Raw genomic sequence first — 57,671 nt, forward strand, 5'->3', positions numbered from 1 at the left:
AAGTGCATTTTTACCAGAAATGGCACTTCGCAAAGCATTAAGTCAAGTAAGTGCGCTTTATGAAGAAGTGAAAGAGTCTCCTGATAAATTAATGATCTGTTATAACGGAGCTGACATGGATCTTGCAAAGGAACAAGGAAAGATTGGTTTCTTACTCTCTCTTGAAGGAGCAGAACCGATCGGAACAGATCTTAGTTTATTACGAGTTTTTTATGAATTAGGGGTTCGTAATCTGGGACTGGTTTGGAGCAGGAGAAATGCGGTAGGGGATGGGAGTTTCTTTCAGCCGGTCCCTGAAGGAAGAAAGGGGGGGATTTCAAGCTTTGGAGTTAAGGTGATTAAAGAGGCAGAAAGACTAGGTATATCTATTGATGTATCGCACTTAAATGATGAAGGCTTCTGGGATGTCATTGAAATTTGTGAAACGCCAGTTATTGCTTCTCATTCCAATGCACGCTCGATTTGCTCAACAATGAGAAATTTGACGGATGAACAAATGATGGCAATTGCTTCCACAAATGGTGTAATTGGGCTTAATGCTGCTAGTATGCTAGTTTCTGAAGATGATTCTAAAAGTAATATTGTGCAGCTCGTTAATCATTTAGATCATCTTGTGGATGTAGCAGGAATTGAACATGTAGGAATAGGGTTAGACCTTTGTAATGACTTTATGAAATACCTATCACAAGATGATTTAGCTAGTTTGCCAAGAGTACCCTTCGATGTGATTGATGGCCATGACCAATTACCTCTTTTTATCGAAGAGCTAATGAATCGAGGGTATAAGGAAGTCGAAATAACAGCTATATTAGGAGGTAATTTTAGAAGAATTTATTAATAAAGTGAAAGGTTTTTACAAACCAGTTCACTTTCATAGGAGGTTTTAGAATGACCTATAGTCCAATCTCGATTCGGCAAATTACGTTGAACCGATTAAAAATGAAGTTAAATGATCCTTTCACCACAAGCTTTGGGACCTTTCAAGAAAAAGAGTTTTATGTCATTGAAGTAGAAGATGAGGATGGGAACATTGGGTTTGGAGAATCCGTTGCCTTCTCTAGTCCTTGGTATAGTGAGGAAACCGTTAAAACCAATAAACATATTATGGAAGATTTTCTCATTCCATTATTGTTTGATGCTCCTATTTATCACCCTGATGAAGTGTCTGAACGTTTCCAACCTATTAGAAAAAATAATATGGCAAAGGCTGGACTAGAAGGAGCAGTTTGGGATCTTTTTGCTAAACGACGAAAATTACCCATCTATCAAGCACTTGGGGGAAATAAAGATAAAATCGATGTTGGAATAAGTATCGGTCTTCAGCCAACAGTAAAAGAACTTCTTGAAATCGTGGATTCTCGTGTCAATGAAGGATATAAACGGATAAAGTTAAAAATTAAACCTGGGTCCGATTACGACATGTTAAAAGAAGTAAGAAGGGTATTTCCACATATTTCAATGATGGCTGATGCAAATTCTGCTTATACTTTATCTGATATAGAGTTATTAAAAAAACTCGATGAATTTAATTTAACGATGATTGAACAACCTTTAAGTCATGATGATATTATTGACCATGCCAAATTGCAACAACAGCTAGTAACGCCTATTTGTTTGGATGAAAGTATACACTCACTAGAAGATGCTAAAAAAGCAATAGAATTAGGTAGCTGTCGAATTATTAATATTAAAATTGGGCGTGTTGGCGGACTAACTGAAGCTAAAAGGATACACGATTATTGTTTAATGAAAGGAATTCCTGTATGGTGCGGAGGTATGCTTGAAGCTGGCATTGGACGTGCTCATAATATCGCCTTAACATCATTAGATCAGTTTATTTTACCAGGAGATACTGCTGCTTCGGCAAGTTACTGGGAGCGAGATATTATCGATCCTGAGGTAATAGTAGACCAAGGAGTTATTCATATTCCACAGAGATTCGGAATCGGCTATGACATAAATCGAGAGGCGTTAGAATACTATTGCGTCGAAAAAAATGTGTTCATAGAATCGAATTACAAAGTAAAAACTTAAAATTATGAAAAGTCAGAAAATATATTGACTAGAAATTCTAAGAGACTATATAATAAGTAAAAAGGAAATTCTTTATAATTCATAAAAATGAAGTATTTACTTTTTTTGAAGAAGTACTAATCACTTTAATTAAGTTAAAAAAACAACTTGAATCTTCTACTAATCAACTAATCAACTAATCAACTAATCTACCCCAAAAAAATCTTACTTTTGTACAAGTAATGTTCCTACCCATTTATTCGAAAATCTAACACTGTAAAGAGATTAACTTAAATTCTAGTAGTCACACCTAAAGTTAACTAATTTTAGGTTTAATAAAATATTAAGGGAGAGTGCTGTAATGGGACACAATGTTATGAAAAAAGTAAAAGAGTTTGAGGTTTATTGCAATGAAATAGTAGAGAAGTATCAAATTCCTGGCTATGTTCTTGGTCTAGCTAAAAATGGTGAATTATTTTATGAAAGCGGTTTCGGTTACCGTGATAAAGAAAATGAATTAGCATTATCCTCTGACACAGTACTTGGAATTGGCTCTGTAACTAAATCATTTACTTGTGTAGCAATTCTCCAATTACAAGAGGCAGGGAAATTATCGGTTCAGGATCCTATTATTAAATATTTACCTGAGTTTAAGACAAGCAATGATGAATATACAAAGCAGATGACGCTCCACCATTTTATGACGCATTCAGCAGGACTTCCACCAATTCCAAGTCTTTATGGTGCTATGAGTAAAACACTAGCATTAGATCCAAAATTTGATGACGACAATGAGGAACAAAAATCTCCTGATATTCCATACATTGCTACATACGAAGAATTAATGGAAACAATCGCTAAAGGTGAATATACACTGCTTGGTGCTCCAGGTACTGAATTTAGTTATTCTAATGACTGTTATGCTTTACTCGGTGCTGTTGTGGAGAGAGTCAGCGGTATAACTTATGAGCAGTACATGAAGGATTTTATATTAGATCCTGCTGGTATGAAGAATAGTGTCTTCCATCTTCATGAATTGGAAGGGCACGAAGATATTTCAAACTTATATGCTTCTAGAAAAAAAGATGATGAGACGATTGTGTTTGAGTCAAATAACCCATGGGATGCACCATCGATGCGTGCAGCAGGATTCTTAAAATCAACTGTAAACGATATGCTGAAATATGCAGAAATCTTCCGAAATGAAGGCAAAGTAGGAGATGCTCAAATTTTGACACCTGAGAGTGTTGAAGCCATGACTACTCCATATATTCAATGTGGATATACTGAATTCTATGGATACGGAGTAATGATTCATCCAGATTTCTATGGATATAAACTTGTTGAACATGGCGGTTCTATTAAAGGGGTATCAGCTCAATTGAATATTATCCCTGAGTTAGGTTTAACTGGTTTTTCGAATGCTAATTTAATAGGCGTTCCTTCTAAGAAACTTTTAAATAGCGCTTTTGCTGATTATTTGGAAAAACCATTAAAATCTTCACATTTAAACATATCGGAAATACATTTAGATGTAGATCAATTACAAGAATATGTTGGGAAATTTGTTTCAGGTGAGGGTGGAAAGGTTGAATTTTCTATCAATGATGATGGAAAACTTTGTGCTCAAATGGAAGGGATGGTAGACTCGCTCGTAAAACCGATTGAGGAAGACTGGTTTTTATTTGAAATGAGAGAAGATGAATATTCTATTCAATTTAAACGAGACGAAGAAGGAAAAATTATTCGTTGTGTATTTGGATTCAGACAATTAGTAAAAACGGAATAAGGAGGCTAATCAATTGCGTACAAAAACTGCACGTAAAATATTCCCAAGATTCGCACTGTTATCAGTGAGCGTTCTTACTATTTTTGCATTGACTGCATGTAATTCTACTGACCAAGCATCAACGAATAATAAGAAAAATACGACAAATACTTCAGTTGCACCACAAACAGGTGGAACGATTACAGTGGGGCTTTCGCAAGAACCAGATACTCTTGATATTCAAAAAACAGCAATGAGTACAGCCGATGAAATTTCAAATCGTTTAGGAAATACACTTTTAACTCTTGACCCGAAAACGAATGAAATTGCTCCAGGCCTTGCAGAAAGCTACCAAGTATCAAATGATGGTAAAACGATTACGTTTAAAATTCGTCAAGGTGTTACCTTTCACGATGGGTCGCCTTTAACATCAAAGTCATTTAAAGAAACATTTGACCGTATGTTAAATCCTGCCACTGGTGCACCTTTAGTTAGCTTTTTAGCTGGTGTAAAATCAGTTTTGACTCCAGACGATCAAACGCTAGTCGTTGATTTGGAACAACCATCGGCACCTTTTTTAAATAACTTAACAACTGGGTTTTTACAGCCATTATCTGTATCCGCTATCAATAAGGATGGAGCTAATTATGGAAGGAACCCTGTCGGAGTTGGTCCTTGGAAGTTTGAGAAATGGACAACGGGACAATCTGTTACATTAGATCGAAATAATGATTATAATTGGGCGCCATCCTTTTTTGCAAATAAAGGAAAGGCTTACCCAGATAAATTAGTGTATAAATTTATTACGGATCCACAAACGATGCTTGCTGCTCTTGATAGTGGTTCGATTGATGTCCTAGTAAATGCAGCTCCAAAAGATGCTGAAAGATATCGCAAGAATGATAAGTTTCAAGTCCTCGATGCTGATCAACAAGGGCTAGGATTATTCTTAGAGATGAATCTTGATAACGAATTGTTAAAGGATAAAAATGTGAGAACAGCATTGAATATGGCTATTAACAAAAATGCCATCATTAAAGCAGCTCTTAATGGTGAAGGAACAGCAGCATATGGACCACTTTCATCCTCTATTTTTGGATATGATCCGAATGTAAAAGAATATGGTATTAAATACAATAAGGATGAAGCTATCAAACTATTAGAAAGCTCAGGCTGGAGTAAAAATAGTCAAGGTATTATGGAGAAAAACGGAAAGAAACTAGAGTTTGATCTTTCAGTCTATAGTACACAAAGTCAAGCTGCACAAATCGTTCAAGCGATGTTAAAAGATATAGGCGTTATTATTAATATTAAACAAATGGAAACAGCAACCCTAATTCAAAAAGCATCTAAAGGAGAATTCGATCTTTCATTCTTAAGTTATTCTTATTCTGATCCTGACATTCTTTATATGCTATTCCATTCAAGTCAAATTGGTGGATTAAATCACATTCGAGTGAAAAATCCAGAGCTTGATGCTTTATTAGAAAAAGGCAGAACAACTACCAATGCTGAGGAAAGAAAGCAAATTTATGCTGACGCTCAAAAGTTGATTGTTGAAAATGCTTACTGGGTGCCAATCTATTCTCCTAAAGTGTTTTATATTGCCAATAAGAGAGTACATGATATCAAACTTCAGTCAACGAATATACTTTTAAATGATAGTTGGGTGAGTAAGTAATGACTCAATACATTCTAAACCGGATCATTTCAGCCATCATTGTTATCTTTGGTATCTCGATCCTCTCATTTTTTCTAATACACTTGATACCTGGAGATCCAGTCAAAATAATGCTCGGTTTAAATGCATCACCGGAACAAGTAGCAAAACTAACACACCATTTGGGGCTGGATAAGCCCCTTTTGGTTCAATATTTACAATACATTAATAATGTTTTTCACGGCGATTTTGGGACATCCTTGAAAACAGGTAGACCGGTATTGACTGAAATCTTAGATCGTTTTCCTGAAACAATAAAGTTAGCAGCATCTGGGATGATATTTGCCGTCATTATTGGAATCGCGTTGGGTGTTTTAGCAGCGAAATACAAGGATACGATAATCGATACATTTTGTACTGGCTTAGCAACCTTAGGCGTATCTATTCCGAGCTTTTGGTTAGGAATCTTATTAATTTTAGTATTTTCGGTGAAATTAAGCTGGTTTCCTATAGCTGATGGAACTGGATTCAGATCACTCATTCTACCTGCTATTACTTTAGGAGTAGTCATGTCTACTATGATTAGTAGATTAACTAGAAATGGAATGGTGGAGGTTTTATCAAATGACTTTATTCGTACTGCACGATCGAAAGGTCTAGAGGAGCGTCATATATTATTCCGTCATGCCTTTAGAAATGTGCTTATTCCAATCATTACTGTTATTGGATTGCAAATAGCAGCGCTACTTGGTGGTACGGTGATTATCGAGCAAGTCTTTAATTGGCCAGGTTTAGGTACACTATCCATTGGTGCGATAATGTCAAGGGATTTTCCGATGATTCAGGGCACTGTCTTATTTATGGGAGCTGTTTACGTTAGCGTTAATATATTAGTAGACATCGTTTACAGTTTAATCGATCCACGTGTTAAATTGAATGAAAAGGGTGAAGGGTAATGGCGAAATTGAGTGAGGCATATAAACCAATTGAGGCTCCCACTCTACGTAGGAAACCTAAACTTATTAAACTCACAACTTTCCATAAAATTCTTAGCTATAAGCGGGCTAAATACTGCTTAATTTTCTTACTATTAATTGTTTTAATTGGCATCTTTGCCCCATTTATTGCACCTTATAATCCTGAGAAGCCGTTCTATGATGCCATTTTACAAGCTCCAAATAAGGAGCACATTTTTGGAACAGATTCATTAGGAAGGGACGTATTTTCGCGGTTAGTTTATGGAGTTCGCGTTACTTTAACTGTATCCACACTGGCTTTAGGGATCACTTTAGTTGCTGGTACGTTTATAGGGTTAATTAGTGCATATATTGGCGGACTTGTTGATAACATTTTAATGCGTATCATGGATGTCTTGTTAGCTTTACCGAGCATTGTTTTAGCTCTTGCCATTGTCGCGATATTAGGGCCAAGCCTTACAAATGCCATGATTGCTGTTGGAATCGCTTCAATACCGGGCTTTGCTAGATTAACTAGAGGTGCTGTATTGACGGTGAAATTTTCTGATTTCGTCGAAGCAAGTCGCTCGATCGGTAGCTCAAATAGCTGGATTTTGAGAAGACAAATTTTACCCAATATTTTTGGGGTTCTACTTGTTTATACAACTTTATTTATCGGTGTTGCCATTTTAGATACAGCTGGACTTAGTTTCATTGGTCTCGGTGCCCAACCTCCGACTCCTGAATGGGGAACCATGCTCAGTGAGGGGAAGCAATATATTAATGACGCTTGGTGGTTAGCTACATTTCCTGGTCTAGCGATTACGGCAGTTGTGTTTTCAGTTAATTTTTTAGGTGATGTTTTGAGAGATGTATTTGATCCAAAAGCATCAGGGTAACGAGAAGGAGAGGGCGATTATGTCTAATGTACTAGAAGTAAGTGGCCTTACTACGGAATTTAAAAGTAAGCATGGTTCGCTTAAGATCATAGAGAACATTGACCTTACTGTAAAAAAAGGTGAGATACTTGGGATAGTTGGAGAATCGGGCTGTGGTAAGAGTGTGACTTCACTTTCTATCCTTCAGCTATTAGATAAAAAGGCTAAGATTGCTAGTGGTAGCGTTACATTTAATAATAGTAACTTAGTAGATAAAACTGAAAAAGATATGAGGAAAATAAGAGGTAATGAAATATCTATGATTTTTCAAGATCCTATGACATCTCTTAATCCTGTTTTAACGATTGGAATTCAAATAGGCGAAGTGATTCAAAAGCATCAAAAATTAACTGGATCAAATTTGAAGGAAAAGGTTGTACATTTATTACAATTAGTTGGAATACCACGTCCAGAAGCCATCTATCACGAATACCCACACCGTTTATCGGGAGGAATGAAGCAGCGTGTCATGATTGCCATGGCTATATCTTGTAATCCATCACTTTTAATTGCTGATGAACCAACCACTGCACTTGATGTAACAATTCAAGCCCAAATATTAGCTTTACTTAAATCCCTAAAAGATGACTTACATATGTCGATTTTGCTTATTACACATGATCTTGGAGTAGTAGCAGAGATGTGTGATCGAGTAGTGGTTATGTACGCTGGACAAGTTGTGGAAACAACGGATACAAGGACACTTTTGCGTAATCCTAGGCATCCTTATACAATCGGGTTGATTCAATCCACTCCTCATCAATCTAAAGGCGAAAAACGTCTAAAATCGATCCCGGGTCAAGTTCCAACTCCTGACAACTATCCAAAAGGTTGTCGTTTTGCTGACAGATGTCCAAAGGTATTAGGAATATGCAGAAATAGCCTTCCACCACTTATCGAAGTTGATAATCAAACATCTTGTAGATGTTGGTTGGTACAACAAAAGGAGACGTTCGTATGACAGCCCCCCTCTTACAAGTGAAACAGTTAGAAAAAAAGTTTAAGACCAATAAATCTTGGTTTAAACCTCCTCAATATGTACGTGCAGTAAATGGGGTTAGTTTGAATCTAAATCAGGAGGAGACCCTCGGGATCGTTGGAGAATCCGGTTGTGGAAAATCAACAACTGGTAGATGCTTATTACGCCTTATTGAACCCACAAGTGGAGAAGTATTTTTTCAAGGAACAGATATTACTAAACTTAGTAAAAAAGAAATGAATAAATTTCGTAAGGATATTCAGATGGTATTTCAAGATCCAATGGCTTCCTTAAATCCGAAACTGACAGTGAGAGAAATTCTATCTGAACCTTTAATAGCTAATCGTGTTCCAAGGAAAGAACATGATGGTTTAATTAAAGATACTCTTAGTTTAGTAGAACTATCTGAAAGCTATTTATCGAGATATCCACATGAACTTTCTGGTGGACAACGCCAACGTATTGGGATTGCGAGGGCAATTATTATAAGACCAAAGGTAGTCATACTTGATGAACCTGTTTCTGCACTTGATGTTTCAGTTCAGTCTCAAATTCTTAATTTATTACAAGACTTACAAGAAGATCTAGGTCTTTCATATATATTCATTTCACATGATTTGAGTGTAGTTGAACATATCGCACATCGAGTTGGTGTGATGTACCTAGGGGAAATTGTAGAAATTGCAGATAAGGAACAATTATTTAAAAAACCTCTGCACCCATATACGCAAGCATTAATCTCTGCTATTCCAAAGACGGATCCAGACGAACAGAAAGAGCGTGTCATTCTTACGGGGGAGTTACCTTCGCTAGACAACCCACCAAGTGGATGTTCTTTTCATCAACGATGCATATATGCTATGGATTCCTGTAAAACAGTTAAGCCTCAAATGAAAGAAGTAGACGGAAGAAGAGTTGCTTGTCATTTGTACAATGAAGAGAATAAACGATGATTAATGGATAGTGAAGCCAAATATTTGGATTCACTATCTTCATTTTGGAGGAGATATAAATGAGTTTAAGACTAACTATACCTGAAGATATTTATCGATTTGAATGGCCAAGTAATCCTGTAATTTCACCTGATGGGAAACATGTAATCTATGAAAAAACGAAAGCACGTCAGAATGAAAATGACTATGAATCCCATTTGTTCTTATCTAATATAGAAGGAAAAACGGATGAGCAACTAACGACGAACGGAACAAGTAATACTTATCCTATATGGTCGCCAAAAGAAAACTCCATTGCATATCTATCTAATTGTAGTTATGGTTCGCAAATTTGGGTTTTATCGTTAGACAGTAGGCAGGAGACCTGTCTAACTAAATTTAAACATGGCATTAGCTCAATTGTTTGGTCACCAAATAGTGATCTAATTTATGGTTTAGTGCCAGTAGCGCAAGACGGAGAAGTAGAAGTGTTTGATGAAAATATAAGTGAAGCGGAAGCCAGTGATGAAATCAATGGTCGAAAAAAGCTATGGCTAGAAGGTTCAAAACATTTCAATAAGCTTTATTACAAAAATGATGGGATTGGATTACAAACGCAATTCATTCGCCAACTTGTTTCGATAAATGTTAAAACTGGTGAGTTCAAACAATTAACGAATAGGCAAAATCATCTATCAAATCCTGCTATCTCACCGAATGGAAAATATATTTCTTTTACTTCCTTTAATGATGGAGAGAGTGGTCTTTATGGGGGAAGAATCTACTCTATACCTACTCATGGTGGAGAAGAAAAGTTAGTGTATCCTGAAGCAAATGCGCATTCGCCATCGTATTCACCTGATGGAAAATGGATTGCGTTTTTTTCATACCGTCATAATCAAATTCAATTATTTCTTATTCCAGCTGATGGAGGAGATGCAAGATGTTTAAGCAAACAATATCATGATACGCTAAATGATATGATTTTTACTGATATGCGCTTTTTGAAAAGTCCTTTAAAACCTGAGTGGTCCCAAAATGGAAAGTACGTTTTTTGCCTCGGAACTCGTGAAGGTAGAAATGAAATTGTCCGATTTGCTGTGGAAGATTCAGATGGAAGAGGGCTGATTGTAGTTGGCGGGGACAGAACTATTTTTCATTTCTCTTACAATGGGGATCAAACATTTGTTGTAGCCTATTCGTCTGTTAAACACCCTGGAAAAATTGCTGTGGTTAATGTTGAGAAAGATACAGGAAATCATTATAAAAAAAGAGAACCATCAGAAGAGTTTTCTATTCCAGAAGCACCTTCCCTTTCAACAAACGAAGTACGATTAGATCACTGTAATGATGCCTTATTATCTGAGGTAAAGGTTGTTAAACCAGCAGTCTTTTCGTATCTTTCAGAGGATGATTGGCAGATTCAAGGATTTGTTCTTAAGCCAGCTAATTTTGAAGAAGGGAAAAAATACCCCGTATTATTAGATATTCATGGTGGTCCCCATTCCTCGTTTGGCTATACTTATTTTCATCAAATGCAACTATTTTCTGCAAAGGGTTTTGCTGTTGTCTACCTTAATCCACGAGGGACATCTGGGTTTGGTACAGATTTTACGAATGCTGTGTGTGGTGATTATGGCGGGAAGGATATGAATGACCTTTTAAATGGGTTAAACGAGGCCTTACGTCGTTTTGATTTTCTTGATAAAAACAAGGTGGCAGTCAATGGGATTAGTTATGGTGGATTTATGGTCAATTGGCTAGTTACAAATACGGATCAATTTTTTGCTGCCGTATCAGAAGGCTGTATTTCTAACTGGGTGTCAATGTATGGTACTAGTGATATTGCCCCTGAATTTCTTGAAGTAGAGTTTTTTGGGAAAACGGATGTAGAATCACTTTGGAAACGCTCACCACTTGCTTATGTGGAAAATGTGAATACGCCACTTTTGCTTCTTCATAATGAGAGCGATTTAAGATGTCCTATAGAACAGGCTGAACAGTTTTACTCACAAATAAAGCGTAGGGGAGGAGAGGTTCAATTTACTCGGATACCGAACTCAAGCCACGCACTCCTTCAAACAGGAAAACCGACGCTACGAATTGAAAGGTTAGAAGCCATTCTAGATTTTGTAACCTCACATTTACCAGAATAAATTGCAAAAGGGAGATTGGCTAATTATGAATAAGATTAATACATGGGTTTCTAAGCATGAAGAATCCATAAAAACTACTTATCATTACCTTCATAATCATGCTGAAATTAGTTGGAAAGAGGTTGAGACAACTAAGTTCTTATGTAAACAATTAGAAAAATTGGATATTCCATACGAAACATTCGAGGACATAACGGGTGTCGTTGGATACTGGGGAAATAAAAATGAAGGACCAACAATCGGGATTAGATCAGATATGGATGCTTTGTGGCAGCTAGTGGATGGAGAATGGAAAGCGAATCATTCTTGTGGACATGATGCTCATATGACCATGGTCCTTTATGCCATTACTTGTTTGAAGGAAATTGGTTATGAACCTAAAGGATTGATAAAAATAATCTTTCAACCAGCAGAGGAAACAGGGAAAGGTGCCAAAGCAATAATTGAAAGAGGTGTTCTAAATGACGTGAAACTCTTACTCGGTCTTCATGTACGTCCTATTCAAGAATTGAAATTTGGAGAAGCGGCACCTGCTATCTATCATGGGGCTACTACTTTATTAAAAGGGAACATTAAAGGACTACAGGCTCACGGTGCTAGACCCAATCTTGGTATAAATGTAGTCGATTCACTTGGAGCAATCATTCAAGCAGTCAATGCGATAAAGGTAGACCCATCTGTTTCTGCATCTGCAAAGCTGACTATGGTTAAGGCCGGTGGAGATAATGTAAATATCATCCCAGACTATGCTGAGTTCGGAATTGATGTTCGAGCAGAACGAAATGATATAATGAAAGAGCTAATTAAAGATATTGAACATGCGGTTTTTGCAGCTGGAACGGCTAATCATGCAGAAGTTTCTATGGAAACCATTGCAGAAATGGTAGCTGCAGAAAAGAGTCCCCTTATGGAAGAGGTTATAAAAGCGGCAATCGTGGAAGCGATGGGAGTTGAAGGTTTGGCACCAGCGGTTATTACTCCTGGAGGAGAGGACTTTCATTTTTACAAAACAAACTTCCCTCATATACAAACAACAATGGTTGGCTTAGGAACAGATTTGGAGCCAGGCCTGCATCACCCGAATATGAGCTTTAATCTAGATTCTCTGTCAAACGGCGTTAAAATCTTAAGTACTGCTATAATCAAGATGTTGACATTATCACAATAAATGGATGAGGACTCGGTTGTTTACGAGTCTTTTTTATTTTGTAAGAGAATTAATTATACAAGGGACTGAATTTGGAACACTAATAGAAAAAGATAAAGGGAGGATTTTTATGCGAAAAATAACTTTATTTTTTCTATGTCTATTTTTGTGGATACAGTTGCCAGAAAAGACACATGCTGCAGACAAAATTCCAATTTTAATTTATCATAATATTGATGAGTTTACGGGTCATGGAGTAAGGGATTTATTTGTTTCACCAGAGAATTTCGAAAAACAAATAATTTATTTACGTGATCATGGCTTTACGCTTTTAACGTTTGAACAATGGGGAGACCGTAATAAAGTAAAGAAACCGATTTTTATTACGATTGATGACGGTTATAAAAATAACTTAAATGTATTAAAAATCTTTCAAAAATTGAAATCGGATACGTTTACACCAAAAGCAACTATATTTGCGATATCCGACTATATTGGATGGCCGGATCGTCTTTCAAGTGCGGAGTTAAAAAAGATGTCTGATTCAGGGATGTTTTCAATCCAATCGCACACTGCAACCCATCCAGATTTAAGGAAGATAGATGACTACAAGCATGAATTAAAAGATTCAAAAGATAAGATCCAATCAATTACTGGAAAAGCTGTGATCGCTCTCTCGTATCCTTATGGTTATCATAATGATAAAGTTATTGAGGAAACAAAAAAGTACTATACTTTTGCAGTAGCGACAGATCCGAAATATTTTGTAGAAAAAGGTACAAAGAATGAAGTCTATCTTTTACCTAGAATCTATATTAAATATGACACTACAATGGATGAATTTGCTAAGCTTGTAGAAGGACAAGCTAAAGTAATTGTAAATTTTAGAGAATCTGAGACTATTTATAACGAGTGAATGCGGTTTTCTCATAAGTCTTTAGACTTTATGAGAAAACCTTTTTTTATTGATCAGCTTTAAGATATTCTATCTATCATGAAATTGCTTAGTTAAATGATTAATTTTTTCTTTTACCATGGGGAAAATTACCTTTTTTTAACTTTGTCGATAAATAGGAGGTTTGTGAATAGTTTGTCTCATGGTATGATATAGTAAGTGATAGATTAATGAGATAGAAAAGGTGATTAAATGAGACCAAATCCATCACAAAGACCATCACCTAAAATGAGGTCAGTATGGAGAATAACATCACTATTAAGTAGTATCTCTTTAGTTGCATTACCAATTATCTGTTATTTTCTTATGAGATATTTTTCACTTCCCTTCTTTATTCTGATGATTATTATAGGTGTCGTTATAGCGTTAATTATTTTTTTAACTTTATTTTTACCAACACTTAAATTGAAATATACCGCATATGAGATTTATGAAAATGAGTTAGAAATCCAAAAAGGAATATTTGTTATTAAACGAATTGTAATTCCTATGGTCAGAGTTCAACACGTTACGACAGAAGTAGGACCAATACTGCGTCGATACGGTTTATCTACAGTGAATATTTCCACGGCAGCCACCACACATGAAATTGAAGGCTTAGAACACCATATCGCTGAGAAGCTTAGAGATAAAATTATCTACTTAGCAAGGATAAGTGATGAAGATGTATGAGCCAAAAAGACAACATCCAGCTTATATACTTACCGTATTTTTAGAACAAATTAAAAACGTACTAATACCACTAATTATACTTTTAGTTTCAGGTGGTAAAGGGTCTATGTTTCAATATTTGTTTGCTGCTGTTCTGATTGTTTTTCCAGTTGCTTCAGCAATTATAAAATGGTATCGATTTACTTACTATATAACTGAAGATGAATTTAGAATTCGTTCGGGATTATTTGTAATCGAAAATACATTTATTCAAAAAGAACGTATTCAGTCTTTTTCAATTAATGCTGGATTTATTCAACAGTTTTTTAATGTGGTGAGCGTACGAATTGAAACAGCTGGTGGAAAAAAAGCTGAAGGTATATTAAATGCAATACCTAAGGAAGTGGCACTTTCATTAAAAAATGAAGTATTAAACTCTAGAAAGAAAAAAGTAGGTTTGGGTGTAGCTGAGGAAAATAGTGTACAAGCAGTGCCATTAGTCGATATAAGTTTAACAATTGAAACGAGAAAACTTTTCTTAGCTGGAATCACTTCCTTTGAAGTTGGACTAGCTTTTGCCGTTTTAGCATCATTATTTTCTCAAATTGAGGATTTACTCCCGCATAGTATTTATGTGGCAATATATAATCAAATACAAACATTCACTTACATGATGTTTTTTATTGTATTTTTAGCTAGTTTATTACTTTCCCTAATTTTTTCAACCATTCGATACATATTAAAATTTGCAAACTTTACTGTCCAAAGAAGAGATGATCGAATTATTATTACAAGAGGGTTATTCGAAAAAAATGAATTTACGGTGTCTTTAAAACGAATTCAAGGAGTAGTTGTAAAAGAAGGGATCCTTCGTCAATTATTTGGCTATTCTACAGTTTACGTCGAAGCTGTTGGCATGGGAGATAAGCAGGAACAAGGTAGACATGTACTTCATCCATTTATTAAAACGAAGGATGTGCACTTATTCCTAAAAAATTTTATTCCTTCTATTAACTATGATGAAATATCAAACCGAGCACCAAAAAGAGCTCGAAAAACATATTATTCAAGAATGATTATTACTTTTCTTCTAATAGCAAGTGGAATTGTATTACTTCCATTTGTTCATTTCTGGGCTTATGGCATTGTTTTAATCGGTATATTTATTGGGGAATTAGGATTTAGAAATGCAGGCTATACATTATTAGATCGAACTGTGATCATTCAGTCTGGTTATTTCTCAAGAACAACTGCGATTTTACCAAAAGAGCGAATACAAGTATTGATCGGTGAACAAAGTTTCCTTCAAAAAAGGGTAAAACTAAAATCGATCTACATTACGATTCTTTCAAGCCAATTTGGTCGTACTTATCAGGTAAGACATTTAGATGAAAAAGACGTTAATCGAATGATTGGTTGGTTTAGTTAATAAATATTTGTACATTATTTTTAAATGAAGACGTGTATACATTAGTGTAAGCACGTCTTTTTTTAACGCTTAAATTTATTTTTTCTACTGGGAGGAAAAGAACTTGAGGAAACGAATATTTGTAGGAATACTCCTCTTAACCGTGTTTGTTACAGTTTTACATACGCTGTGGAACAAACCTGCACCATTAAGGCATGGAGTAATTGATGATGTTGGCCATCTTCTTCCTACTAAAATTGATCGGATTGTCAAAGGAAAGGAAGTAGATCAATTAAAGAAAATTGTAATCGATGCAAAAAAACAAGGGAAGACAGTTTCAATTGCAGGCGAGCGACATAGTCAAGGTGGTCATACATATTATAAAGATGGTGTGGTGATCGATTTAAAAACATTTAATAAGGTTGAAAAAGTGGATCCCGTTGAGAAGACAGTGATTGTTCAAAGTGGTGCAACATGGGGAGATATACAAAAAGCGATTAATCCTTATCATCTTGCATTAAAGGTAACTCAGTCACAAGAGATTTTCTCAGTAGGCGGTTCATTAAGTGTGAACGCACACGGTCGTGATATTCGGAATCACTCATTAGCTAGTACAGTTAATTGGTTTACATTATTAACACCTGAAGGGAAAGTAATGAAAGTAAGCCGCACAGAGAATAAAGAATTATTCCCTTATGTATTAGGTGGATATGGATTATTTGGAATTATTTTAGAAGTAGAGTTTCAACTAACAGATAATGAATTATATCGAATAGAAACAAAAACGATGGACTATAAGAAATATCCAAATTATTTTAACAAGAACGTTTTAGAAAACGAAAATGCAAGAATGCATATTGCTAGAATTTCTGTAGCACCAGATAGCTTTTTAGATAAGGTTTATGCAATTAATTATATGGCAACTTCCCGTAAAATGTCCGATTCAGATCAAGAGCTGAAGGATGATCATTCCGCTTTTTTACCGAAGTTGGCACTAGGTATGTCCAGAACTTCGGATATTGGTAAGGATCTCTTTTGGGATTTTCAATATCGCTTTATTCACTCCTTAAATGGAAACTATGAAACTCGTAATAATGTCATGCGTTCTGAAAGTAAGTTTATGGAATTCGATGACCGTCAAGATACACAAGTTTTACAGGAATTTTTTGTACCTGTAAATGAATTTGTTCATTACATTGATGATGTTAGAGACTATTTACAATATGAAAATTTAAATATATTAAATATTACGATCCGTTACGTTGAAAAAGATGATGAAACAGTCATGAATTATGCGAAAGATGATATGTTTGCATTCGTTGTTTTGATTCAACATGGTAAAGATAAAGATTCTGTTCAATATGCAAAAGAGGTAATTCAAAAGTGGACTGATATAACGTTGGAGCATCGCGGTACCTATTATTTACCTTATTATCCATATCAGTCGAAGCAACAAATGGTAACAGCATATCCAAAAACGCAAGATTTTTTCAATAAGAAAAGAGAGTTTGATCCAAATGGTGTATTTATGAATACTTTTTATGAAAATTATGGGGAGTAGTCCTATGAACCGTTTTTTAATCGCATTACTTAGTATTATTGGGTTTAGTAGCTCTTTAGTATTTCCATATTATGTCCTCTTCTTAAGGAATATAGGAGATGCGTATGATGTATTTAGTTTATTATATGGACTCTTTTCATTAAGTTTGAGTGTGGTCGTATACTTTGGTGGTCGATTCGTTGACCGCGTTTCACCATTTTTATTAATGATATTTCATTCATTATTTTGCTGTTTATTGTTTTTTTCACTGCCTTTGATCGATAATATAAAGATTGTCTATATTGGGCAAGTTTTATTTGGAGGATTTACTGCGTTATTCAAGATCGCTGAAAAGAAATTATTTATGAACGCTTCATCTGATTTTTATAGAAGTTACTTATTTTGGACATCTTTTGTAACAGCTATTTGTATTATAGGTGTAGGAACTTTACTTGAATCAATTGACATTCAATTTATGTTTCATTTAGCGGCTTGGCTTTTCTTAATAAGTGCACTCGGTCTTTGTTATAAAATGATAATGAGCAAGGTGTCGACTAGTTGAATGTTTTTGGAACGAATGGTCTGGTTCTTAGCAATGAAGTTTATTCTATAAATTCAATTCAACACAACAATGTTTTGTTTTTTATTGATTGTTATTATGCGTAACGTTGTTATATTCCTTTTTATACAATAAAGTTAATGAACTAGTAGTATATTTTACAGATAAAGTACTGTTTTTAATAAAAATAAAACAATAAATTTAAAATTTTATATTGTCTAAGTAACGAAACAATGTTATATTAACTTTAAATTAATTAAAGTATTTATGGAGACATTCATACTTTATGTGAAGTTAAATTGTATGGAAGGAATGATTATATAGTATGAGACATGAGGAAGCTGTAGGAATTTTTTATGCTGCTTTTGTAATTTTAGGATTAACGATTGGTTTAGGTGTAGGTTATTTTACATCACATTTAATCGTAGGAGGATTTCTTGGTTTTGGAATTGGAATAGGTTTAGGTCTATTAAGTAATGCTATTTTATACATTAATAAAGACTGATTTTGACTGCTGTTCTAATGATCGCCAAAGGTTACTTTAGCTCGTCATCAGGCTAAGCGCCCGTTTTTTTAGCAGTCAGATACTTAAGTTAGGCCATGAATACAAAATTGAAGTTAAATTTTATGCTTGAAATGTTAAAGGAGAGATGGTCATGCAAAAAAGGGAAACTAAATTGGTTCCTGTTATGATTGCGTTATTGCTTGGGATATTTTTCGCTTCCCTTGATAACACAATCGTTTCTACCGCGATGCCTACAATTTTAAAGGATTTAGGCGGCTATGATAAATTTGTTTGGGTAACTTCGGCTTACTTAGTTACAGAAATGGCTGGTATGCCAATTTTCGGTAAACTTTCTGATATGTACGGTAGAAAAAGATTTTTTATGTTAGGTATTATATTATTCATTTTAGGTTCAGTTCTTTGTGGAACAGCGACTTCTATTATTCAGCTTAGTATTTACCGTGCAATTCAAGGTATAGGTGGAAGTGCGTTAATGCCAATTGCTTTTTCAATTATTTGGGATGTGTTTCCTGTTGAAAAGCGTGGTAAAATGAGTGGTGTTTTTGGTGCTGTGTTTGGGTTATCAAGTGTTCTTGGACCTTTAATTGGTGCTTATATTACGGATTATATTAACTGGAGATATATTTTCTATATTAATATTCCTTTTGGACTTTTAACACTGGGACTAATTAGTTATTTTTATGTCGAGTCAAAAAACCACACAAAGCAACAAATCGACTGGTGGGGTGCTACAACATTTATTATTAGTATCGTCTGTTTAATGTTTGCACTTGAGCTAGGTGGAAAAGAATATGCTTGGGATTCAGTTCAAATTTTAGGTTTATTTGCTGGATTTGCTGTTTTCCTAATTGTCTTTTTATTTATTGAACGTAAAGCAACTGAACCGATTATTTCGTTTAGCATGTTTAAATATCGTCTTTTTGCTGCAAGTAACTTTGTTGGCTTATTTTATGGAGCGGCATTCATCGCTGCAACAATTTATATACCAATCTTTATCCAGTTTGTTCAAGGTGGAACAGCTACGAATTCAGGTTTAGTTTTATTACCAATGATGGTGAGTGTAAGTATTTCTGCCGCATTTGGTGGAACTTTAGCAAATAAAACTAGTTATCGTAATATCATGATTGGATCGGTTGTACTTTTATTAGCAGGTATTATTTGTCTAGGTACTTTAACACCTGATACGTCTAAATTCCAAGTGATCGTTTATATGATTATTGTTGGATTTGGTGTAGGGGCATCATTTTCAGTTCTTGGTATGTCTGCGATGCATCATTTTGATAATGAAAATCGTGGTTCAGCAAGTTCAACTAACGCATTCCTTCGTGCACTTGGCATGACAGTAGGTATTACGGTTTTTGGTGTTATTCAACGAAATGTATTTACAGATAAAATTGCTGATGCATTTGCAAAAAGTGGCGCACCTCAGAATTTCTCTAATATTAATCAAGCCTTTACTCCTGAAGCTGCCAAATTGATTCCTGCGCCAATACTGACAAAAATTACTGACGTGTTTTCAACATCAATTGCCCATACATTCCTTTGGACATTAGTTCCTGTAGGATTAGCATTGATTTCAATTTTCTTAATGGGTAACGAGCGTTTATCAGATAAAGAAATAGCTAAGAGCAATGCGTCATAAGTAGAAATAAAAAAGAAAGACCTTTGGTCTTTCTTTTTTTGAACACAATAATATAGCTCAAGTGGAATGATTTTTGAAAGGGGATTTACATATGACAGAATTTTGGGAATCGAGTTTTATAGATAATCAAGCGATGTGGGGATATGAACCTTCTGACTCCGCAATTTTAACAAAGGACTATTTCCTTGAAAAGAATGTTAAGGATGTATTGATTCCAGGGATTGGATATGGTAGAAACGCAAAGATTTTTACTGAAAATGGAATAACCGTAACAGGTATTGAAATATCGAAAACAGCGATTGAATTGGCAAGGCAAAATGGGATTGATTTTACTATTTTTCATGGTTCAGTAACCGACATGCCTTTTGATCAAAAGCTGTACGACGGCATATTTTGTTACGCACTGATTCACTTATTGAATAAACATGAGAGAGAGAAGTTTATTAAAGATTGCTATAATCAGTTAAAGCCGAATGGCTATATGGTATTTACTACGATTTCAAAAGATGCACCAATGTTCGGAAAGGGCAAACAGCTAGATAAAGACTACTTTGAAATAATGGAAGGGATAAAAATGTTTTTTTATGATTCTGACTCGATCAAACAAGAGTTTGGAAACTATGGATTGATCGAAGTTTCCGAAATTCTTGAGCCACATAAGAATATGGAAAATAAACCTCCGTTTAAATTTACGATGGTGAAATGTCAAAAGAAATGATTATTACCTTTATTAAGAGTGAATTTAGGAAAGATGTAGGGATTTTCTAATTTCGCTTAATTTCTTTCATCACGCTATAACCCTATCTCTTAATAATTTAGATAAGGTTGTCTTTTTCTAAAAATAGTTTAGACTAGTAACTGAGGTGAATGATCTTGAAAGATAAGGTTTCTAGTACGAAATGGTTTGGACTAGCACTGCAATCTCTACTAGTTTTAGCAGAGCAAGACGGAATCTGTCCAAGCGCAGTATTAGCTCAAAAACTTGAGGCACAGTCTACTTTTTTAAGAAAAATTCTTGCCAATTTAGTTAAAGCAGGCATTATTTCAGCTAAAGAAGGACGAGATGGTGGATATTATTTAGCCAGAGATGCTAATGAAATTACTTTAAAAGATGTTTATGATGCGATGAGATCAGATCCATATTCAAAAGGCTTTTTAGATGTAAATAGTAAGGAATGTTTTGCGCCATCTACTCGATCTGCTTTATATGATTTAAAAGATGAGATGGAAAGCTGGCTTGTTGAGGGTCTTGCAAAGAAAACAATTTCAGACTTATTACCAAAAGAAAATAGGTAAAATAAGATCGAAACTAGTTTCAGACTGCCCGCCAAACGCTCGCTTTCTTCGTTGCTTCGCCTGTTGAGCGGTGCTCATTACCGTCTAGGGTAACTCCGCTCCTCACCAGGCTTCGCGCCTCGAAAGACAAACGCTTGCAATCAGTCTGAAAATCAAATTATTAGTATTTTTTCTAATTTAGTCGAAACTAAAGTGTTTCGATTTTATTTTTTTTATAAACTGTAGTTGACTTTTATACAGTTAAAGTCATATACTGTATTTGTAAAGGATACAGTTAGTTAAGGAGAGATTAAAATGTCTAAAGTTAAATCTGAAAAAGAAGAGTATTTAAATAAAGTAAACGAAATTGATTTTGGTAAAGAAGCTCCAAAAGAACTTGATAGTACGGATTTCTTTACTGTAGCAAAGGAAAGAAGATCAGTTCGTCACTACGATCCAAGCTTTCAAATGTCTGATGATGAAATTAAAGAGTTATTAGAAATTGCAGTTCAAGCTCCATCTTCTTCAAATCTACAGCCATGGAGATTCCTTGTTATTAAGGACCAAGATACTAAACAAAAATTATTACCAATCGCTAATAACCAACAACAAGTTGTGGATGCTTCTGCAGTAATCGCTGTTTTAGGTGATACAGAAGCATACAAAAATGCTGATCGCATTTATGATGAATTAGTTGAAAAAGGTATGATGACACAGGAAGTGAAAGACTTCTACGTAGGATCAATCGTGAAAAACTACGGTGGTTTACCAGAAGAAATTGCAACAAAAATTGCTATGGTTGATGGTGGATTAGTTTCAATGCAATTTATGCTTGCAGCAAAAGCAAAAGGTTTAGATACAGTTCCAATGGGTGGATTTGATCAAGCGAAGTTTGTGGAAGCATTCAATGTACCAGCAAACTTCAAACCAGTTATGTTAATTTCAGTTGGTAAAGGAATCAAAGCAGGCTTCGAAAAAGTTCGTTTAACTTTAGATGAAGTTGTTGCTTGGGATCAGTACTAATTACTTAGAAGAGTATGAAGAGCAGTGATAAGGGAAACCTTGGACCTGTTCTTTTTTGTATGAAGGAAATTTGCATCCGTTTAAAGAATAAATTTTTGGAGGGAACTAATTCTCCATCAAACTAGCTAAAAATAAGTAAAAAATGAGTTAATCCGAGTGGTATTATAAAAACATGTATAGTAAAATTTACTAAAATAATAATTCTTAAGTTAATTTATATTTAAATAAACGCTAAAAAGTTGTCTGAAAGAATTAATGTGAGGTGTTTATCGATGACAAATAATAATATGCATCCTAAAGTTGAAGCATTTTTATTGAGAGCGAAAAAGTGGCAAGAAGAATTTTATAAGTTAAGGGAAATCGTCATTGACTGTGAACTGACAGAAGATTTTAAATGGATGCATCCTTGTTACACACTTGATAATAAAAATATCGTTTTAATTCATGGTTTTAAAGAATATTGTGCACTTCTGTTTCACAAAGGTGCGTTGTTAAAAGATCCAAAAGGCATTCTGATTCAACAAACAGAAAATGTACAATCAGCACGTCAGATTCGTTTCACCAATATTCAGGAAATAATTGAAATGGAAAGTGTTTTGAAGGACTATATTAAAGAAGCAATTGAAGTGGAAAAAGCAGGTTTGCAAGTAGAATTAAAAAAGACTTCAGATTATGAAGTTCCTGAAGAATTACAACTTAAATTAGATGAAAACCCGACGTTAAAAACGGCTTTTGAAGCATTAACGCCAGGACGTCAAAGAGCTTATATTTATTATTTTTCTCAACCAAAACAATCAAAAACCCGTACGTCTAGAGTTGAAAAATACATTGATCAAATTCTCGATGGCAAAGGATTAAATGATTAGTATATTTTTATTAAAACCAATAAAATTTAATATTGCTTTCAGTGAGTAGACAAAGTACAAAAAACTTGATTTTCAGACTGATTGCAAGCGCTTGTCTTTCGAGGCGCGAAGCCTGGTGAGGAGCGGAGTTACCTTTACACGGTAATGAGCACCGCAGGCAGGCGAAGCAACGAAGAAAGCGAGCGTTTGTCAACAGTCTGAACGATTAAAATTGCTCTTTAATTTTAAGGTAACAAAAAATTAATTCTCTCCAATCATGCCGACTTTTTTGTTTGTCTTTGTATCTATATAGATAACGATCTTCTCTTCAGGATGATCTCCATTAAAAGTAACAGAATATAGCTTATCTTTATGATAATTTTTATTAAATATTGTAGCATTATTAGGTATGGATTCTTCTTTTTTAACGACCCCATGTTTATCACTTAACGCAGCCTGTTCATTTCTAGTTAGGCTAGAATATGCAATGCCTTGAATATTTTCTTCATTATTTTTTTCACAACCAATTACTGAAAGAAGCATAGATGTTATCATTAATATGAAAAAACTTTTTCTCATAAAATCAACTCCCTTTCTATATATAATAACATGTAATACATAAAAAAATGTTAAATCTTGGTATTTTTACTTATTGTTCTAAAGTATTGAAAAGGTAAAAGTATATAGGAAGTTGAGTAGAAATTAATAGAAAAAATTAAACGTTTATGATCTAGTTATTTGCGAATTTTTTGAGCTGGTATTAACTATAAGGGAGGTGGGAATTCAGATGGGACAAAACAAACATGCATTACATCTTCACAAGCGTTTGCATACAAAACATAATGAACGAGTTGCTGAGTTTCATAAACAGCACGCGATTCAGATTGAAAATGGTGAAAATGGAAATGGCTTATTAGCTAAATGGGAAAGATATATTTATTTCAAAGGAAGAACTGTAATTAAGGCAATTAAGGGAATCGCTAAGTGAAAATTATGAAGATAGGGGATTGGGAAACCTTTCCCTTTTTCTTATTTTCAAAATAAAAAGAGGTTATCCTAATACGATTAAATGAGCTGCAGATGGACTGCAAATAAAACCTGAAAATCGCAATTAAAATTGGCAAAACTGAATAAAAACTTGATAAAAATCTGCTGATTTTCTATAAAAAAGATCAATCATATCAGCTGAGATCCCCACTAGCGTCTGTACATTCCCTTTTTTACAATAAAAAAAGGGCGCCTCATTCATCAGTTAATCTGACTTATGAGACAGCCCCATTATTTGTAATCAGCCTTCACCATGTAATCGATAAGCCATGTGGTTTGTTGGACCAACGTATTGATTAATTGGGAATGAGTGACGAATTGCTTCCGTAATGAATTTCTTTGCAGTGTAGATTGCTTCCCTTGGTTCTGCTCCTTTAGCAAGCTCTGCACAAATCGCTGCAGAGTAAGTACAGCCTGCACCGTGAGTATATGTAGTTTCAATTCTGTCAGATTCTAAGTGCTCTATTTTTTCACCGTCGAATAATACATCTATTGCATTTTCATGCTGAATTTTGCTTCCACCTTTAACTAAAACAAATTTAGCACCTAATTCATGGATTTTGCGTGCTGCTTCTTCCATTTGTTCAACAGTGCAGATTGGAGGCATTTTAGCTAATTGAGCTGCCTCAAATAAATTTGGCGTTACAACTGTTGAAAGTGGTACTAAAATTTCTCTTAATGCATCATTCGTCTCTGGATGAAGAGCTTCGTCATTTCCTTTACAAATCATAACTGGATCTACAACTACTCGATCAATATTATGTTTTTTGATTGTTTTTCCAGCTAGCTCAATTATTTCAATTGAACCTAGCATACCTGTTTTCATTGCTTGAATACCAACGCCAACAACGATTGTTTCTAATTGTGCTGCAATTGTATCTATATCAATTGGAAATACTTGATGATGCCAATGATTATGAGGATCCATCGCTACTAATGTTGTAATTGCACTCATGCCATAAACATTACGTTCCTGAAACGTCTTAATATCAGCTTGTAATCCAGCTCCACCACTACTATCAGATCCCGCAAGTGTCAATGCTTTATAAATTGTCATGTGAAAAATTCCTCCTTTGAATTACATAGAATTATTATACAAAAACATATGTGCTACGTACAAGACAAGAGTATCCTGAAGCGAAAATCAAGAGATACATCTCTTAAGTTGAGTCTATTTTTGTCGAAAAACCTATTGACAAACTAGATTAATAGATTGTATATTGAGTTTATAAAAATTAATTTAATATGATCTTTATCTCGTCTGGATAGAGGCGCAGTTTTGATTAGTCGTTACTTTGAGGTTTATGGTACCTGTGAAAAGTAATAAAAGGTGAAACTGCCGAAGTAATAAATTTACCATTTAAATTTATTACTGGGCCTATTGCTGAATAAGCATAGGACTGTCACAAGATTTCTTGTGGAGGGCTATTGAAGAGATGTTGATGCTGTTTGACACATATAATTTGGGTCTTAAACACGTGAACATTGCTTCACGTGTTTTTTTGTATTTTACCAGATTTTCCAAGTCTTTACATATTGACGAAAATACTGAGTAAAATACACATCATACAACACTTTTATACCGTCCCATATTCTCGCGTAAAGATAAGATTGCAAGAATCAAGAGGAGGCAATAAGATGGGACTAACAAACCCTAAAAATGATAAAGTAGTATCGAATACTCACGATGGTTCTTTAAAAAGGGGCCTTAAAGCAAGACATTTAACGATGATTTCAATTGGTGGTTCAATTGGGACAGGTTTGTTTTTAGCTAGTGGAACTTCAATTAGTCAAGCTGGTCCGGGTGGAGCTGTTTTAGCTTACGGACTAATTGGTATTATGGTTTATTTCTTAATGACTAGTTTAGGTGAAATGGCGACGTATTTGCCAGTTTCTGGTTCATTTAGTACTTATGGATCTCGCTATGTTGATCCAGCATTTGGTTTTGCTATGGGTTGGAATTATTGGTATAACTGGGCAATCACTTTAGCTTTTGAATTATTAGCTTCAGCAATGCTGATGAAATATTGGTTCCCTCATTCTCCAGCAGTATTATGGAGTGGAATCTTTTTAGTGATTATATTAGGTTTAAATTTACTTTCAGTTAAAGGTTACGGTGAATCAGAGTTTTGGTTTTCATTAATTAAAGTTGTAACTGTAGTTGTCTTTTTAGTTGTTGGTATTGCAATGATTTTTGGCATTTTAAGTGGACATCATGCAGGTTTTAAAAACTTTACTGTTGGAGATGCTCCGTTTCATAATGGATTTTTAGGTGTATTATCAATCTTTATTGTTGCAGGTTTCTCATTCCAAGGTACAGAGTTAATTGGTGTTGCAGCAGGTGAGACAGAAAATCCAGAAAAAAATGTTCCAAAAGCAATTCGTCAAATTTTCTGGCGTATCCTTTTATTTTATGTTTTAGCCATTATCGTAATTGGTTTATTAATTCCATATACAGATCCTGATTTAATGAGAGGCGACGTGGCTGTTAGTCCATTTACTCTAGTGTTTGAAAAATTAGGTGTTGCATTTGCGGCTTCTGTTATGAATGCAGTTATTTTAACTTCAGTTTTATCTGCAGGTAATAGTGGAACTTACGCTTCGACTCGTATGTTATATACTCTAGCAGTCGAAGGAAAAGCTCCTAAATTCTTAACAAAAGTAAATAAAAATGGTGTTCCTACAAATGCTTTATATGTAACACTTGCAGTTGGTTCACTTGCTTGTTTATCTTCATTTTTCGGTGAAGGTCAAGTGTATACTTGGTTATTAAATTTATCAGGATTATCAGGTTTCCTTGCTTGGTTAGGTATTGCGATTTCTCATTACCGTTTCCGTAAGGCTTATGTTGCTCAAGGAAAGGATTTGAAAGATTTACCTTATCGTGCAAAATGGTTCCCACTAGGTCCAATCTTAGCATTTTTAGCTTGTTTATTTATTGTACTAGCTCAAAACTGGCAAGCTTTCACTGGTAATGCAATTGATTGGCAAGGTGTACTTGTTTCATACATTGGAATTCCTGTGTTTTTAATTGTTTGGCTAGGTTATAAATTTAAACACAAAACAAAAGTTGTTTCTTATAAAGAGATGGATTTATCTAGAAAATAATTTTAGTCTGAAAATCAGGTTTATAGATTTTATCTAAATGTAGCCCTTTCATCTTGGATGGAAGGGTTTTTTAGTTATTTTAACGATTTTTACATAAATTTGGAATTTTTGTTCACAAAAACTAATACCTTTAGTATTATAAAACTAAAGGTTTTAGTTTTTATTATTAGGAGGGTATAATATGAAGATTACGAAAAATAATTATCTTTATGAGTTGAGCTTTTTACCCAATTTCTTTCCTGTAAATTGTTTTTTAGTTGAAGAAGAAAACGAGCTTACATTAATTGATACAGCACTATCTTTTAGTGCGACTAAAATTATTGAAACAGCTAATCATATAGGTAAAAAAATTACAAATATCGTTTTAACACATGCTCATGGCGACCACGTAGGATCGCTTGATCAATTAAAATCACTGCTTCCTGATGCAGTCGTCTCCATTTCAAAACGAGATTCAAAATTATTAAAAGGAGACACTAGTTTAGAAGCTAGTGAGCCAAATACACCTATAAAAGGTGGCGTTCCTAAAAATATCCAAACTATTCCGGATCGGTTATTACAGGAAGGAGACACTATTGGGTCTTTAATTGCAGTTGAGGTTCCCGGTCATACACCTGGTTCAATGGCATTTTTAGATCAACGTACAAATGCCATTATTGCTGGTGATGCTTTTTCATTAAGAGGTGGTATTGCGATCTCTGGTCAATTAAGAATTTTATTTCCTTTTCCATCTATCGCAACATGGAATAAAGATGCTGCGCTAAATAGTGCTAAGAAAATTAGTGAATTAAAACCTACATTATTAGCAGTCGGTCATGGTACGATGTTAAGCAATCCACAAGAAGCAATTGATCGTGCCCTTAAAAAGCAGTAAGTGGAGGTGTATACGCAATGTCACCAAGAATTGGATTGAATTTTAATGAATTACTGAGAACTTCAATTAAAATTGTTGATACAGAAGGGTGGGAGGCTTTAACGATTAGTTATCTTGCAAAGAAGCTAACGATTCAACCACCATCGATTTATAATCATATTAAGAATTTGGATGAACTAAAAAATAGTGTTGCATTACATGGGATTACACAGCTTTATGAAAAACTTCGTGAATCAGTTGAAGGTAAGAATAATGAGAAGGCAATTTTTGCATTAGCTTTTGCTTATCTTGATTATGCTAGAACTCATCCAGGTTTATATAAAGCTACCTTATCTCCGTCTCAAACACCAGGAGATGAGTATCGTTTAACTGGGAATAAGATATTGAACTTAATCTATGAAGTATTGAAGCCGTATAATTTAACTGATATTGAACTTATTCATGCGGTAAGAGGTTTAAGAAGTTTGCTACATGGTTTTGTTTCGCTTGAAAAAAGTGATGGATTTGGTATAAATATTCCAATTGATGAAAGTGTACTTTTTGTATTGAAAAATTATGTAAGAAATTTGAAGCCAGATCTGTAATAATAATTAAAAGGATAGGAAGGTCTAATACCCTCCTATCCTATTTATAGAGAAAATACGTTAATATTTATAATTATGCGTTTACGCCGTCTTTGAAGTTTTTATTCCAGTTTTTATCTCCCACATGCTCAAGATCTTCAGTAGTACGTTCTAATACGTCTATTAGTAACGTCTTCATATGGTGAATATTGTTATAAAATACTTTTTCTTCTTCTAAATCTGGTTTTGCATGATGAGCTGCCTTGATTGCTGTTTCTTCGCGAAATCTTTTAACTTTTAAGTCTAACTCATCAAAGACGTGTTTTACATACTTTACAATATTTCTATGGTTTAACGTATTTCTCTCATTTAATTCCTCTAATTTGTTTACCATAGTCATTTTCCTCCATGAATTAAGATTAAAAGATTAATATTGATTATACTTAATCAACGTGAAAAAACAATATAAATTATAAATTTTTAACCATTATAATCAAAACCTTAAGATTCAATTTGAGGTCAAAATTGTATTTTTTTCGATCTGATATATGCTACAATGACTTAAAAATATTTTCTATTTTGCATAGGAGGCTATTATGAAAGCAATTGTGATTCATCAATATGGAGATAGCTCTGAGTTTAAAAATGTTGAAATTTCAATACCGAAGCCATCTGGTCATCAAGTTTTAGTTAAGGTTTCTGCGACTAGTATTAATCCGATTGATACAAAGATTAGAAAAGGGATTGTACCAAATGCGTTCCATCCAAATTTTCCGATGATTTTACATAGTGATTTTTCTGGTGAAGTTGTTGAAGTTGGTGAAAATGTTTCACGTTTTTCAGTTGGAGATTTGGTTTTCGGTTTAAATGTTTTTACTGGTGCTCTTTCGGATTATTTTTTAATAGAAGAATCAGTAATTGCTAAAGCTCCAACGAATTTACCAGTTCAAGAAGCAGCAACTTTACCATTAACAGCTATTACTGCATGGGAGGCACTTTTTGAAAGAGGTAATTTAAAACAAGGTGATCATATTTTAATTCATGGCGGGGCAGGTGGTGTTGGTCATCTAGCTATCCAGTTAGCGAAAGCTTTTGGAGCTACTGTCACGACAACAGTTTCATCGAAAGAAAAGGCTGATTTAGTTAAAAATCTAGGTGCAGACCATGTCATTAATTACAAGGAAGAGACCGTCCAAGAATATGTTAACCGCCTAACGGATGGGCAAGGATTTGATCTTGTTTTTGATACTGTTGGCAAAGAAAACCTAGATAAATCATTTATTGCAGTTAAACCAAAAGGTACTGTTTTAGCAATCGCAGCACGTTCGACGCATGATTTAACACTTTTACATAACAAATCTTTATCTTTACATGTAATTTTTATTCTGCTTACTCAAAAAACTGAGGAAGGGCGTAAAGAACATAGTACGATTTTAAATAAAATTGCTACTTTAGTTGAAGAAGGAAAGCTAAAACCGTTGATCAATCCAAAATCTTTTACATTTGATCAAGTGAAGGACGCTCATGATTACTTCGAAAATAATGAAGTACAATTTGGTAAAGTATTAATTGAAAATAAGTAAACTTTTTAAATCCCTTTTGCATATGCATGGGGATTTTTTTAAAAATAATTTTTGAATGATTCCAGGTCTTATTAATGTGACTAAGTATTTAAGTTATTTTGTTCAAATTTCAAATAGCAATTTTAGATATTTTTGGATTTTGCACAGAATTGCACCAATCAATAAAAAAAAAGCCCAAATTTCTGAGCATTCTAGTTTTTAGAGCTATATTTTTATCTTTATTGTGGAGATTAGTTTTAATTATGATTTATACTTTTACGACTGTATAATGATTTAATACAGGTACCTTTGTATATACGTCACCTACATATTCCCATGTTCCGCTACCCATAACAGCTTTTCTATATTGCTTATATTTTTTAACTTTGATATCTTTATGAATTAACAGTTTAACTGCTTGTCCCTTATATGGAGATTTTACTACAACCCCAGTTCCACTAATAGTTCCCGGAGTTACCCCAAGGGAATAAGCACCATATGCAACGGTTATTGTAACTGTAACTTTACTTCCACCTTCTGACCAATAAAAACTTCCTGGTGAATGAAATATAGTCCCCTTTGGTGGTTGACCTGCAGCATAACCAATTTTGACTTTTTTTGCTGTTTGAGTTCCCGCTAGTTCATTTTTATATTCATACAATGGAGTTCTTGCTTTATTATTTTGTTGTTTTAATTGCAGTTGTTCTTCTCTATCAATTTCTTCTTGAGGTACAGGTATTACAAAAGCTTCTTGGCTTGTCTCATCAGTTGGAATTTCTTGTGCATTAATTGAAGTTGAAGATATTAAGATGCTTAAAAAGACTAGTAAACTTACTATTTTTTTCACAATCAAACTCCCTACTTTCATAATTTGTTTGGATATATGGGTTTGCATCAATCTGTTTAAAATAATAAGTCTTTTCATTTCTCATAATCTTGAATCCACTATTTTTATAAGTGATTTCTACTTTATTAAAAATCGAACTTTGTATAATATATTGGGATTCTGTTTTTCTTAAATAGGTTCCTTTATCTAATTTTCCATTACCTTGTAAATCTTCGTAATAATAATAAAATGTATAATCATTTTCTGGATCAAAGACGATTGATTCAAAAGGCAGTTCTTTGCATAAAAATGTACCTCTCAATAAAAATGTCTTATTTGGGGAATTACAACCACTAGTTAAAAATACCAATATAAATATAATGAGTATTTTTATCGTATTAAATTTTTTCATGAACTTATTTTTCTCCTGTAAAAAGACTTGTAATGTTTACTATTTACTAACTTAATAAGGGGAAAAGTTTACCTTTTCATTTTGCCGGCGTTAATTAATGTGTTAACTTATTTGTAATTTTTTTGAAAAAGTTAGAAGTATATACAAATAAGTTAAAGGGTAAATATTTTTTAGTAAAATTTAACAGAGCGCTCAATTGAATTTTACTAAATATTTCGAGAAATTTTACTTCAACAATTGAATAAATTGTGAAATTTATCACAAATGTAGAGTTCATGTGTTTTTCTTTACCTTTTTATTAATGAATACGGAAAGCTAATCGTTTTAAAGCAATAAACTTATGTAATGAATGGATTTATTTTTTGAAATCAATGAGCTAATCTTTCTCTTCTCATGGTAATTAGTCAATAGTGGTATATAATGGAAATATAATTCGTGGAATAAAGGATGTGAAAACGAGGTAGAAATTTTCTCCCTCTATTCAAATGAAAATAAAATTAATTATTGCTGATGATAATTCATTTATTAGAGAAGGTCTTAAAATCATATTGAGCTCTTATGAAGAGTTTGATGTATTAGAAACCGTAAATGATGGGAATGAAGCGTTCAAATATTGTCAAAATAATGAAGTAGATGTTGCGCTTTTAGATGTTCGAATGCCAAATATGAATGGTGTAGAAGCTACTAAGCATATTTCCGAGCAAACTAAAACGAAGCCACTTATTTTAACGACTTTTGATGATGATGAGTACATTATTGATGCTGTGAAAAATGGCGCAAAGGGCTATTTATTAAAAAATAATGAACCAGAACGAATTCGAGAAGCGATTAAAAGTGTTTATCATGGAAATACAGTCATGCAAGATTTAGTACTAGATAAAATTAGAACGAATTTAGCAAGTAATGTGAGTACAACAGATACGAAAATAGATACGAGTTTGTTTACCCAAAGAGAGTTAGATGTAATGGCACTAATTGCAAAAGGGTTTTCGAATAAGGAAATTTCTAAGCAAATTTTTATTTCTGAAGGAACAGTTGCTAATTATATTACTTCAATTCTTGGAAAAACAGGGCTAGAACATCGAACACAAATTGCTATTTTCTATATTACTGGGAAAGTAGACTAACGCGAAGGAGTTACATATGGAGCGTTGGATTATTTTAAATAAACTCTCTATTATCTTATATATAGCTTTAATTTGTATTCAAAATGAAATTCCTAATTTCTCTTGGGTACTTTTTGCATTACTTGTTTATTTTTGTTTGAATATTAGTCTTTATTTAATAAAAAATAGATCGTTGATAAATCTTTTACTAATTTTATCAATTTGTTTAATTGTCTATTCCAATTTAAAGATTCAGCCATTATTTCTTTTACTACTGCCAGTGTCTATCTTAGAGCTCGTTTCTTTTTTTACTTCGAAAAAATGGATTGGTTGTTTTCTTGCATTACTTCCAATTTTCTACTTACCAAAGTCTTTACAGCCTATTTATGGATTAATTTCATTATTTAGTTTTATCGTCTTTTCGATTGTTAATTTGTATAACACCAGATTACAGTTTAAAGAAGATCAAATTGACAAGATGAGGAGTACGATTCAAAAGCTTTCAAAAAAGATAAATAACCATAATGAGTTTATCGAGCAATCGGAATATACCTTTAAATTGGAGGAACGAAATCGTATTTCTCAAGAAATACATGATAAAATTGGGCATTCAATGACTGGTGCGCTATATCAAATGGAAGCAGCTAAACATTTAATGAGTACTAATCAGGATAAAGCATTAGAATTGCTTCAAAATGCGATTAATATTTCTAAGGATGGAATTGAAAACATAAGACTCACTTTAAAAAATATGAAGCCTCCAACTGAACAAATGGGAATTCATCATATGAAATTATTCATAGATGAATTTTCTGCTAAGCATGATTTAAAAACATTGTTTGTCTATAAAGGAAACCTCGACCTTATTACACCAATTCAATGGAAAGTAATTCAAGAAAATGTAGTTGAGGCTTTAACAAATACGATGAAATATGCAGATGCTACAGAGGTTTCGATTGAAATACATGTCATGAATAAAATGATAAAAACAAATGTAAAAGACAATGGTAAAGGGAAAGTGAAAATTAAAAAAGGTTTAGGCATCATTGGGATGGAAGAGAGAACAGCGGCTATAAACGGGAAAATAATAGTTGATGGTCATGATGGTTTTTCAGTTACAACGTTGCTTCCAATCCAATAATTTCATCATGTGATATGAATTTCTATTAAGTCCATGATGATTTTGCCTAAATAAAAACATGAATATTCTCATGTAAAAAGGGTGAACTAATACACTGATATTAGTTCACCCTTTTGCTTATAATAGCATCATACACAAAGCTTAAGAGGTGAGAGGATGAAAGTTTTAGAGATAAAAAATTTAACTAAAAAGTTTGGGGATTTTATAGCAGTCGATAATATGTCTTTATCAATTGAAGAAGGAGAAATTTTTGGATTTCTTGGAGCAAATGGAGCAGGAAAAAGTACGACAATTAATATTATTTCAGGGCTACTTCGAAGTAATCAAGGTACTGTAGAAATCCTAGGTAAAAACAGTAAGAAGAATAGTAAGTTCGCAAAAATGAATATTGGAATGGTACCTCAGGACTTAGCTATTTATGAAGATTTAACTGCCTATGAAAATGTAAGATTTTTCGCTGGACTTTATGGTTTAAGAGGTTTGGAATTAAATGAAAGAGTAGAAGAAGCGCTACAATTTGTAGGGTTAGAAGATAAATTTAAGGAATATCCAAAAAATTTCTCTGGTGGAATGAAGAGAAGATTAAATATTGCGTGTGCGATTGCACACCGACCTAAGCTTATTATTATGGATGAACCAACTGTTGGGATAGATCCACATTCCCGAAATTATATTCTTAATAGTGTACGTAAGCTTAACGAAATGGGCTGTACAATCATTTATACGAGCCATTACATGGAAGAAGTTGAAGAAATATGCTCACGTATTTCAATTATTGACCATGGGAAAATCATCGCTGAAGGAACGAAAGAACAGCTTAAATCGATTATTACGAATACAAAGGATATTCGAATTGAAGTTAAAACGGCTGAAAACATTGATGTTACTGAGCTAAAAGCGATTAATGGCGTAGAGAATGTTCATATTTTAGATAATGTTATTACGATTACTTCAGATAATGGTGTGAATAATCTAAATAAAATCATTCAGCATTTTATAAATAATGAAATTGAAATCAGTTCATTACAGGAAAATGCTCCTAACTTAGAAACTGTTTTCCTTACATTAACCGGTCGAAATTTGCGTGATTAACTTCATGAAAAATTATTTAACAAGGAGGCAATTGACTTGAACATTTTTAATATTGCTTTCATGGAAATTAAGCGAGACTTTCGAGATGTAAGGACCTTATTTTTTATGTTAGCTTTTCCAATCATTTTAATGCTTGTTTTAGGTACTTCACTTTCAAATGCTTTTACAACATCCGTCCCGATTAAGGATGTGCATGTTCTATATAAAGATCAATCTACAACTGGTGAGTTTTCGAAGTATTTTAACGAATTAATTAAAGGTACGAAAAAGTCTGGGATTCATTTTAAAAAAGCGGCGAGTAATACAAATGGTGAGAAAGAAGTTAAACGAAATCATTATGATGGCTATATTTCTATTCAAGATAACGGAATTAAGCTTTATATAAATGAAGGAAACAGTGTTGAAGGTAGCGTTATTCAAGGAATGTTAACTTCTTTTGTAGATAAATATAATGTTGGAGTTGAAGTTGCAAAAATTGACCCAACTCAAGTTAAAGAAGTCTTTTTAGGTAATTCACATGACGATTATATTAAGGATACTTCCATTGCATCAAATAAACAGCCAGGTTCAATGGATTATTACGCGATTGCAATGACGACTATGATTGCTCTTTATGCAGCAATGTCTGCAAGTAAGTTGATTACTGGAGAAAGAATGAGAAAAACAGCTGATCGATTAATTGTTTCTCCTATTTCTAAATTTGAGATTTTTATAGGAAAAATACTTGGAAGTTTGGTTGCTAACTTTCTGTGCATTATTGTAGTTGTCTATTTCAGTAAATTCTTTTTTAAAGCTAACTGGGGTAGCCATCTATTATTAGTCTTTATTGTTTTACTAACGGAAGTTCTTCTATCAATTAGTTTAGGATTGGTTGTAAGCTATATCACGAAATCAAATGCATCATCTAGAGCAATTATCATGATTGTTGTGCAGTTATCTTCATTCTTTGGTGGAGCTTACTTTAAATTGGGCGATACTAGCGGGTTTTTAAAAATCATTACACATTTTTCCCCACTTACATGGGTTAATACTGCAATTACAAAAATTATTTATGCAAACGACTTGTCAGCTGCGATTCCTGCGCTTGTCTTTAATATAGGTTTTTCATTGTTATTCCTATTTCTTGCATCTATTTCTCTACAAAGAAGGGAGGGACTGTAAGATGCAGACAGTTTTTTGGCTAATTTCGAATACTTTAAGAGCTACTTTTAAAAATAAGAAAAATGTTATTATGTATATTTTAGTACCTCTAATTGGTATTTTTATTTCCTTTCTAGCTTATGGTGGTTCAAATAAAACGATTGTTCACGTTGGAGTTGTCAATGAGGATCATCAATATATTGCAAATGATACGATTATGTTTTTAGAACACTTAGATAACGTTCGTATTGAAATAATAAACACTTCTGATGCCAATGATAAGCTTGCTTCAGGATCACTTGATTGTGTTATTTCGTTCCATGATGGTTTTACAGATAGTGTACGTTCTGGTAATCCAGATCATATTCAAATATCTTCTATAAAAGGTGCTCAAATTACGAGCTTTGTAAAATCTTATTTATACAATTATATCGATAATGTTTCGGCAATTAGTAAAGTGGCAAAAACAGACCAAACTAAATTTAATCAAATGTATTCCAACTACCAAAACGCAAGCTTCAAGGTAGCAACAAAAACATTATCAGATTCATCTCAGTCTGAAAATATGACGACATATAGTTTAGGCTTTTTGATTATGATTATGTTAATGTCTGCAGGGAATCTTTCTGAAATTATTTTAAAGGAAAAAGAAAATCGAATTTACTACAGACTTTTGTCAGCACCTATTAATGCTAGAAAATATATTTTCTCAAATGTTGTAGTCAATATGATTGTAATGACTATTCAAGTAATTATTACGCTTCTCTTTATGACTAAAGTGTTTCATATTGATATTCATATTCCGTTTTGGGAAGCGGCAATTGTTATGATGCTTTTTGCTTTGATCTCAGTAGGAATCTCATTAATGATTGTGGCGTTCTCAAATAGTTCAAAATCATCTGGAGCATTGCAGAACTTAATCGTTGTTCCAACTGTCATGATCTCCGGTTGTTTCTGGCCAATTGAGATTATGCCATCATCAGTACAAAGAATTGCAGATTTTCTCCCTCAAAGATGGACGTTAGAGACTTTGGCAAAATTGCAACAAGGAAGTAGTTTAGGAAGCTTATATTTAAATATTTTAATCCTTCTAGTTTTTGCGGCAGCATTTTTCTTAATTGCTATTTATAAGTTTAGTCGTAATAGTTCTACTAGAAATTTTGTGTAAGTTTGAAAAAATATAAAATGCTTAATAGAGAAAAAGGACATTAAATGAACATTTATTAAAAATGAAATTATCATTTTTTTGATGATCTATTAATGCTTTTAAATTTTAATATGTTTGACAATTTTATGATTCCAATAACACTTGTAAGTTTTTTTCAGAAGTTAAAAATAGTATGAGCTAATTTTTAGAAAAAAAAATTCAATTGATTAGTTTATTAATTAATGTTCGATATTAATTGACCTTCAAACTGATTAATAAACAACTGATAGGATACTCTTAGTAAAGGCTATTTGATTAGGATTTATAGCTGACTTTTTTTAGATGAATAAGTTGATTGTAACGGAGGGATGCTCGACTCCTATGGGATATGCGGGAAGGCTGAGACCCCGCAGGCTCGCCGAGGAGGCTAAAGAATCTCGCCCCATGGAAAGCGAGCATCCTGTAGTGGAAATCAACATCACTCTACTCCTTTACGAAAATTTGGTAAGTTTATTGACAAGGTTGTTTTTCAATAGCTAAAAAAATCCATCTCTTTTTAGAGATGGATTTTTTTAGCTATTTTATTAGTCCATTGAACTACAAATTTCAATAAAATGTCCGTCTGGATCTGCTACATATGCTACTGTTTGACCCCATGGCTTTGTAATTGGTTCTTTGATGATATTTACACCTTTTGTTCGTAAATCTTCTATTGTAGAATTCACATCATCAGTTACAAATCCGATTTCAAAGGTTTGAGAGGTTGCCTCAGTATATTTATAATTTAATCCAGTAAGCTCTTGAACATTGCTACGTTCAATCATAGCAAGTACGGTATTGCCTGTATCTAATTCTACATACGTACCATGATTTCCACGAATAGGAAGGCCTAAAGACTCAGTATAGAAAGTAAGAGATTTTTCTAGACTTGAAACATATAAAATTAAATACCTCATTTTCAACATTTCACTAACCTCCAGAATAGTTTAATCTCTTTTTCTTTCTACATAAATAAGGTTTTTACCTTCTTATACTGGTTTTTGCAAGTTCTTATTCAAACTGATAAGTATAGAATGATTCCTTCGCAAAAAATGATTTTAATCGATCATCGGGTATATCCTCAAATTTTTCGATTTTTACAACGTCTTTTAGCATCGCTTCTGTTTGAGAACGGTGTGCTTTCATTGTTCTTAGTTTCTGGGTTGCTACATCCATTACATCATTCACGATATCTGGTTTCCCTAATACTTCAAAACGTTCTTTTGTAATTGCAATACACCATACTGTTGGACGATCTTCTTCATCCATTCGTCGAACTGCTTCAACAGCAGCTCTTGCAGTTGCATCATGGTCGGGGTGGACACCATGTTCTGGATAAAAAGTAATTAATAATGTTGGCTGAATCTCGTCGATAATTTCCTTTATTGGATTAATTACATCCTCAGGGTTTTCGAATTCAATTGTTTTATCATGGAATCCGAGCATTCTTAAATCTTGGATTCCCATTTCTCTACAAGCGTCGATTAATTCGTTTTTACGTATTGTAGGAAGTGATTCTCTTGTTGCGAAAAATGGATTTCCCATATTTCGTCCCATTTCTCCTAAAGTTAAACAAGCGTATGTAACCGGAATCCCTTTATTTGTAAACTTAGAAATCGTTCCAGCAGCCCCAAAAGCTTCATCATCAGGGTGAGGGAACACAAGTAATACTTTTTCTTGTTTTTGACTCATTTTTAGTGCTCCTCTCTTAAAATGGCGTATAGCTTAAATGTATTGCGATTGCAAGCTTTCCATCCTCATTATGACCTGCTAGTAGGAGGCGACCTTGGTCATCAACTTCAAAATCAGTTAATCCTTCTGCAACAACCCAGCCTTCCTCAAGCTTTAGTCCGACACGGTATGGGTATTTGCCTGTGATCGTAGCACGGCTAATGATTACTTTCGTATTTCTGATAAAGGCATTTACTGTCATTACTTTTTCATTAAAGTGATTAGCATATGCACCATTTGTAGTTTCTAAATGTAAATAGACTGTTTGATTTATATAATTTTGAAGTGCATCTTGGGCAGCACCAATTTCTAATTTTTGCATTTTCTCGTACCTCCTTTAAAAAGTATTATAATCCAACTTTCCCTAAATTGGTAATTTGTTGGCTTGTGATTTTGAACATAAAAAGATCCCTATCTAATTGGGTGATAGGGATTGGGGGGATGTGTATAACATGATTACTAAAATTTAACTGTTTAAATATTCAGTTAATTTATATTTAATATACATGATGGGAAAATATTCGTCAACCACTTTTGTTAAAAAAATTTAAAATATTCAAAAAATAAGAAAATGAGGTAATTAATGGTATCTTTTATTGATAGGATACATGACGAGAACTCGACAAAAAAGACGAGTTTTTGTGTAAAATAGTCAAATTTTTACTTGTTTTACCTTTTTTTTCTTTTCTAAAAAGATATTACTTGTTAAACTAGAGTAGAATAATATTTTTAAAGGGAGGTTTTTAACGTGAAGGCAGAAGCACGAAAGTTATATAATCCACAAAGAGAAGAATTAAACAAGCCTTCTCGTAATCAATTTCCGCAAACTCAAAAAAGAAAAACAATAAGAATCCATCGAATCATTTTGACAATATTATTTTTGTCTTTCATTGTCGTGTCTGGAATATATATGTTTAGTCAAAACAAGATCGCTTCGGCAAAGCAACATGAACTTTCAACATTACATGTCGAACAAAAAAAAGTGGCTAAAACTGAAAAAGATTTAAACAGACAGATTAGACTATTAAATGATCCGGATTTCATAGCAAACTATGCGCGTGATCAATACATGTTCTCTAAAAAAGGAGAAACAATCATCATCGTGCCGAAATCAAAAGATGAGATCAGCTCAAACTAACAATTAATTAAACTAAAAGATTCTCATATAAATGGGAATCTTTTTTCTATTTTTATTATAGAACTAACGTTCGTTTGGTGCAAGTTTAAAGTCGAACGTACAAACTCAAATAGGAAGAAGGGAATAGAATTTTTTAGTCTCTTTTACATTTTTCTCTTATAAACATACTCAATTTCTTATCCTTTTGTTGTCTATTTAGTTCTAATTACCCACGATTTCTACAAAATTTTTACTATTCTGAAAAATACATCTTTGTTATAATTTAAATAAGCTTAAATAAGGAGGATTAACATGAAAAAGTTCATTTACGTTTTTGCTATTTTAATTGTACAAGTAATTTTGACGTTCCTTGTTAGTGTTCTCTCGGATTCATCGGCTAGTAATATTGCTATTATGGTAGGATTCGTTACGACGGTCTTCCTTTATTGGAAAACAGCTAAAAAAGTAAGTTATACTCCATTGCAGCGGTATCAATGGTTGCGTGCTGCTGGATTAGAATTTAATGATTTACATAAAGATTTTCAAAGAAAAATTGCTATTAAAGCATCGTTAATTTATAGTTTTTCAGGTTTGGTTGTTACTTTGTATACATCACATATTTTATTATGAGGAATAGTCAAGAAAAAATGGACAAGCATGTTAATTGCTGTCCATTTTTGTTTTTTATTCTGATTCATGTTGTAGTCGTTTAATACGTCTTCTATATGCAAGTGATGAAACAAGAATACTTAATTCGTATATAACTAACAATGGTAAGCTTGTCATCATATCAGATACAAAATCAGGCGGTGAAATTGCTGTTCCGATAATAATAAGGATAAAATATGCAAATCGTCGAGTTTTTCTTAAAAATGCCGGTGATACGATTCCGATACTTGTTAAAAATAGTATAATGACTGGTAAATCAAAGAAAAACGCAAAAGGAACAACTAAGTTAAATAAGAAGCTAAAATAGCGTTCAGCTGTGAATGTAACTGTTACTAAGTCTTCTCCAATATCCTGTAAAAATTTTAAAACGTTTGGAAAGATGAAATAATAGCCAAATGCTAATCCACAAACGAACAATAAGAATAAAGCTGGTATGTAAAGCATTGTGCTTTTTCGTTCTTTTACATGCAAGGCCGGCTTTACAAACGCCCATATTTGGTAAGCTATGACAGGGATACTACACGCGATCGCGAACACCCCACCAATCATTAGATAAATCCAAAGGACATCACTTGGACCAAGCGCTAGAAGCTTTCCATGCAAATCTTGAACAAGGAAATTGAATATAGCTTTCGTATAATATAATCCAATCCCTAAAAAAATAACGAATGCAACAATAACTTTTATTATTCGATTTCGAAGTTCATCTAAATGGTCAATGACACTCATTTCTTTTTCTTGCATAATTTCCCCCAAAGCAAACTGTGAAAGTATTTTATTACACTTTAAAAAGTAAACTGGCTAGCGACGTCGATTACTTGATGTAGTAGCCAATTCTAGGAATAAAGTGTAAGTGCAACTACGTCTTTAGTCTTCGCCCAAAAGGCTTACAAACCGACTAGTTTTCTATAACACCTAAGCTTCCTATATTTTGTCAGAAAAAAGAACAATCGTCAATGAATATAAAGACATTAATTATTCTTAAATTACCATCATTTGCTAATATATTCATATGAAAACTAACCTTATCCGACTATAATAAAAGTATGAGTATGTAAGATAAGGAAGGTAAATATTTTGGATGGAAAAAGTCATGTAATTGTAGGATTATTTGCAACTGGTGTCACAATGTATGCAACAAAAAATGATTCTATGACCGTCCCACTTATAGTTGGTGCAATCAGTAGTTTAGCTCCTGATTTAGATCATCATAATAGTTCATTAACAAAAAAAGTTTCAATGCCGCTAAAAGTTCTTTTCAGCTTATTATTTTTAGCAGCTACATTATTTATTGTTGTGAAAACAGGGAAATTAATTTATTCTGGTTCATGGATTTATGCAGTAGGTATTCTCACATTATTTATTGTTTGTGTTAGCTGGTTACGGAATATAAAAACAATATTAATGTTAACAGGCATATTAATTGCAGTTATTGGTTGGTTTTTCTTTCATGGTTATTGGTCAATCTTTGCGCTTGGAGTATTTGTTGCTGTTTCTTCGAGATTAAAGCATCGTGGACCAACTCATTCCCTTTACTTTTTAGCTTTTTGGTGTGGAATTTGTTATTTGCTGCAAAAAGACTTAATGATAAATGGATTATGGTTAGCTGGTACAGTCGGTTATTTTTCGCACCTATTAGCGGATCAGTTGTTTACAAAACAAAGTATTAAGTGGTTATAGGCCTCTTTAATTATCACATTTTTTTATTAAAATAATCCATACTAAGAAAGATGTGATGATGAAAGAAGGGTCAATATTGAAAAAAATAAATTCTCTAATATCAATGTGGATTTTGTTTTTTATGCTTGCTTTGTCAATCCCGGTTGATGCAAGTAGTAATACATATAACCATCAACGTATTAAGGTGAATACTAATTCTTTTGTTTTTAGCAAACAACCATCAACGCATCTTGCCATTAGGAGATCGTATCGTTCTAATAGAAGTTATCGACCAACAGCACCTAGGTCGAGTTATCGATCTTATAGAAGTCCTGGAAGGAATTTTTTAGGGTATGCAGGTGCATTTGGGTTAGGCTCTCTTTTTGGCTCGATGCTAAACCCGTTTGGTGGCTACTATGGTGGTCAGCACTTTGGTTTTTCATTTTTTGGATTACTATTAGATTTTTTAGTGATAGTAGTGATTATTTGGTTTATTAAGAAAATCTTTCGTAGAAACCGATATTAATTTTTTCCCTTCGAGGTGACTTGTGAAAATCTATTTTGATGAACAAGATGTTGCCAATGCAATTTGTGTATATGTGGCTGATTTAGAAGGAATACGCCCAGAAAGTGTGCAAATTGAGTTTCAATTTGATGAAGATGTTGGGGTAAGTTGTCAAGTTTCGGCCAATCATCTGAACGTATTGTATGGTGAGCAACAAATATCAGACGCAATTGGTTTTTACTTAGAAGAGATTCATCGTTTTTCATCCTATGCAATGGAAATCATTATTGGTTTTGATGAAGAAGTTGGAATTACGAGTGAAATATCATTTATCTATTCATAAAACCCGAGAGAGAACTGGACGTTCTTTCTCGGGTTTTTTCGATTGCTTAGGCATAATTCGTTACGTATTCGTAAACAATATCTTGTACTAATTCATATAATTCACGATCATCATTTAATTGTTCGGTAACGATTTGATCGTACAGTTTATCTAGCATATCAGCTGTAATCCACTGTTCGTGTTCTCCTCTATATTGCATTAACGCTCGTTTAATCATCTGCTTTACAAACTGTCCATCCACTTTTAGTTTCCTCCCTTAAGCTAACTTTAGTATAGCTAAAATTTTGTATTGTTCCTAATGAAAAAATTTTATTGAAATCGAACGTATATTCGTTTAATATATGTTTATAATAAAAATAAGAACATTAGTTCTGCTATTTTTTGGAAAATCGGAGTGATATGTATGAGCATTTGTTATGAAGAGTTACCACATCATCGGATATTATGCATCGATATGAAGAGCTTTTATGCAAGTTGTTCTGCGGTCATGCTCGAATTAGATCCATTAGAATGTTATTTAGCAGTTGTTGGAGATGTAGAGAGAGAAGGAAGTATCGTCCTTGCAGCTTCCCCACGATTAAAAAAGGAATTTGGGATTAAAACGGGATCAAGGGTTTTTGAAATACCGAAAGATCCGCGAATTAAAATTGTAAATCCTTCAATGTCAAAATATCTAGAAATCTCAACAAACATAGTAAAGTTATTAAATGAATTTGTACCCTTAGAGGATTTACATGTATACAGTGTTGATGAATGTTTTTTAAAGGTGGATGGAGTGAAGAGATTATGGGGTGATGCATGGGAGATTGCCGAAAAAATTCGTACTGAAATTATGGCACGATTTCAATTACCTTGTTCGATTGGGATTGGACCGAACATGCTTTTGTCGAAGCTGTGCTTAGATTTAGAAGGAAAAAAAGATGGGATAGCGGAGTGGACTTATGAAGATGTAGAAAAAAAACTATGGCAGGTGAGTCCTCTTAGTGAAATGTGGGGAATCGGTAAAAGAACCGAACGAACTTTAAATGCAATGGGTATTTTTACAGTAGGACAGTTAGCGAAATATCCTCTTCATTTGCTGGAGAAAAAATTCGGGGTGATGGGAAATCAACTATATCATCATGCGTGGGGAGTAGATCTGTCTGAGCTAGGTGCGCCAATAATGAATGGACAGATTAGTTTTGGTAAAAGCCAAATATTAATGAGAGATTATACGAAAGTCGAAGAAATTAAGTTTGTTATTCGTGAAATGTGTGAAGAGGTTGCACGCCGAACTCGTAATGCTAAGAAGGCAGGACGTACGATTACATTAGGAATTGGATATAGTCGTGAAGAATTCGGTGGAGGATTTTCCCATGCTTTTACAATGGATGAACCTACAAATATTACTTCAGATTTGTATGAAATCTGTACAAAATTATTTGATCGATATTATGAAGGGAAGACAGTTCGGCAAATTCTCATTTCTCTTTCGAATATTGTAAGTGACGAAATCATGCAGTTAAATTTGTTTGACCAGAAAAAACCTCAAAAGCGTAATTTAGGATATGTGATGGACGCAGTCCGAAAAAAATACGGATCATCTTCGCTCCTCTGGGCTGTTTCTTATGCAGAAGGAGGAACAGCACTTGCCCGAAGCAAGCTGGTAGGTGGACATAAAGGGTAAAAGATTTCCTTTCGTCCTTTTCTCCCTGCAGGTGAAAACCACTAGTTCTACCTAAGATAAAATGAGAAAAAAGGAGAAGAATGCCGATGATACGTGACCGTGGCACGATTAAATGGACGTCAATGATGTTACCAGAACATGTAAAAATGCTTCGTGATTGGAAAGTATCACAAAATTATGAACAACAAAAAGATGTAGATGAACAACTATTAGAGGAAATGAACCGTCATCTTCAACAGGCAATTCACGAAGATGAAAGTGTACAAATTACTTATTATAAAGATCACTATCACCATAATGTAAAAGGAAAAATAGGGAAAATTAATTTACACCAAAATAGGCTATCCATTTATGAAGAACAAGCTGGATATATGGAGCTGTTATTAAGTGATATTGTGGACGTGAAAATTGGATCTTGAAAATCAAAAAAAATAATGAACCGTTAACGAAAACTCCCTCTTTTTTAAGTACATATACATCGAAAGGGGGAGTTGAAAATGGCACAAATTGCTACTCAACAACTAACATTGTATGTAAATTTACATGCAGGAAAAGACGCACAAGGAAAAATCATGATCAAGAGGAAGGCATATAAAAATGTCCGAGTTGATGTTGATTTAGTGAAGCTAAGTGAAATTGGCAATGCTTTAGCATCATTGCAAGATCTACCGTTAGTAGAACTAGAAGTATTAAGCAATGGACTACTTTTAAACAGTCTATAAAAAAGGAGGAAAGCGACATGATTCAAACATTAGAACTTAAATTTTTAAATGAAAACGAAAAGGTCGTTACGCTAACAGTAGACAATCCAACCATTCCAGTTAATCCAACATTAATCAATCAAGTAATGGATAAAATTGTAGCAAACAACGTATTCACTTCTACAAGTGGAATTGTCGTAGCAAAACAAGGCGCACGCTTGGTTGGTAAGGAGATTATTGAGATAGAGTTATAGGCTTTATTATGGTTAGAAAATGAGTTTTGTAGGCAGTCCAAAGACCTTCTGAAATGCAGAAGGTCTTTTTTTGCGTTATAATAATAGAGAATGAAATCATAAAATAGAAATAGATAAATTGTAATAAGAATAATTTAGTAGAATTGGTGAATAGTTAGCATTCAGATTATAAGAGAATAGTAGAAAAGGAGAGAACGACATGGCATTAATTGCAATTGATATGGATGGTACACTGGTAAATGGTAAGAATGGAATACCTATGGAAAATGTTGAAAGCATCCGGGCAGCACAAAAGGAAGGAATCCATGTTGTTATTTCTACAGGTAGAATGTATGAAAGTGCAAAGGAAGTATTAGATGAAGCTGGTCTAACTTGTCCGATTGTCTGTTTAAATGGCTCCCAAATATATGACTATGAGGCAAAAATTTTGCACAACGATTCAATGGATAAAGAAATTTTTGCGAAAGCCTTAAGCATATGTGAAGCAGAAAATAAAACATTTATTATTAGTACTAGTGAAGGATCATTTACAAAGTGTCGAGATACACTATATGATGAATTTTTTACTGATAAGCAAACTGGCAAGACACACAAAGTGACAGCTACTTTAAGAAAGGTTCGAACTTACTCTTCTATTGAAGATTTTAAGGATCTTGATGTATATAAAATATTATTTCTTTCCAAGAATGAAGAGGTTATTAGTCGCATTCGTCTAAAACTAATGCAAGAAGAGGGACTATTAATTACTTCGTCAGGCTCAAATAACGTTGAAATTAATGCAGCAAATGTAAGTAAAGGAGCGGCATTATTAAAGCTTGCACCAATCCTTGGAGTAGATTTAAATGAGAGCATGGCAATTGGCGATAGTTTTAATGATGTCTCTATGTTTAATCGAGTAGGTTTTCCAGTAGCTATGGGAAATGCGAAAGAAGAACTAAAAAGCTACTGTACATTTGTTACAAAAACAAATGAAGAAGCAGGCGTAGCCCATGCAATCTATCATTTTTTAGATCAAAAACAAAAATTGAAACAAAGTTAATTACATTCAATTTGTAGACCGGCAAGAGAGAGTTTAAAAGTCAAAGTACTTTTGAGACTCTCTTTTTTTGCATTCTTTCTATACTTTGTAGACACTTCTTATTCCTTTTCCCTATTTTAAAGACATAAAGATTGTATAGGTTAACATAATCTAAATATAAACTATAAAGGATGTGGAGTGTTAAAATGGATGTAGCCTTAGGTATATTTCCAATCATTATTATGCTTTTTTACATTGCAATTCCTATAGGTCTTATAGTAGTAATCTCCTACTTCTATAAATTATTTAAAATCCGAAACGAGGAATTAAAGAAGCAAAATGAACTATTAAATCGGATTGTAAATGTACTAGAGAGGTCATAGAACTCGCAATACTATATGATTTAACAGAACTTAGTCCGATGATGACTAAGTTTTTTTATTCTATTAAAATTGAAAAAAATAAAAAAACTAGTGGACATGCTGTAACGAAAAGAAAAAACTTTCATATTAATAAACTATATAGACAAGTCTTTAATATGTTACTCCTAAGAGGATTTATGTCTAATAATAATGAAAGGTGATAATATGAGACATTCAAGACACCCAAGACATCATTGTCCACCAATACCTCCTGGCGAAAGCTTTGCATTTGTTACAAATAGTGGTGGAACAATTTCAGTAATACAAGAAGGAACAGTTGTAACTTTTCCATCATTTCAGTATTTAGGTGAAGGAATTACAATTGATCGAGCAAATGATCGACTAACAGTTGAGGCACCAGGTAATTATTTTATTACTTACACTGTGAATTTAAATGCACTATTAGCCGTATCTACAAGAATATTAATAAACGGTAGACCTATTAATGCATCAGCAATCGTAAATGAAGTGAATAGATCCATTTACGGTAGTCAAATGATCTTACCATTAGAAGCTGGAGATACAATTTCACTTCAATTATTTGACTTTGTTGGAGATGTTAAGTTGTTACAAGGTGCTGGAGCAACAATTAATCTATTCAGAGTTCATTAGTATAAGATTTTATCGTTATGCTTCAAAAGATTCTCCTATCCCGTTACAAGAATGCACTGCTTTTTAAAAAAGTAGTGCATTTTTTAATAAGTTAAAATCATAAAGTAATAAAGGTGAATCTAGTAATAACCACGAAAGTACATATCGTAAAGTATAAAATTAACAAAGGAGAATGATCTATGAGTAAAAAAGAGTTTATATTAGATCAATTGGAAGTCTGTCGTAATGTTGAAAGTTGGATTCAACCTTTAAATGTAGCATTGGAGAATTTAAGTTTAGAGGATATAAGTTGGAGACAAAATGATTTTACTCATACGATCGCTGAAATCGTATACCATCTGTATTTCTATAATGAACGATGGTTGAGAAGATTTAAAGGAGAAATACCAACTGAAGTAATCGATAGTAATGCTTCAACTTTTCGAGAAATGGAAAATTTAACAAGGGAATATTGGCAGGAGCTTGTTGAACGGTTAGACGAGAATTTAGCGAATTGGCAGCAAGCCATAAAAGAAGCAGATGAATCAAAGCTTTATGAACAAATTCCAAACTTTCCAGTAGATGCAGTCTGGTGGGGAGCATTATCTAATTTATGTACACATAATGCTTATCATATCGGGCAAATACTCTACATACGAAAAGCACAAGGTTCATGGGTATCAAAAGAAGAGTAGGAAGCTAATACGGAGAAAAATCATTAAATAATTTGTATTGCCGTATAAGAAATAGTAGGCTATTTTGGAAGAAGTAGGAATAGATGGAAATAGAATTGAAAAAAAGATAAATAAGGGAAAATGGGGAACAAAAGATGATCACACAAAATGTTAGGGATTACATTTTGAAAAAGTACAATATAAGCGAATTGAATTTTTTAGGAAAGGGACAAGAAGCAGAAGTCTACTCTTATGATCAAAAGAGAGTCTTAAAATTATATAAACCAACAGCCCATTCAAAGCTAGAAATATTAAAGCAATTTTATGAATCAATGAATTCTAGTGATGCAAATTTTGAATTACCTAAAATTCACGAGATTATAAAAGAGAAGGGCGTTGTTTTAACAATTGAAAAACGAATTGAAGGCAGAAATATACAAAAGGATTTATCAAATTATGATGAGCAAGTATTAGATTCTTTCTTTGAAAACTATCTATCTACAATATTAAGTATTCAAAGGATTGAATTAGAAAAGCAATTTAAAGGCATTAAATTATTAAGTGATTATGAAGAAGTTTCTTCAAAGGACTGGAACGGTTTTTTAAAGCAATCGCTACTAAGAAAGAATACAGAAGTAGATTATTATTTGAAAAGAGATGTATCAGATTACGAAGTGAAATTAAAACGTTTAATAGATGCATTTTCAGTTGGATATGAAGGGGAATATGCATTAGTACATGGTGATTATTATCCATCAAATCTATTAGTAAATTCAGATGGACAAATTAATGGTGTAATTGATTTCGGATTAATGACATTATATGGAGACCCGTTATTTGATGTTGCATTAAGCTGGATTTTATTTGATTTATATGATGAATTGGGTGAAATAAAGCTAGCAAAATATTTAAATAAAGTAGTTGATCGATTAGGAGAAGAGGTTAGAAGTACAATCCATTTATACGTTTTATTTTATAGTATTTATTCGGCAAATTTCTTTTCAGAAACTTGCAGTGATGGACACTACCAATGGAGTGTTCGCAATTTAAATAACGAAAAATTTTGGGCTGTACTAGAAAATTAATGAAAAATATGAAACTACTAATAAAAAAATGCTCACTATTGTATAGTAAGCATTTTTTTGTTTATTTATTTACTTCTGATTTGACTAAACCAGCTACAAGTATATAGCGCTGCGGTGCATGTCCAATAAAATTAAACGGATAACAAGTACTTACCGTTAAAGTTGGTCTTGGTTTTGGAATAATAACAGTGCGATCATCTTTATCAACGATACGAATTTTATGAACCTTGTAAGTAAATGTGCCAGCCGAAGTTTTAACAATTAACGGATCGCCCACTTTTACTTTACCGAGCCCACGAAATACAGTATCTCGATGTCCAGCAAGAACACTATTATCTCTTTCACCTGGCATCACAGATTTAGCGTAATGACCTATTCCTTTTGCAAGCTCATCCTCATCTGTCCCGTGGAAGATTGGTAGAGTTGCTTGAAGTCGAGGAATCGTTAATGTACCCATTTCATCGCCAAATTTAGGATAAGTCTTGTAAAGCGGTTCATCTCTTTTAATTTGCTTCAATTTAGTTGCTGTTTCTGTTTTGATTTCTTTTTTGAAATCATCCTTAGACTGTTTATACAGTACGTAGGTTTTAATTAAAGAATAAGCATTTGTTGTAGCAAAAAATAATCCGACAATAAAAAGGAGTGCTGAAAATATAAGTAGAACTTTTCGTTTACGATTCATAGCTTATCGTTTAACAATTACCTTTTTACGTAAAACAACAGCAGCTAACATCATTAACATACCAACCATTGTCCATTCAGTTGTATGAGTTGCAGTAGTAGGAAGTTTACCGCCATTTTCCGTTCTTACAATAACATTAGGTTTTGGGTTCTTAGTTGCTGGTTTTGGGTTTTTAATTGCTTTTTGAGTATCTTTAACGATATCTACAATCTGGTCATCACCTAAAAGTTCATCTGGTGAAAATACAGCGTCTAATAATAGATTACCAGCATTATCATAAATCTCTAAATATACTTTTATATTTTCCATAGAATCCATAGAATCATCCATAGTAAGTAATTTAGCAAAAGTTAAAGGAGATTTAACGCCATTTTGTTCAATCGCAACTTTAATATCAATTTTTAAAGTAGATTGAAGCTCTTTTACGATATTCATTAATTCTACTTTTAATTCAGCTGGTAATTCTTTTGGAGCAGCCTCAGAATCCATTGAGAAAATTTCAGGATACTTTTCTTCTAAAGCAGATGCACGTTCTCCTAATGCTTCTAATTTAGCTTCAACAGCAGGATCATCATTTACAACTTTTTCTAAGTATGCAGATAGATTATTAATTTCTGCTTGAGTAATTCCAAACTCTGAAAGAGCAGAAGAAATATCTTCCATAGAAGGGAATTGATCTTCTACACTACCTGACTCATCTTCATCTAAATAAATTAAGTTTTCGATATCAGAAGTAAAATAATATGTATCTAGTAATGATGCATTTTTGTCCATATCATCATAGTAGACTGCTAGATCTTTAATTTCATCTTCAGTGTAACCGTACTCATCTAGAAGAGCGTCTAAAGTTTTTTGTGTAAGTCTTTCACCTAAAGTATCTTTTAACTCATCAACTGAATCGAAATCAGAGATCGACTCACCGTAGTAAGAATTTAAATAATCCTCTAATTGTTTTTGAGTTAGGTTGATACTAACTAAATAAGATTTTAATTCATTTGCATTTGGCGCTGCATATGCAGTTACACCTGGTACTACTAATGCTGCAGATAAAACGACTGAAGCTAATACCTTTTTCATATTGTTTTCCCCCTAAATAGTACATTCCCTAAATATAAAATGTGATTAGATCAGTATTATGAATGATTCAAATATAATAAAGGTATGAGGGCATAAGAAAGCCGATTATTTAGGATTGCTCAATAATCGGCGCCAGAAAAATGAAATTATTCTGATTCTTTAGGAGCTCGAACGACAGATTCGAATTTTCCTTTATGAGTACCGTCACAATATGGTAATTTACTTGACATGCCGCATCGACATAATGAGAAAGCTGCTTTTTGCGGATATGTATTCCCTTCAGCATCAACTAAATCAACTGTTCCAGTTACACGTAAAGGACCATTATCTAAAACCTTAATTTGAACATCAGACATATTAAATTTCCTCCTACACATCTTAAAGTTATTATATATTACATTTATGTTAAAATAAATGGGGTATTTTAATAAAGTATTAACTTTTAATATGAAATTAACATGAATTTAGTATAAAATGAAAAGGTTATTTTTTTTATACTAAAAAAATGTTAAAGATAACTAAGTAAAAATTTATGTTAAGGAGTGACAATTCATGATTCGAATAGCAAAAAAAGAAGATGCCAAACAAATTGTCCCTCTAATTGTACAAGCGATTGAAGATATTGTATTTATGTTAACAGGGACAACATCATACGAACAAGCAACCCCAATTTTAGAATATTATGTTCAATCTGAACAAAATCGACTAAGTTACCATAATTGTTTAGTGAAAGAAATTGAAGGGAAAGTTGTAGGAGTGATTATAGCCTACCATTCCTTAGAATTATCAGTACTTGATCGTGAAATGCTTGAAATAATAAGTCGTAATTTAAATATCCAAAATGTAAAAGTAGATAAGGAAGCAGATGATGAAGATTTTTATATTGATACATTATCAGTGCATCCAGATTATCAAGGCAAAGGAATTGGAACTGAATTATTAGAGGGATTACTTTCTTTTGCCAAAAACAAAGGGATTACTCGTGTTTCATTAAATGTTGATCAAGACAAAACATCTGCCCGCCGATTATATGAAAAAGTGGGATTTAAATATGAGAAAGTTAGATTTATTATGAATCATTCATACGATTATTTAGTGTTCCCAATAAATGAAAAAATATTCGAAACAAAAGTCGTTTAAGATGCATCCTTTCGATTGTTTAAGTTAAAATTAAGTTTGAACAATAGGAGGGATACATATGAATTTTTTTACATTCGCAAATCCAACAGAATTAATATTTGGTAAAGATAGTGTACAAAAGTTAAAAGAAAAGGCTGCTAGCTTTGGAAAGAATGTTTTAGTTGTATACGGTGGTGGAAGTATTAAGCGAAATGGCCTATATGATCAAATAGTAGATATTCTTAAAGAAGCTGACAAAACAGTTTATGAACTAAGCGGAGTTGAACCAAATCCGAAATTAACAACAGTTCATAAAGGTATACAAATTTGTAAAGACGAAAATATTGATTTTGTTTTAGCTGTTGGTGGTGGTTCAGTAATCGACTGTACAAAAGCTATTGCAGTTGGTGCGAAATTTGATGGTGAGATTTGGGATATTATTACACGTAAAGCATTCCCAACAGATGCATTAAAATTTGGAACAGTATTAACACTTGCAGCAACTGGTTCAGAAATGAACGCTGGGTCAGTTATTACAAATTGGGAAACAAATGAAAAATTAGGTTGGGGAAGTAAATTTAGTTACCCAACGTTTTCAATCCTAGATCCTCAAAATACATTTACAGTTCCTCGTGATCAAACAGTTTATGGATCAGTGGATATAATGTCACATGTTATTGAGTCATATTTCCACCATGGAACGAATACAAAAATTCAAGACCGTTTCTGTGAAGGAATCTTAAAAACAGTTATCGAAACTGCTCCAATCGCAGTAGAGAAATTGGATGATTATGAAGCGCGTGAAACACTACTATATAGTGGAACAATGGCATTAAATGGAATCTTAAGTATGGGTGTCCAAGGTGATTGGGCTACACATAATATAGAGCATGCAGTTTCTGCAGTAACAGATATTCCACACGGTGGAGGATTAGCAATTATTTTCCCTCATTGGATGGAATATGTAATGAGCGAAAATGTTGATCGTTTCTGTCAATTTGCAGCTAGAGTATTTGATATCAGGCAAGAATCAATGTCAAAAGAAGAATGGGCATTAGCTGGTATTAAAGCTTTACGCACATTCTGGGACTCAATCGGTGCACCAAGTCGTCTAAGTGAGTACGGTATTACAAAAGAACAACTACCTGAAATGGCTGCTAAAACGGTTAAATATGGTCCATTTGGTAACTTTAAAAAATTAGATCAAGAAGATGCATTGAAAATTTTAGAGGCAGCTCTTTAATAGATCCAAAACTGGGCAGAGAAAAACTCTGTCCAGTTTTTATATTGAATTATGGTTAACGCCAATATTATTTAAAAAAGATGAAACAATTGAATAGTAATCATCTTTGTTTTCATTTAAACTCATAGCGTGGGCACCATTTTCGGCAATGAATAGTTCTCTCTTATTTTGATTTTTCGCTTCGAATAATTTAAGTGTATGTGTAAATGGAATATAAGGGTCTGGTTTACTATGAACAAATAAAACAGGATTTTTAATATTATGTGTTGCCGATAAAGGAGAAATATCTTTAATGAAAAATCCATTCCGAAGCTTTAACCAAATGCTAGAAACAGGAAGGATTGCCCATTTAGGAAGTTTATAATCCATTTTCAAACGATATGTAAGCTGTTCTTCGAATGTAGAGAACGCGCAGTCTGAAATATAGAAAGCTGCTGAATCCTCAACAAAACCAGCATATTGTAACATTGTACATGCTCCCATTGACTCTCCATGAATGCCAAGAACAATCTCACCTTTTAAATCCTTTAAATATTGAACAACAGATTGTAAGTCATATTTCTCATAATATCCATAGCTAGTTGTATGACCACCTGACTCCCCATGTCGCCTATGATCATAAGTAAGTACATTAAAGCCAAGCCTTAAAAATAGCTCAGCATATTTAATTGAGTTATTCTTATTAACCGTTACACCATGTGTAATAATGACCCAATTATTTGTATCAAAGGACTCAAACAAGTATCCCTTTAATTCGTATCCATAACGAGATTGGATAGAAAAAGGTTGTTTTTGAACAGAACGATACAACCCTTCATCAAATCGGAAATTTTCCAACTCGCGCTGATAAATAAACTCAAGTGAATTTGTTTTCATAAACAAAACTTGCTGCGTAAAATAGTAGCCAACTCCAATAAAATAAATAAGAAAAAGAACAGCTACAACAAGCCAGATCATCATAATAGAACCATCACTTTCTATCCGAAAAGAATATCAAGAATTGTCGTTAACTCACCACGGGTTTTACCTTCTAAAATTGAAGGATTATAAACCTCAACAAAACCGCAATTTAAACAAGAAACAAATAAAAAATGATTATAATCAATATCTAGTAATTTACTTAAACCTGAACCGGACATTGATACTTCTTTAGTTTTCGCGTGTGTATGTTTACATTTCGAACAAACAAATTTATCCCTTAACAATTCTTCAGCTCTAGCCATAAATTAAACCCTCCTTTTTAGTAAAGTGTATCATAGGAAAAAGAAAATTTAATAAAGGGATTTTGACAATTAAATTAAGAATGACGAGTTTATAAATTGAACATTGTCGCTTCATGTTCATAAATAATCCTTATAAGATATAAAAGGATTCATGAGTAGGAAAAAATACAAAATATGAAATATGCTAACCCATTAGGTGTTCATGAGTAAGTAAAAGGGTAAGAAGAAGAGTTTAGTTACACATAAGGTGTTCATGAGTAAGTAAAAAGGTAAGAAGATGGAGCTTGGTTACTCATGAGGTGTTCATGAGTAAGTAAAAAGGTAAGAAGATGGAGCTAGGTTACTCATGAGGTGTTCATGAGTAAGTAAAAAGGCAAGAAGATGGAGCTTGGTTAATCAAAAGGCTCAAATGGAAAATGTTGTGTATCAGATCGATTTAATTAGGTTAAGCTGTTTAAAAGTATAGATTCCAATGAATATATTTTTAGGGACAACTAGACAAGAGATTATGATTTATGATAAATTATACAAGAAAAATTCCTTTAAAAACTACATATTTTAAATCGATGAAAAGGACAGTAGTTTTTGCTATATTCGATAGCGAGCTAGGGACGGTGGAAGCCTAGTGATGAAGCATGAATGAAGAACACCTTTGAGTTCTAACCGAAAGGGATCACTTAAGTAGGCTTAGACGTTACCAGCACGTTATTAACTGGGATAAGCAGTGTTAGCTTTAAAGTTGGTCATATTATGACAATTTGGGTGGTACCGCGGAAGTTAGTCTTTCGTCCCTTTTATAGGGATAGAAGGCTTTTTTTATTGGAAAATTAACATAAGGAGGCTAATTATGATAAAGACTGTAGTAAAAGATTTATACAGAAATCAAGAAAATTTTAAAGACCAAACCGTTCAAATTTCAGGATGGATTCGTACTCTTCGTGATTCTAAAACAATTGGTTTTATGGAGTTAAACGACGGTACATTCTTTAAGAGTGTACAAATAGTATTTGAGGACAATCTTGAAAACTTCAAAGAAATTACGAAGTTACCTATTAGCTCAACTGTTTTAATAGAAGGTGAATTTATTCCAACTCCGGAAATGAAACAACCTTTTGAAATTAAAGCAACAAAAATTGTGATTGAGGGATTATCAGATACAGATTATCCATTACAAAAAAAGAGACATTCTCTTGAGTATTTAAGAACAATCGCTCATTTACGTCCAAGAACGAATGCTTACTCAGCGGTTTTCAGAGTAAGATCTCTTGCATCATATGCCATTCATAAGTTCTTCCAAGAAAAAGGATATGTATATGTACATACACCAATCATTACTGGAAGCGATACAGAAGGCGCAGGAGAAATGTTCCGTGTGACTACAATGGATCTGAACCAAGTTCCAAAAGCTGAAGGCGGAAAAGTGGATGACGGCGCGGATTTCTTCGGTAAAGAAACTAACTTAACTGTAAGTGGCCAATTAAATGGTGAAGCTTATGCCCTTGCTTTCCGTAATGTGTATACATTTGGTCCGACTTTTAGAGCAGAAAATTCAAATACTGCACGACATGCGGCAGAATTCTGGATGATTGAGCCGGAAGTTGCTTTTGCAGAACTACCAGATATTATGGATCTTGGTGAAGACATGGTTAAGTTTGTAATTAATTATGTATTTGAACAGGCACCTGAAGAAATGGAATTCTTTAATAGTTTTATTGATAAAACACTTATTGAAAGATTAAAGAATGCGTTAGAATCTGACTTTGGTAGAGTTACTTATACTGAAGCTGTTGAATTATTACAGAACTCTGGTAAAAAGTTTGACTACCCAGTTGAATGGGGAACAGATTTACAAACTGAACATGAACGTTACTTAAGTGAGGAAATTTACAAGCGTCCTGTATACGTAACTGACTATCCGAAAGAAATTAAAGCATTTTATATGAGAGCAAATGAAGATGGCAAGACAGTAGCTGCGACAGACTTATTAGTTCCTGGTATTGGCGAATTAATCGGAGGAAGTCAACGTGAAGAAAGAGAAGACATCCTTGTAGAGCGAATCAAAGAACTTGGTATGAATGAAGAAGATTACTGGTGGTATTTGGAGCTTAGAAAATACGGCGGTACAAAACATTCTGGTTATGGAATTGGATTTGAACGACTTGTTATGTATTTAACAGGAATGAAGAATATCCGTGATGTAATACCATTCCCACGTACACCAGGAAATGCAGATTTTTAAATATAAAAATAAACAATAGGATGCTGCGGCATCCTATTGTTTTTATGAAGAACCAAAAGAATCTGAGTTTTAGCATTTGAAAAAAGAGAAATAGTAGTTTTATAATATATGTAAAGATGAAATACTTCTCTTTCTACTATAAATTATTATAAAATAATGGAAATGGAAGGTGATATAATATGAAAAAAAGAAAACCACAACAGCCTGTAAAACCAGCGTATGAACAGAAAGAAAAAATATCATTAGGATCATTAATGAATGAAGAAATTCTTCAAAAATTAAAAAATACAAAAAAACAATTGCAAGAAAATGAAACGAAGCTAAAAGAGGAAGAAGAAGCACGTATTCGTGAAGAAAAGAGATTACGTGAGAAAAATAAATCATTCGAAGAGTTACTTAACGAGAGTAATATCTCTTGGAAGGACTTTAAATAAGACGCCATTGGTGTCTTATTTTTTTTGTAAGTGTAAAAAATTAATTTAATCATTTTTTTATAAGAAATTTCACATTATGAAATTTTTTGATTGTTCTAAATTTTATAATTTTTTATAGTGAAATTAAGTTAATTAAAAAGTAGTAGGTGATGTAAATAATTTAAGATAGTGAAATTGATCTTTTTGAAA

Annotated in this window: 63 protein-coding genes, 1 riboswitch and 1 other annotated feature (1 of these 65 running past the window's edge); of the genes, 48 read left to right on the forward strand and 15 right to left on the reverse strand. The window is 33.3% G+C overall.

All coding sequences use genetic code 11. The features are described from left to right. The 21 genes from AN960_RS20130 to AN960_RS20230 form a co-directional block, all read left to right on the forward strand. Positions 1 to 838 carry the 3' portion of a dipeptidase gene (locus tag AN960_RS20130; RefSeq protein WP_056475390.1) on the forward strand. 167 nt of this gene lie to the left of the window's left edge, so 838 of the gene's 1,005 nt are visible here — the last part of the coding sequence; the start codon falls outside the window, past its left edge; the stop codon is at positions 836 to 838. Between the two features lie 50 nt (positions 839 to 888). Continuing rightward, on the forward strand, positions 889 to 2,034 hold the full coding sequence (gene menC / locus AN960_RS20135) for an o-succinylbenzoate synthase (RefSeq protein WP_056475393.1): 1,146 nt from the start codon (positions 889 to 891) through the stop codon (positions 2,032 to 2,034). 340 nt (positions 2,035 to 2,374) lie between these two features. Continuing rightward, a complete protein-coding gene (locus AN960_RS20140; RefSeq protein ID WP_056475397.1) occupies positions 2,375 to 3,802 on the forward strand; it encodes a serine hydrolase domain-containing protein in 1,428 nt (475 codons plus the stop codon). Positions 3,803 to 3,815: 13 nt separating this feature from the next. Beyond that, positions 3,816 to 5,462 (forward strand): ABC transporter substrate-binding protein, encoded by a 1,647-nt coding sequence (locus AN960_RS20145; RefSeq protein WP_056475401.1) that lies wholly within the window; start codon positions 3,816 to 3,818, stop codon positions 5,460 to 5,462. After that, a complete protein-coding gene (nikB, locus tag AN960_RS20150) occupies positions 5,462 to 6,397 on the forward strand; it encodes a nickel ABC transporter permease (protein WP_056475404.1) in 936 nt (311 codons plus the stop codon). The genes AN960_RS20145 and nikB overlap by 1 nt, the downstream gene beginning before the upstream one ends. Then, complete coding sequence (locus tag AN960_RS20155; RefSeq protein WP_056475407.1) at positions 6,397 to 7,296, forward strand: ABC transporter permease; 900 nt, start codon at positions 6,397 to 6,399, stop codon at positions 7,294 to 7,296. The genes nikB and AN960_RS20155 overlap by 1 nt, the downstream gene beginning before the upstream one ends. Before the next feature lie 19 nt (positions 7,297 to 7,315). Further along, on the forward strand, positions 7,316 to 8,296 hold the full coding sequence (locus tag AN960_RS20160) for an ABC transporter ATP-binding protein (RefSeq protein ID WP_056475664.1): 981 nt from the start codon (positions 7,316 to 7,318) through the stop codon (positions 8,294 to 8,296). Further along, positions 8,293 to 9,267: an ABC transporter ATP-binding protein gene (locus AN960_RS20165; protein ID WP_156339733.1), complete on the forward strand. Its 975-nt coding sequence runs from the start codon at positions 8,293 to 8,295 to the stop codon at positions 9,265 to 9,267. The genes AN960_RS20160 and AN960_RS20165 overlap by 4 nt, the downstream gene beginning before the upstream one ends. Positions 9,268 to 9,326: 59 nt before the next feature. Next, the gene (locus AN960_RS20170) at positions 9,327 to 11,402 is read left to right on the forward strand and encodes a S9 family peptidase (RefSeq protein ID WP_056475415.1); all 2,076 of its coding nucleotides are present in this window, start codon (positions 9,327 to 9,329) and stop codon (positions 11,400 to 11,402) included. A gap of 25 nt (positions 11,403 to 11,427) precedes the next feature. Then, positions 11,428 to 12,570: a M20 peptidase aminoacylase family protein gene (locus AN960_RS20175; protein WP_056475418.1), complete on the forward strand. Its 1,143-nt coding sequence runs from the start codon at positions 11,428 to 11,430 to the stop codon at positions 12,568 to 12,570. A 109-nt stretch (positions 12,571 to 12,679) separates the two neighbouring features. Continuing rightward, positions 12,680 to 13,465: a polysaccharide deacetylase family protein gene (locus AN960_RS20180; protein WP_056475422.1), complete on the forward strand. Its 786-nt coding sequence runs from the start codon at positions 12,680 to 12,682 to the stop codon at positions 13,463 to 13,465. 231 nt (positions 13,466 to 13,696) lie between these two features. Then, the gene (locus tag AN960_RS20185) at positions 13,697 to 14,176 is read left to right on the forward strand and encodes a PH domain-containing protein (protein WP_056475425.1); all 480 of its coding nucleotides are present in this window, start codon (positions 13,697 to 13,699) and stop codon (positions 14,174 to 14,176) included. Then, positions 14,163 to 15,584 carry a PH domain-containing protein gene (locus AN960_RS20190; RefSeq protein ID WP_082459608.1) on the forward strand — a complete coding sequence of 474 codons (1,422 nt, stop codon included), beginning with the start codon at positions 14,163 to 14,165 and terminating at the stop codon, positions 15,582 to 15,584. Before AN960_RS20185 ends, AN960_RS20190 begins: the two co-directional genes overlap by 14 nt. Positions 15,585 to 15,687: 103 nt before the next feature. Next, entirely contained in the window at positions 15,688 to 17,124 is a 1,437-nt protein-coding gene (locus tag AN960_RS20195) for an FAD-binding oxidoreductase (protein ID WP_056475431.1), read from the forward strand. Between the two features lie 4 nt (positions 17,125 to 17,128). Further along, positions 17,129 to 17,665, forward strand: coding sequence for an MFS transporter (locus AN960_RS20200; RefSeq protein ID WP_056475434.1), 537 nt, complete (start codon positions 17,129 to 17,131; stop codon positions 17,663 to 17,665). Between the two features lie 322 nt (positions 17,666 to 17,987). Next, positions 17,988 to 18,167 (forward strand): hypothetical protein, encoded by a 180-nt coding sequence (locus AN960_RS20205; RefSeq protein ID WP_056475436.1) that lies wholly within the window; start codon positions 17,988 to 17,990, stop codon positions 18,165 to 18,167. Between the two features lie 151 nt (positions 18,168 to 18,318). Continuing rightward, entirely contained in the window at positions 18,319 to 19,830 is a 1,512-nt protein-coding gene (locus AN960_RS20210) for an MDR family MFS transporter (protein ID WP_056475439.1), read from the forward strand. Positions 19,831 to 19,921: 91 nt separating this feature from the next. Next, the gene (locus AN960_RS20215; protein ID WP_056475441.1) at positions 19,922 to 20,548 is read left to right on the forward strand and encodes a class I SAM-dependent methyltransferase; all 627 of its coding nucleotides are present in this window, start codon (positions 19,922 to 19,924) and stop codon (positions 20,546 to 20,548) included. A gap of 155 nt (positions 20,549 to 20,703) precedes the next feature. Further along, on the forward strand, positions 20,704 to 21,126 hold the full coding sequence (locus AN960_RS20220) for an RrF2 family transcriptional regulator (RefSeq protein WP_056475444.1): 423 nt from the start codon (positions 20,704 to 20,706) through the stop codon (positions 21,124 to 21,126). 294 nt (positions 21,127 to 21,420) lie between these two features. After that, positions 21,421 to 22,128, forward strand: coding sequence for a nitroreductase family protein (locus AN960_RS20225; protein ID WP_056475447.1), 708 nt, complete (start codon positions 21,421 to 21,423; stop codon positions 22,126 to 22,128). 272 nt (positions 22,129 to 22,400) lie between these two features. Continuing rightward, positions 22,401 to 22,994 (forward strand): YdeI/OmpD-associated family protein, encoded by a 594-nt coding sequence (locus AN960_RS20230; protein ID WP_056475450.1) that lies wholly within the window; start codon positions 22,401 to 22,403, stop codon positions 22,992 to 22,994. Between the two features lie 240 nt (positions 22,995 to 23,234). On the opposite strand, the gene AN960_RS20235 is transcribed toward AN960_RS20230, so the two are convergent. Next, on the reverse strand, positions 23,235 to 23,552 hold the full coding sequence (locus AN960_RS20235; protein ID WP_056475453.1) for a hypothetical protein: 318 nt from the start codon (positions 23,550 to 23,552) through the stop codon (positions 23,235 to 23,237). Between the two features lie 208 nt (positions 23,553 to 23,760). Here AN960_RS20235 and AN960_RS20240 point away from each other — a divergent pair, with 208 nt between their 5' ends. Further along, positions 23,761 to 23,961, forward strand: coding sequence for a hypothetical protein (locus AN960_RS20240; RefSeq protein ID WP_056475456.1), 201 nt, complete (start codon positions 23,761 to 23,763; stop codon positions 23,959 to 23,961). Positions 23,962 to 24,261: 300 nt separating this feature from the next. Here AN960_RS20240 and pdxK read toward each other — a convergent pair whose 3' ends face one another. Further along, positions 24,262 to 25,077, reverse strand: coding sequence for a pyridoxine/pyridoxal/pyridoxamine kinase (pdxK, locus tag AN960_RS20245; RefSeq protein WP_056475458.1), 816 nt, complete (start codon positions 25,075 to 25,077; stop codon positions 24,262 to 24,264). 201 nt (positions 25,078 to 25,278) lie between these two features. Beyond that, positions 25,279 to 25,456, forward strand: a riboswitch (Lysine riboswitch). Between the two features lie 202 nt (positions 25,457 to 25,658). On the opposite strand from pdxK, the gene AN960_RS20250 reads away from it, so the two are divergent. The 3 genes from AN960_RS20250 (at position 25,659) to AN960_RS20260 (ending at position 28,586) form a co-directional block, all read left to right on the forward strand. Further along, the gene (locus tag AN960_RS20250; RefSeq protein WP_056475460.1) at positions 25,659 to 27,128 is read left to right on the forward strand and encodes an amino acid permease; all 1,470 of its coding nucleotides are present in this window, start codon (positions 25,659 to 25,661) and stop codon (positions 27,126 to 27,128) included. 181 nt (positions 27,129 to 27,309) lie between these two features. Continuing rightward, positions 27,310 to 28,002 (forward strand): MBL fold metallo-hydrolase, encoded by a 693-nt coding sequence (locus AN960_RS20255; protein ID WP_056475463.1) that lies wholly within the window; start codon positions 27,310 to 27,312, stop codon positions 28,000 to 28,002. 17 nt (positions 28,003 to 28,019) lie between these two features. Next, positions 28,020 to 28,586, forward strand: coding sequence for a TetR/AcrR family transcriptional regulator (locus AN960_RS20260; RefSeq protein ID WP_056475464.1), 567 nt, complete (start codon positions 28,020 to 28,022; stop codon positions 28,584 to 28,586). Between the two features lie 73 nt (positions 28,587 to 28,659). Here the strand turns inward: AN960_RS20260 and AN960_RS20265 are convergent, their stop codons facing one another. After that, positions 28,660 to 28,959 carry a hypothetical protein gene (locus AN960_RS20265; protein WP_056475467.1) on the reverse strand — a complete coding sequence of 100 codons (300 nt, stop codon included), beginning with the start codon at positions 28,957 to 28,959 and terminating at the stop codon, positions 28,660 to 28,662. Positions 28,960 to 29,161: 202 nt separating this feature from the next. Between AN960_RS20265 and AN960_RS20270 the strand changes: the two genes are divergently transcribed. Then, entirely contained in the window at positions 29,162 to 30,148 is a 987-nt protein-coding gene (locus tag AN960_RS20270; protein ID WP_056475470.1) for a zinc-dependent alcohol dehydrogenase family protein, read from the forward strand. A 247-nt stretch (positions 30,149 to 30,395) separates the two neighbouring features. Here AN960_RS20270 and AN960_RS20275 read toward each other — a convergent pair whose 3' ends face one another. Both AN960_RS20275 and AN960_RS20280 read right to left on the reverse strand, forming a co-directional pair. After that, a complete protein-coding gene (locus AN960_RS20275) occupies positions 30,396 to 30,974 on the reverse strand; it encodes a hypothetical protein (protein ID WP_056475472.1) in 579 nt (192 codons plus the stop codon). Beyond that, positions 30,913 to 31,365, reverse strand: coding sequence for a hypothetical protein (locus tag AN960_RS20280; RefSeq protein ID WP_056475475.1), 453 nt, complete (start codon positions 31,363 to 31,365; stop codon positions 30,913 to 30,915). Before AN960_RS20280 ends, AN960_RS20275 begins: the two co-directional genes overlap by 62 nt. A gap of 485 nt (positions 31,366 to 31,850) precedes the next feature. Here AN960_RS20280 and AN960_RS20285 point away from each other — a divergent pair, with 485 nt between their 5' ends. From AN960_RS20285 to AN960_RS20305, 5 genes are all read left to right on the forward strand, one after another. Beyond that, positions 31,851 to 32,492: a response regulator transcription factor gene (locus AN960_RS20285; protein WP_056475478.1), complete on the forward strand. Its 642-nt coding sequence runs from the start codon at positions 31,851 to 31,853 to the stop codon at positions 32,490 to 32,492. Between the two features lie 16 nt (positions 32,493 to 32,508). Further along, positions 32,509 to 33,612 (forward strand): sensor histidine kinase, encoded by a 1,104-nt coding sequence (locus AN960_RS20290; RefSeq protein WP_056475481.1) that lies wholly within the window; start codon positions 32,509 to 32,511, stop codon positions 33,610 to 33,612. Positions 33,613 to 33,768: 156 nt separating this feature from the next. Beyond that, complete coding sequence (locus AN960_RS20295) at positions 33,769 to 34,704, forward strand: ABC transporter ATP-binding protein (RefSeq protein WP_056475485.1); 936 nt, start codon at positions 33,769 to 33,771, stop codon at positions 34,702 to 34,704. A 36-nt stretch (positions 34,705 to 34,740) separates the two neighbouring features. Continuing rightward, on the forward strand, positions 34,741 to 35,865 hold the full coding sequence (locus AN960_RS20300) for an ABC transporter permease (protein ID WP_056475488.1): 1,125 nt from the start codon (positions 34,741 to 34,743) through the stop codon (positions 35,863 to 35,865). Position 35,866: 1 nt separating this feature from the next. Further along, positions 35,867 to 37,012, forward strand: coding sequence for an ABC transporter permease (locus AN960_RS20305; RefSeq protein ID WP_056475491.1), 1,146 nt, complete (start codon positions 35,867 to 35,869; stop codon positions 37,010 to 37,012). Positions 37,013 to 37,575: 563 nt separating this feature from the next. Here the strand turns inward: AN960_RS20305 and AN960_RS20310 are convergent. The 3 genes from AN960_RS20310 to AN960_RS20320 all read right to left on the reverse strand — a co-directional run bounded on the left by AN960_RS20310 (position 37,576) and on the right by AN960_RS20320 (position 39,083). Further along, on the reverse strand, positions 37,576 to 37,956 hold the full coding sequence (locus AN960_RS20310) for a VOC family protein (RefSeq protein WP_056475494.1): 381 nt from the start codon (positions 37,954 to 37,956) through the stop codon (positions 37,576 to 37,578). Positions 37,957 to 38,041: 85 nt separating this feature from the next. Next, positions 38,042 to 38,722 (reverse strand): bacillithiol biosynthesis deacetylase BshB2, encoded by a 681-nt coding sequence (gene bshB2, locus AN960_RS20315; RefSeq protein ID WP_056475496.1) that lies wholly within the window; start codon positions 38,720 to 38,722, stop codon positions 38,042 to 38,044. A 16-nt stretch (positions 38,723 to 38,738) separates the two neighbouring features. Next, entirely contained in the window at positions 38,739 to 39,083 is a 345-nt protein-coding gene (locus AN960_RS20320; RefSeq protein WP_056475499.1) for a YojF family protein, read from the reverse strand. 426 nt (positions 39,084 to 39,509) lie between these two features. On the opposite strand from AN960_RS20320, the gene AN960_RS20325 reads away from it, so the two are divergent. Together AN960_RS20325 and AN960_RS20330 are read left to right on the forward strand one after the other, a co-directional pair. Further along, positions 39,510 to 39,899, forward strand: coding sequence for an FtsB family cell division protein (locus AN960_RS20325; RefSeq protein WP_056475502.1), 390 nt, complete (start codon positions 39,510 to 39,512; stop codon positions 39,897 to 39,899). Between the two features lie 291 nt (positions 39,900 to 40,190). Next, complete coding sequence (locus AN960_RS20330; RefSeq protein WP_056475504.1) at positions 40,191 to 40,508, forward strand: hypothetical protein; 318 nt, start codon at positions 40,191 to 40,193, stop codon at positions 40,506 to 40,508. A gap of 54 nt (positions 40,509 to 40,562) precedes the next feature. Here the strand turns inward: AN960_RS20330 and tatC are convergent, their stop codons facing one another. After that, entirely contained in the window at positions 40,563 to 41,291 is a 729-nt protein-coding gene (tatC, locus tag AN960_RS20335) for a twin-arginine translocase subunit TatC (protein WP_056475508.1), read from the reverse strand. 333 nt (positions 41,292 to 41,624) lie between these two features. On the opposite strand from tatC, the gene AN960_RS20340 reads away from it, so the two are divergent. From AN960_RS20340 to AN960_RS20350, 3 genes are all read left to right on the forward strand, one after another. Continuing rightward, positions 41,625 to 42,227: a metal-dependent hydrolase gene (locus tag AN960_RS20340; RefSeq protein ID WP_056475511.1), complete on the forward strand. Its 603-nt coding sequence runs from the start codon at positions 41,625 to 41,627 to the stop codon at positions 42,225 to 42,227. A gap of 121 nt (positions 42,228 to 42,348) precedes the next feature. Then, entirely contained in the window at positions 42,349 to 42,732 is a 384-nt protein-coding gene (locus AN960_RS20345) for a hypothetical protein (RefSeq protein ID WP_156339735.1), read from the forward strand. A 22-nt stretch (positions 42,733 to 42,754) separates the two neighbouring features. Then, positions 42,755 to 43,054, forward strand: a complete 300-nt coding sequence (locus AN960_RS20350) for a DUF2653 family protein (RefSeq protein WP_056475516.1) — start codon at positions 42,755 to 42,757, stop codon at positions 43,052 to 43,054. Positions 43,055 to 43,100: 46 nt separating this feature from the next. On the opposite strand, the gene AN960_RS20355 is transcribed toward AN960_RS20350, so the two are convergent. Then, positions 43,101 to 43,295, reverse strand: a complete 195-nt coding sequence (locus AN960_RS20355) for a YqzH family protein (RefSeq protein ID WP_056475519.1) — start codon at positions 43,293 to 43,295, stop codon at positions 43,101 to 43,103. 162 nt (positions 43,296 to 43,457) lie between these two features. On the opposite strand from AN960_RS20355, the gene AN960_RS20360 reads away from it, so the two are divergent. The 8 genes from AN960_RS20360 to AN960_RS20395 all read left to right on the forward strand — a co-directional run bounded on the left by AN960_RS20360 (position 43,458) and on the right by AN960_RS20395 (position 49,465). Continuing rightward, positions 43,458 to 44,720 carry a Y-family DNA polymerase gene (locus tag AN960_RS20360; protein WP_056475522.1) on the forward strand — a complete coding sequence of 421 codons (1,263 nt, stop codon included), beginning with the start codon at positions 43,458 to 43,460 and terminating at the stop codon, positions 44,718 to 44,720. A gap of 86 nt (positions 44,721 to 44,806) precedes the next feature. Next, complete coding sequence (locus tag AN960_RS20365) at positions 44,807 to 45,139, forward strand: YolD-like family protein (RefSeq protein WP_056475525.1); 333 nt, start codon at positions 44,807 to 44,809, stop codon at positions 45,137 to 45,139. Positions 45,140 to 45,217: 78 nt separating this feature from the next. Next, the gene (locus AN960_RS20370) at positions 45,218 to 45,442 is read left to right on the forward strand and encodes a DUF1659 domain-containing protein (RefSeq protein WP_056475529.1); all 225 of its coding nucleotides are present in this window, start codon (positions 45,218 to 45,220) and stop codon (positions 45,440 to 45,442) included. Positions 45,443 to 45,459: 17 nt separating this feature from the next. Beyond that, positions 45,460 to 45,675 (forward strand): DUF2922 domain-containing protein, encoded by a 216-nt coding sequence (locus AN960_RS20375; RefSeq protein WP_056475532.1) that lies wholly within the window; start codon positions 45,460 to 45,462, stop codon positions 45,673 to 45,675. A 199-nt stretch (positions 45,676 to 45,874) separates the two neighbouring features. Continuing rightward, positions 45,875 to 46,714, forward strand: a complete 840-nt coding sequence (locus AN960_RS20380) for a Cof-type HAD-IIB family hydrolase (RefSeq protein WP_056475533.1) — start codon at positions 45,875 to 45,877, stop codon at positions 46,712 to 46,714. 566 nt (positions 46,715 to 47,280) lie between these two features. Then, a complete protein-coding gene (locus tag AN960_RS20385) occupies positions 47,281 to 47,727 on the forward strand; it encodes a BclA C-terminal domain-containing protein (RefSeq protein WP_056475534.1) in 447 nt (148 codons plus the stop codon). 179 nt (positions 47,728 to 47,906) lie between these two features. Further along, positions 47,907 to 48,401, forward strand: coding sequence for a DinB family protein (locus tag AN960_RS20390; protein WP_056475537.1), 495 nt, complete (start codon positions 47,907 to 47,909; stop codon positions 48,399 to 48,401). A gap of 134 nt (positions 48,402 to 48,535) precedes the next feature. Continuing rightward, positions 48,536 to 49,465: a phosphotransferase family protein gene (locus tag AN960_RS20395; protein WP_056475540.1), complete on the forward strand. Its 930-nt coding sequence runs from the start codon at positions 48,536 to 48,538 to the stop codon at positions 49,463 to 49,465. A 61-nt stretch (positions 49,466 to 49,526) separates the two neighbouring features. Here AN960_RS20395 and srtD read toward each other — a convergent pair whose 3' ends face one another. The 3 genes from srtD to AN960_RS20410 form a co-directional block, all read right to left on the reverse strand. Beyond that, positions 49,527 to 50,147, reverse strand: a complete 621-nt coding sequence (srtD, locus tag AN960_RS24630; protein WP_056475543.1) for a class D sortase, LPxTATN-specific — start codon at positions 50,145 to 50,147, stop codon at positions 49,527 to 49,529. 3 nt (positions 50,148 to 50,150) lie between these two features. Then, on the reverse strand, positions 50,151 to 51,224 hold the full coding sequence (locus AN960_RS24635; protein ID WP_056475549.1) for a processed acidic surface protein: 1,074 nt from the start codon (positions 51,222 to 51,224) through the stop codon (positions 50,151 to 50,153). 146 nt (positions 51,225 to 51,370) lie between these two features. Continuing rightward, complete coding sequence (locus AN960_RS20410) at positions 51,371 to 51,580, reverse strand: CDGSH iron-sulfur domain-containing protein (RefSeq protein ID WP_056475552.1); 210 nt, start codon at positions 51,578 to 51,580, stop codon at positions 51,371 to 51,373. A gap of 196 nt (positions 51,581 to 51,776) precedes the next feature. On the opposite strand from AN960_RS20410, the gene AN960_RS20415 reads away from it, so the two are divergent. Next, positions 51,777 to 52,364, forward strand: a complete 588-nt coding sequence (locus tag AN960_RS20415; protein WP_056475555.1) for a GNAT family N-acetyltransferase — start codon at positions 51,777 to 51,779, stop codon at positions 52,362 to 52,364. A 58-nt stretch (positions 52,365 to 52,422) separates the two neighbouring features. Further along, positions 52,423 to 53,586 (forward strand): iron-containing alcohol dehydrogenase, encoded by a 1,164-nt coding sequence (locus AN960_RS20420; protein WP_056475558.1) that lies wholly within the window; start codon positions 52,423 to 52,425, stop codon positions 53,584 to 53,586. A gap of 39 nt (positions 53,587 to 53,625) precedes the next feature. Here the strand turns inward: AN960_RS20420 and AN960_RS20425 are convergent, their stop codons facing one another. Continuing rightward, positions 53,626 to 54,546, reverse strand: coding sequence for an alpha/beta hydrolase (locus tag AN960_RS20425; RefSeq protein ID WP_056475562.1), 921 nt, complete (start codon positions 54,544 to 54,546; stop codon positions 53,626 to 53,628). Between the two features lie 17 nt (positions 54,547 to 54,563). Beyond that, positions 54,564 to 54,809 (reverse strand): zinc ribbon domain-containing protein, encoded by a 246-nt coding sequence (locus AN960_RS20430; protein ID WP_056475564.1) that lies wholly within the window; start codon positions 54,807 to 54,809, stop codon positions 54,564 to 54,566. Positions 54,810 to 55,366: 557 nt separating this feature from the next. Beyond that, positions 55,367 to 55,605: a binding site (T-box leader), on the forward strand. A gap of 51 nt (positions 55,606 to 55,656) precedes the next feature. Between AN960_RS20430 and asnS the strand changes: the two genes are divergently transcribed. Both asnS and AN960_RS20440 read left to right on the forward strand, forming a co-directional pair. After that, positions 55,657 to 57,048, forward strand: a complete 1,392-nt coding sequence (gene asnS / locus AN960_RS20435) for an asparagine--tRNA ligase (RefSeq protein WP_056475567.1) — start codon at positions 55,657 to 55,659, stop codon at positions 57,046 to 57,048. Positions 57,049 to 57,227: 179 nt separating this feature from the next. Beyond that, complete coding sequence (locus AN960_RS20440) at positions 57,228 to 57,482, forward strand: YqkE family protein (protein ID WP_056475570.1); 255 nt, start codon at positions 57,228 to 57,230, stop codon at positions 57,480 to 57,482. Positions 57,483 to 57,671: the final 189 nt, after the last annotated feature.

It is taken from the genome of Bacillus sp. FJAT-25509 (genome assembly GCF_001420605.1).
Classification (GTDB): Bacteria; Bacillota; Bacilli; order Bacillales; family Bacillaceae_G; genus Gottfriedia.

Excerpts from the sequence above, each read along its gene's own strand:
- AN960_RS20395 (WP_056475540.1), top strand. The coding sequence starts at position 48,536 with ATGATCACACAAAATGTTAGGGATTACATTTTGAAAAAGTACAATATA.
- AN960_RS20420 (WP_056475558.1), top strand. The coding sequence starts at position 52,423 with ATGAATTTTTTTACATTCGCAAATCCAACAGAATTAATATTTGGTAAA.
- AN960_RS20305 (WP_056475491.1), top strand. The coding sequence starts at position 35,867 with ATGCAGACAGTTTTTTGGCTAATTTCGAATACTTTAAGAGCTACTTTT.
- AN960_RS20270 (WP_056475470.1), top strand. The coding sequence starts at position 29,162 with ATGAAAGCAATTGTGATTCATCAATATGGAGATAGCTCTGAGTTTAAA.
- AN960_RS20200 (WP_056475434.1), top strand. The coding sequence starts at position 17,129 with ATGAACCGTTTTTTAATCGCATTACTTAGTATTATTGGGTTTAGTAGC.
- AN960_RS20415 (WP_056475555.1), top strand. The coding sequence starts at position 51,777 with ATGATTCGAATAGCAAAAAAAGAAGATGCCAAACAAATTGTCCCTCTA.
- AN960_RS20380 (WP_056475533.1), top strand. The coding sequence starts at position 45,875 with ATGGCATTAATTGCAATTGATATGGATGGTACACTGGTAAATGGTAAG.
- AN960_RS20360 (WP_056475522.1), top strand. The coding sequence starts at position 43,458 with ATGAGCATTTGTTATGAAGAGTTACCACATCATCGGATATTATGCATC.
- AN960_RS24635 (WP_056475549.1), bottom strand. The coding sequence starts at position 51,224 with ATGAAAAAGGTATTAGCTTCAGTCGTTTTATCTGCAGCATTAGTAGTA.
- AN960_RS20190 (WP_082459608.1), top strand. The coding sequence starts at position 14,163 with ATGAAGATGTATGAGCCAAAAAGACAACATCCAGCTTATATACTTACC.
- AN960_RS20330 (WP_056475504.1), top strand. The coding sequence starts at position 40,191 with ATGAAAAAGTTCATTTACGTTTTTGCTATTTTAATTGTACAAGTAATT.
- AN960_RS20170 (WP_056475415.1), top strand. The coding sequence starts at position 9,327 with ATGAGTTTAAGACTAACTATACCTGAAGATATTTATCGATTTGAATGG.
- bshB2 (WP_056475496.1), bottom strand. The coding sequence starts at position 38,722 with ATGAGTCAAAAACAAGAAAAAGTATTACTTGTGTTCCCTCACCCTGAT.
- AN960_RS20410 (WP_056475552.1), bottom strand. The coding sequence starts at position 51,580 with ATGTCTGATGTTCAAATTAAGGTTTTAGATAATGGTCCTTTACGTGTA.
- AN960_RS20260 (WP_056475464.1), top strand. The coding sequence starts at position 28,020 with ATGTCACCAAGAATTGGATTGAATTTTAATGAATTACTGAGAACTTCA.
- tatC (WP_056475508.1), bottom strand. The coding sequence starts at position 41,291 with ATGCAAGAAAAAGAAATGAGTGTCATTGACCATTTAGATGAACTTCGA.
- AN960_RS20240 (WP_056475456.1), top strand. The coding sequence starts at position 23,761 with ATGGGACAAAACAAACATGCATTACATCTTCACAAGCGTTTGCATACA.
- AN960_RS20205 (WP_056475436.1), top strand. The coding sequence starts at position 17,988 with ATGAGACATGAGGAAGCTGTAGGAATTTTTTATGCTGCTTTTGTAATT.
- AN960_RS20210 (WP_056475439.1), top strand. The coding sequence starts at position 18,319 with ATGCAAAAAAGGGAAACTAAATTGGTTCCTGTTATGATTGCGTTATTG.
- AN960_RS20375 (WP_056475532.1), top strand. The coding sequence starts at position 45,460 with ATGATTCAAACATTAGAACTTAAATTTTTAAATGAAAACGAAAAGGTC.
- AN960_RS20310 (WP_056475494.1), bottom strand. The coding sequence starts at position 37,956 with ATGTTGAAAATGAGGTATTTAATTTTATATGTTTCAAGTCTAGAAAAA.
- asnS (WP_056475567.1), top strand. The coding sequence starts at position 55,657 with ATGATAAAGACTGTAGTAAAAGATTTATACAGAAATCAAGAAAATTTT.
- AN960_RS20255 (WP_056475463.1), top strand. The coding sequence starts at position 27,310 with ATGAAGATTACGAAAAATAATTATCTTTATGAGTTGAGCTTTTTACCC.
- AN960_RS20215 (WP_056475441.1), top strand. The coding sequence starts at position 19,922 with ATGACAGAATTTTGGGAATCGAGTTTTATAGATAATCAAGCGATGTGG.
- AN960_RS20225 (WP_056475447.1), top strand. The coding sequence starts at position 21,421 with ATGTCTAAAGTTAAATCTGAAAAAGAAGAGTATTTAAATAAAGTAAAC.
- AN960_RS20440 (WP_056475570.1), top strand. The coding sequence starts at position 57,228 with ATGAAAAAAAGAAAACCACAACAGCCTGTAAAACCAGCGTATGAACAG.
- AN960_RS20280 (WP_056475475.1), bottom strand. The coding sequence starts at position 31,365 with ATGAAAAAATTTAATACGATAAAAATACTCATTATATTTATATTGGTA.
- nikB (WP_056475404.1), top strand. The coding sequence starts at position 5,462 with ATGACTCAATACATTCTAAACCGGATCATTTCAGCCATCATTGTTATC.
- AN960_RS20185 (WP_056475425.1), top strand. The coding sequence starts at position 13,697 with ATGAGACCAAATCCATCACAAAGACCATCACCTAAAATGAGGTCAGTA.
- AN960_RS20175 (WP_056475418.1), top strand. The coding sequence starts at position 11,428 with ATGAATAAGATTAATACATGGGTTTCTAAGCATGAAGAATCCATAAAA.
- AN960_RS20320 (WP_056475499.1), bottom strand. The coding sequence starts at position 39,083 with ATGCAAAAATTAGAAATTGGTGCTGCCCAAGATGCACTTCAAAATTAT.
- AN960_RS20235 (WP_056475453.1), bottom strand. The coding sequence starts at position 23,552 with ATGAGAAAAAGTTTTTTCATATTAATGATAACATCTATGCTTCTTTCA.
- AN960_RS20155 (WP_056475407.1), top strand. The coding sequence starts at position 6,397 with ATGGCGAAATTGAGTGAGGCATATAAACCAATTGAGGCTCCCACTCTA.
- AN960_RS20180 (WP_056475422.1), top strand. The coding sequence starts at position 12,680 with ATGCGAAAAATAACTTTATTTTTTCTATGTCTATTTTTGTGGATACAG.
- AN960_RS20345 (WP_156339735.1), top strand. The coding sequence starts at position 42,349 with ATGCTTGCTTTGTCAATCCCGGTTGATGCAAGTAGTAATACATATAAC.
- AN960_RS20165 (WP_156339733.1), top strand. The coding sequence starts at position 8,293 with ATGACAGCCCCCCTCTTACAAGTGAAACAGTTAGAAAAAAAGTTTAAG.
- AN960_RS20160 (WP_056475664.1), top strand. The coding sequence starts at position 7,316 with ATGTCTAATGTACTAGAAGTAAGTGGCCTTACTACGGAATTTAAAAGT.
- AN960_RS20425 (WP_056475562.1), bottom strand. The coding sequence starts at position 54,546 with ATGATGATCTGGCTTGTTGTAGCTGTTCTTTTTCTTATTTATTTTATT.
- AN960_RS20250 (WP_056475460.1), top strand. The coding sequence starts at position 25,659 with ATGGGACTAACAAACCCTAAAAATGATAAAGTAGTATCGAATACTCAC.
- AN960_RS20265 (WP_056475467.1), bottom strand. The coding sequence starts at position 28,959 with ATGGTAAACAAATTAGAGGAATTAAATGAGAGAAATACGTTAAACCAT.
- AN960_RS20365 (WP_056475525.1), top strand. The coding sequence starts at position 44,807 with ATGATACGTGACCGTGGCACGATTAAATGGACGTCAATGATGTTACCA.
- AN960_RS20140 (WP_056475397.1), top strand. The coding sequence starts at position 2,375 with ATGGGACACAATGTTATGAAAAAAGTAAAAGAGTTTGAGGTTTATTGC.
- AN960_RS20230 (WP_056475450.1), top strand. The coding sequence starts at position 22,401 with ATGACAAATAATAATATGCATCCTAAAGTTGAAGCATTTTTATTGAGA.
- srtD (WP_056475543.1), bottom strand. The coding sequence starts at position 50,147 with ATGAATCGTAAACGAAAAGTTCTACTTATATTTTCAGCACTCCTTTTT.
- AN960_RS20285 (WP_056475478.1), top strand. The coding sequence starts at position 31,851 with ATGAAAATAAAATTAATTATTGCTGATGATAATTCATTTATTAGAGAA.
- AN960_RS20290 (WP_056475481.1), top strand. The coding sequence starts at position 32,509 with ATGGAGCGTTGGATTATTTTAAATAAACTCTCTATTATCTTATATATA.
- menC (WP_056475393.1), top strand. The coding sequence starts at position 889 with ATGACCTATAGTCCAATCTCGATTCGGCAAATTACGTTGAACCGATTA.
- pdxK (WP_056475458.1), bottom strand. The coding sequence starts at position 25,077 with ATGACAATTTATAAAGCATTGACACTTGCGGGATCTGATAGTAGTGGT.
- AN960_RS20430 (WP_056475564.1), bottom strand. The coding sequence starts at position 54,809 with ATGGCTAGAGCTGAAGAATTGTTAAGGGATAAATTTGTTTGTTCGAAA.
- AN960_RS20370 (WP_056475529.1), top strand. The coding sequence starts at position 45,218 with ATGGCACAAATTGCTACTCAACAACTAACATTGTATGTAAATTTACAT.
- AN960_RS20295 (WP_056475485.1), top strand. The coding sequence starts at position 33,769 with ATGAAAGTTTTAGAGATAAAAAATTTAACTAAAAAGTTTGGGGATTTT.
- AN960_RS20385 (WP_056475534.1), top strand. The coding sequence starts at position 47,281 with ATGAGACATTCAAGACACCCAAGACATCATTGTCCACCAATACCTCCT.
- AN960_RS20390 (WP_056475537.1), top strand. The coding sequence starts at position 47,907 with ATGAGTAAAAAAGAGTTTATATTAGATCAATTGGAAGTCTGTCGTAAT.